The 52,930-nt window shown below is 63.5% G+C and carries 69 protein-coding genes and 1 tRNA gene (1 of these 70 cut by a window edge); 21 read left to right on the top strand and 49 right to left on the bottom strand.

The genetic code is table 11. The annotated features are described in order from the left end of the window. The 3 genes from C8D95_RS16940 to C8D95_RS16930 all read left to right on the top strand — a co-directional run. Positions 1–558: the final stretch of a tyrosine-type recombinase/integrase gene (locus C8D95_RS16940; RefSeq protein WP_109760389.1), read on the top strand. 723 nt of this gene lie to the left of the window's left edge; only the last 558 of its 1,281 coding nucleotides appear in the window; its start codon lies off the left edge, out of view; it ends in the stop codon at positions 556–558. Between the two features lie 265 nt (positions 559–823). Continuing rightward, positions 824–1,093 (top strand): helix-turn-helix transcriptional regulator, encoded by a 270-nt coding sequence (locus C8D95_RS16935; protein WP_109760388.1) that lies wholly within the window; start codon positions 824–826, stop codon positions 1,091–1,093. Positions 1,094–1,286: 193 nt separating this feature from the next. After that, entirely contained in the window at positions 1,287–3,602 is a 2,316-nt protein-coding gene (locus C8D95_RS16930) for a phage NrS-1 polymerase family protein (RefSeq protein ID WP_109760387.1), read from the top strand. A 144-nt stretch (positions 3,603–3,746) separates the two neighbouring features. On the opposite strand, the gene C8D95_RS16925 is transcribed toward C8D95_RS16930, so the two are convergent. After that, a complete protein-coding gene (locus C8D95_RS16925; RefSeq protein WP_206508378.1) occupies positions 3,747–4,301 on the bottom strand; it encodes a Swt1 family HEPN domain-containing protein in 555 nt (184 codons plus the stop codon). A gap of 26 nt (positions 4,302–4,327) precedes the next feature. Beyond that, a complete protein-coding gene (locus tag C8D95_RS16920; RefSeq protein WP_282957641.1) occupies positions 4,328–4,963 on the bottom strand; it encodes a DUF5343 domain-containing protein in 636 nt (211 codons plus the stop codon). Positions 4,964–5,324: 361 nt separating this feature from the next. Here C8D95_RS16920 and C8D95_RS16915 point away from each other — a divergent pair, with 361 nt between their 5' ends. The 4 genes from C8D95_RS16915 (at position 5,325) to C8D95_RS16900 (ending at position 7,247) form a co-directional block, all read left to right on the top strand. Further along, the gene (locus C8D95_RS16915) at positions 5,325–6,074 is read left to right on the top strand and encodes a hypothetical protein (protein ID WP_109760384.1); all 750 of its coding nucleotides are present in this window, start codon (positions 5,325–5,327) and stop codon (positions 6,072–6,074) included. An 80-nt stretch (positions 6,075–6,154) separates the two neighbouring features. Continuing rightward, entirely contained in the window at positions 6,155–6,538 is a 384-nt protein-coding gene (locus tag C8D95_RS16910) for a DUF5681 domain-containing protein (protein ID WP_109760383.1), read from the top strand. Beyond that, a complete protein-coding gene (locus C8D95_RS16905; RefSeq protein ID WP_109760382.1) occupies positions 6,535–6,951 on the top strand; it encodes a hypothetical protein in 417 nt (138 codons plus the stop codon). Before C8D95_RS16910 ends, C8D95_RS16905 begins: the two co-directional genes overlap by 4 nt. Continuing rightward, positions 6,948–7,247, top strand: a complete 300-nt coding sequence (locus C8D95_RS16900) for a hypothetical protein (protein WP_146203007.1) — start codon at positions 6,948–6,950, stop codon at positions 7,245–7,247. The genes C8D95_RS16905 and C8D95_RS16900 overlap by 4 nt, the downstream gene beginning before the upstream one ends. Before the next feature lie 353 nt (positions 7,248–7,600). Here the strand turns inward: C8D95_RS16900 and C8D95_RS16890 are convergent, their stop codons facing one another. The 5 genes from C8D95_RS16890 to C8D95_RS16870 form a co-directional block, all read right to left on the bottom strand. Beyond that, on the bottom strand, positions 7,601–7,972 hold the full coding sequence (locus C8D95_RS16890) for a hypothetical protein (protein WP_109760379.1): 372 nt from the start codon (positions 7,970–7,972) through the stop codon (positions 7,601–7,603). A gap of 149 nt (positions 7,973–8,121) precedes the next feature. Beyond that, positions 8,122–8,198, bottom strand: a tRNA-Arg gene (locus C8D95_RS16885). Between the two features lie 49 nt (positions 8,199–8,247). Further along, entirely contained in the window at positions 8,248–9,684 is a 1,437-nt protein-coding gene (locus C8D95_RS16880; protein ID WP_109760378.1) for a sensor histidine kinase, read from the bottom strand. Positions 9,685–9,702: 18 nt separating this feature from the next. Beyond that, a complete protein-coding gene (locus C8D95_RS16875; protein WP_109760377.1) occupies positions 9,703–11,082 on the bottom strand; it encodes a dihydrolipoyl dehydrogenase family protein in 1,380 nt (459 codons plus the stop codon). Then, entirely contained in the window at positions 11,079–11,813 is a 735-nt protein-coding gene (locus tag C8D95_RS16870) for a TVP38/TMEM64 family protein (protein ID WP_109760376.1), read from the bottom strand. The genes C8D95_RS16875 and C8D95_RS16870 overlap by 4 nt, the downstream gene beginning before the upstream one ends. A 269-nt stretch (positions 11,814–12,082) precedes the next feature. On the opposite strand from C8D95_RS16870, the gene rpmH reads away from it, so the two are divergent. The 3 genes from rpmH to yidD all read left to right on the top strand — a co-directional run bounded on the left by rpmH (position 12,083) and on the right by yidD (position 12,900). Further along, positions 12,083–12,220, top strand: coding sequence for a 50S ribosomal protein L34 (gene rpmH, locus C8D95_RS16865; RefSeq protein WP_109760375.1), 138 nt, complete (start codon positions 12,083–12,085; stop codon positions 12,218–12,220). A gap of 114 nt (positions 12,221–12,334) precedes the next feature. Continuing rightward, complete coding sequence (gene rnpA, locus C8D95_RS16860; RefSeq protein ID WP_109760374.1) at positions 12,335–12,682, top strand: ribonuclease P protein component; 348 nt, start codon at positions 12,335–12,337, stop codon at positions 12,680–12,682. Next, the gene (yidD, locus tag C8D95_RS16855) at positions 12,679–12,900 is read left to right on the top strand and encodes a membrane protein insertion efficiency factor YidD (protein WP_109760373.1); all 222 of its coding nucleotides are present in this window, start codon (positions 12,679–12,681) and stop codon (positions 12,898–12,900) included. The genes rnpA and yidD overlap by 4 nt, the downstream gene beginning before the upstream one ends. A 61-nt stretch (positions 12,901–12,961) precedes the next feature. Here yidD and C8D95_RS16850 read toward each other — a convergent pair whose 3' ends face one another. Next, entirely contained in the window at positions 12,962–13,489 is a 528-nt protein-coding gene (locus C8D95_RS16850) for a hypothetical protein (protein ID WP_126918619.1), read from the bottom strand. Positions 13,490–13,777: 288 nt separating this feature from the next. On the opposite strand from C8D95_RS16850, the gene yghU reads away from it, so the two are divergent. From yghU to C8D95_RS16805, 8 genes are all read left to right on the top strand, one after another. After that, positions 13,778–14,644, top strand: a complete 867-nt coding sequence (gene yghU, locus C8D95_RS16845; protein ID WP_109760371.1) for a glutathione-dependent disulfide-bond oxidoreductase — start codon at positions 13,778–13,780, stop codon at positions 14,642–14,644. Between the two features lie 45 nt (positions 14,645–14,689). Further along, positions 14,690–15,526 (top strand): tRNA 2-thiocytidine(32) synthetase TtcA, encoded by an 837-nt coding sequence (gene ttcA, locus C8D95_RS16840; RefSeq protein ID WP_109760370.1) that lies wholly within the window; start codon positions 14,690–14,692, stop codon positions 15,524–15,526. A gap of 189 nt (positions 15,527–15,715) precedes the next feature. Next, positions 15,716–17,140, top strand: a complete 1,425-nt coding sequence (locus C8D95_RS16835; protein ID WP_164721770.1) for a putative bifunctional diguanylate cyclase/phosphodiesterase — start codon at positions 15,716–15,718, stop codon at positions 17,138–17,140. Between the two features lie 312 nt (positions 17,141–17,452). Next, positions 17,453–19,339 carry a membrane protein insertase YidC gene (gene yidC / locus C8D95_RS16830; protein ID WP_109760368.1) on the top strand — a complete coding sequence of 629 codons (1,887 nt, stop codon included), beginning with the start codon at positions 17,453–17,455 and terminating at the stop codon, positions 19,337–19,339. After that, positions 19,336–20,088 carry an MOSC domain-containing protein gene (locus C8D95_RS16825; RefSeq protein ID WP_109760367.1) on the top strand — a complete coding sequence of 251 codons (753 nt, stop codon included), beginning with the start codon at positions 19,336–19,338 and terminating at the stop codon, positions 20,086–20,088. Before yidC ends, C8D95_RS16825 begins: the two co-directional genes overlap by 4 nt. Beyond that, complete coding sequence (gene yihA, locus C8D95_RS16820; RefSeq protein WP_109760366.1) at positions 20,085–20,738, top strand: ribosome biogenesis GTP-binding protein YihA/YsxC; 654 nt, start codon at positions 20,085–20,087, stop codon at positions 20,736–20,738. The genes C8D95_RS16825 and yihA overlap by 4 nt, the downstream gene beginning before the upstream one ends. Before the next feature lie 45 nt (positions 20,739–20,783). After that, positions 20,784–21,683 carry an acetylglutamate kinase gene (argB, locus tag C8D95_RS16815; RefSeq protein ID WP_109760365.1) on the top strand — a complete coding sequence of 300 codons (900 nt, stop codon included), beginning with the start codon at positions 20,784–20,786 and terminating at the stop codon, positions 21,681–21,683. Between the two features lie 646 nt (positions 21,684–22,329). After that, a complete protein-coding gene (locus C8D95_RS16805) occupies positions 22,330–22,830 on the top strand; it encodes a SixA phosphatase family protein (RefSeq protein ID WP_109760364.1) in 501 nt (166 codons plus the stop codon). Positions 22,831–22,872: 42 nt separating this feature from the next. On the opposite strand, the gene C8D95_RS16800 is transcribed toward C8D95_RS16805, so the two are convergent. The 10 genes from C8D95_RS16800 to C8D95_RS16755 all read right to left on the bottom strand — a co-directional run bounded on the left by C8D95_RS16800 (position 22,873) and on the right by C8D95_RS16755 (position 32,387). Further along, the gene (locus tag C8D95_RS16800) at positions 22,873–23,640 is read right to left on the bottom strand and encodes an amino acid ABC transporter ATP-binding protein (protein WP_109760363.1); all 768 of its coding nucleotides are present in this window, start codon (positions 23,638–23,640) and stop codon (positions 22,873–22,875) included. 14 nt (positions 23,641–23,654) lie between these two features. After that, positions 23,655–24,947, bottom strand: a complete 1,293-nt coding sequence (locus C8D95_RS16795) for an amino acid ABC transporter permease (RefSeq protein ID WP_109760362.1) — start codon at positions 24,945–24,947, stop codon at positions 23,655–23,657. 3 nt (positions 24,948–24,950) lie between these two features. Further along, entirely contained in the window at positions 24,951–26,165 is a 1,215-nt protein-coding gene (locus tag C8D95_RS16790; protein ID WP_109760361.1) for an amino acid ABC transporter permease, read from the bottom strand. A gap of 141 nt (positions 26,166–26,306) precedes the next feature. Continuing rightward, positions 26,307–27,326, bottom strand: a complete 1,020-nt coding sequence (locus tag C8D95_RS16785; RefSeq protein WP_109760497.1) for an amino acid ABC transporter substrate-binding protein — start codon at positions 27,324–27,326, stop codon at positions 26,307–26,309. Between the two features lie 222 nt (positions 27,327–27,548). After that, on the bottom strand, positions 27,549–28,241 hold the full coding sequence (locus C8D95_RS16780) for an ATP12 family chaperone protein (RefSeq protein WP_241239749.1): 693 nt from the start codon (positions 28,239–28,241) through the stop codon (positions 27,549–27,551). An 11-nt stretch (positions 28,242–28,252) separates the two neighbouring features. Beyond that, entirely contained in the window at positions 28,253–29,299 is a 1,047-nt protein-coding gene (locus C8D95_RS16775) for an RluA family pseudouridine synthase (RefSeq protein WP_109760359.1), read from the bottom strand. Continuing rightward, the gene (crcB, locus tag C8D95_RS16770; protein WP_109760358.1) at positions 29,296–29,676 is read right to left on the bottom strand and encodes a fluoride efflux transporter CrcB; all 381 of its coding nucleotides are present in this window, start codon (positions 29,674–29,676) and stop codon (positions 29,296–29,298) included. The genes C8D95_RS16775 and crcB overlap by 4 nt, the downstream gene beginning before the upstream one ends. A gap of 31 nt (positions 29,677–29,707) precedes the next feature. Next, entirely contained in the window at positions 29,708–31,021 is a 1,314-nt protein-coding gene (locus C8D95_RS16765) for a replication-associated recombination protein A (RefSeq protein WP_109760357.1), read from the bottom strand. 44 nt (positions 31,022–31,065) lie between these two features. Then, complete coding sequence (locus C8D95_RS16760; protein WP_109760356.1) at positions 31,066–31,656, bottom strand: acyl-homoserine-lactone synthase; 591 nt, start codon at positions 31,654–31,656, stop codon at positions 31,066–31,068. A 59-nt stretch (positions 31,657–31,715) separates the two neighbouring features. Continuing rightward, positions 31,716–32,387, bottom strand: a complete 672-nt coding sequence (locus C8D95_RS16755) for a helix-turn-helix transcriptional regulator (protein ID WP_109760355.1) — start codon at positions 32,385–32,387, stop codon at positions 31,716–31,718. Between the two features lie 153 nt (positions 32,388–32,540). Between C8D95_RS16755 and C8D95_RS16750 the strand changes: the two genes are divergently transcribed. Beyond that, positions 32,541–32,720 (top strand): hypothetical protein, encoded by a 180-nt coding sequence (locus tag C8D95_RS16750; protein WP_126918620.1) that lies wholly within the window; start codon positions 32,541–32,543, stop codon positions 32,718–32,720. Positions 32,721–32,786: 66 nt separating this feature from the next. Here C8D95_RS16750 and rplQ read toward each other — a convergent pair whose 3' ends face one another. The 8 genes from rplQ to C8D95_RS16710 form a co-directional block, all read right to left on the bottom strand. Next, on the bottom strand, positions 32,787–33,206 hold the full coding sequence (gene rplQ / locus C8D95_RS16745; protein WP_109760353.1) for a 50S ribosomal protein L17: 420 nt from the start codon (positions 33,204–33,206) through the stop codon (positions 32,787–32,789). 152 nt (positions 33,207–33,358) lie between these two features. Then, complete coding sequence (locus tag C8D95_RS16740) at positions 33,359–34,375, bottom strand: DNA-directed RNA polymerase subunit alpha (protein WP_109760352.1); 1,017 nt, start codon at positions 34,373–34,375, stop codon at positions 33,359–33,361. A gap of 114 nt (positions 34,376–34,489) precedes the next feature. Beyond that, positions 34,490–34,876 carry a 30S ribosomal protein S11 gene (gene rpsK / locus C8D95_RS16735; RefSeq protein WP_109760351.1) on the bottom strand — a complete coding sequence of 129 codons (387 nt, stop codon included), beginning with the start codon at positions 34,874–34,876 and terminating at the stop codon, positions 34,490–34,492. A gap of 15 nt (positions 34,877–34,891) precedes the next feature. Then, positions 34,892–35,260 carry a 30S ribosomal protein S13 gene (rpsM, locus tag C8D95_RS16730; protein WP_109760350.1) on the bottom strand — a complete coding sequence of 123 codons (369 nt, stop codon included), beginning with the start codon at positions 35,258–35,260 and terminating at the stop codon, positions 34,892–34,894. Positions 35,261–35,467: 207 nt separating this feature from the next. After that, the gene (locus C8D95_RS16725; protein WP_109760349.1) at positions 35,468–36,112 is read right to left on the bottom strand and encodes an adenylate kinase; all 645 of its coding nucleotides are present in this window, start codon (positions 36,110–36,112) and stop codon (positions 35,468–35,470) included. After that, positions 36,109–37,470, bottom strand: a complete 1,362-nt coding sequence (gene secY / locus C8D95_RS16720; protein WP_109760348.1) for a preprotein translocase subunit SecY — start codon at positions 37,468–37,470, stop codon at positions 36,109–36,111. The genes C8D95_RS16725 and secY overlap by 4 nt, the downstream gene beginning before the upstream one ends. Positions 37,471–37,572: 102 nt before the next feature. Further along, positions 37,573–38,040 carry a 50S ribosomal protein L15 gene (gene rplO, locus C8D95_RS16715; RefSeq protein WP_109760347.1) on the bottom strand — a complete coding sequence of 156 codons (468 nt, stop codon included), beginning with the start codon at positions 38,038–38,040 and terminating at the stop codon, positions 37,573–37,575. 112 nt (positions 38,041–38,152) lie between these two features. Continuing rightward, the gene (locus C8D95_RS16710) at positions 38,153–38,905 is read right to left on the bottom strand and encodes a prepilin peptidase (RefSeq protein ID WP_109760346.1); all 753 of its coding nucleotides are present in this window, start codon (positions 38,903–38,905) and stop codon (positions 38,153–38,155) included. 219 nt (positions 38,906–39,124) lie between these two features. Here C8D95_RS16710 and C8D95_RS16705 point away from each other — a divergent pair, with 219 nt between their 5' ends. Beyond that, on the top strand, positions 39,125–40,015 hold the full coding sequence (locus C8D95_RS16705; protein ID WP_109760345.1) for a hypothetical protein: 891 nt from the start codon (positions 39,125–39,127) through the stop codon (positions 40,013–40,015). 73 nt (positions 40,016–40,088) lie between these two features. On the opposite strand, the gene rpmD is transcribed toward C8D95_RS16705, so the two are convergent. The 18 genes from rpmD to rplB form a co-directional block, all read right to left on the bottom strand. Continuing rightward, on the bottom strand, positions 40,089–40,277 hold the full coding sequence (rpmD, locus tag C8D95_RS16700) for a 50S ribosomal protein L30 (protein ID WP_109760344.1): 189 nt from the start codon (positions 40,275–40,277) through the stop codon (positions 40,089–40,091). Positions 40,278–40,280: 3 nt separating this feature from the next. Next, positions 40,281–40,859, bottom strand: coding sequence for a 30S ribosomal protein S5 (gene rpsE, locus C8D95_RS16695; RefSeq protein WP_109760343.1), 579 nt, complete (start codon positions 40,857–40,859; stop codon positions 40,281–40,283). Between the two features lie 133 nt (positions 40,860–40,992). Further along, entirely contained in the window at positions 40,993–41,352 is a 360-nt protein-coding gene (gene rplR / locus C8D95_RS16690; RefSeq protein ID WP_109760342.1) for a 50S ribosomal protein L18, read from the bottom strand. 11 nt (positions 41,353–41,363) lie between these two features. Further along, a complete protein-coding gene (gene rplF / locus C8D95_RS16685; protein WP_109760341.1) occupies positions 41,364–41,897 on the bottom strand; it encodes a 50S ribosomal protein L6 in 534 nt (177 codons plus the stop codon). 10 nt (positions 41,898–41,907) lie between these two features. Next, entirely contained in the window at positions 41,908–42,300 is a 393-nt protein-coding gene (gene rpsH / locus C8D95_RS16680; RefSeq protein WP_109760340.1) for a 30S ribosomal protein S8, read from the bottom strand. Between the two features lie 12 nt (positions 42,301–42,312). Further along, entirely contained in the window at positions 42,313–42,618 is a 306-nt protein-coding gene (gene rpsN / locus C8D95_RS16675; RefSeq protein WP_109760339.1) for a 30S ribosomal protein S14, read from the bottom strand. Between the two features lie 18 nt (positions 42,619–42,636). After that, positions 42,637–43,200, bottom strand: coding sequence for a 50S ribosomal protein L5 (rplE, locus tag C8D95_RS16670; RefSeq protein WP_109760338.1), 564 nt, complete (start codon positions 43,198–43,200; stop codon positions 42,637–42,639). Further along, positions 43,200–43,505 (bottom strand): 50S ribosomal protein L24, encoded by a 306-nt coding sequence (gene rplX, locus C8D95_RS16665; RefSeq protein WP_109760337.1) that lies wholly within the window; start codon positions 43,503–43,505, stop codon positions 43,200–43,202. Before rplX ends, rplE begins: the two co-directional genes overlap by 1 nt. Position 43,506: 1 nt before the next feature. After that, positions 43,507–43,875 (bottom strand): 50S ribosomal protein L14, encoded by a 369-nt coding sequence (rplN, locus tag C8D95_RS16660; RefSeq protein WP_109760336.1) that lies wholly within the window; start codon positions 43,873–43,875, stop codon positions 43,507–43,509. A gap of 78 nt (positions 43,876–43,953) precedes the next feature. Then, complete coding sequence (gene rpsQ, locus C8D95_RS16655; protein WP_109760335.1) at positions 43,954–44,184, bottom strand: 30S ribosomal protein S17; 231 nt, start codon at positions 44,182–44,184, stop codon at positions 43,954–43,956. Positions 44,185–44,188: 4 nt separating this feature from the next. Then, entirely contained in the window at positions 44,189–44,398 is a 210-nt protein-coding gene (gene rpmC / locus C8D95_RS16650; RefSeq protein WP_109760334.1) for a 50S ribosomal protein L29, read from the bottom strand. A gap of 144 nt (positions 44,399–44,542) precedes the next feature. Then, the gene (locus tag C8D95_RS16645; protein ID WP_109760333.1) at positions 44,543–45,151 is read right to left on the bottom strand and encodes a 2OG-Fe(II) oxygenase family protein; all 609 of its coding nucleotides are present in this window, start codon (positions 45,149–45,151) and stop codon (positions 44,543–44,545) included. Between the two features lie 122 nt (positions 45,152–45,273). Continuing rightward, a complete protein-coding gene (locus tag C8D95_RS16640; protein WP_109760332.1) occupies positions 45,274–45,732 on the bottom strand; it encodes a hypothetical protein in 459 nt (152 codons plus the stop codon). 231 nt (positions 45,733–45,963) lie between these two features. Continuing rightward, positions 45,964–46,377, bottom strand: coding sequence for a 50S ribosomal protein L16 (gene rplP, locus C8D95_RS16635; protein WP_109760331.1), 414 nt, complete (start codon positions 46,375–46,377; stop codon positions 45,964–45,966). Between the two features lie 13 nt (positions 46,378–46,390). Beyond that, positions 46,391–47,113 carry a 30S ribosomal protein S3 gene (gene rpsC / locus C8D95_RS16630; RefSeq protein ID WP_109760330.1) on the bottom strand — a complete coding sequence of 241 codons (723 nt, stop codon included), beginning with the start codon at positions 47,111–47,113 and terminating at the stop codon, positions 46,391–46,393. After that, positions 47,113–47,493 carry a 50S ribosomal protein L22 gene (gene rplV / locus C8D95_RS16625; RefSeq protein WP_109760329.1) on the bottom strand — a complete coding sequence of 127 codons (381 nt, stop codon included), beginning with the start codon at positions 47,491–47,493 and terminating at the stop codon, positions 47,113–47,115. The genes rpsC and rplV overlap by 1 nt, the downstream gene beginning before the upstream one ends. Positions 47,494–47,496: 3 nt before the next feature. Then, entirely contained in the window at positions 47,497–47,775 is a 279-nt protein-coding gene (gene rpsS, locus C8D95_RS16620; RefSeq protein ID WP_109760328.1) for a 30S ribosomal protein S19, read from the bottom strand. Between the two features lie 3 nt (positions 47,776–47,778). Then, entirely contained in the window at positions 47,779–48,618 is an 840-nt protein-coding gene (rplB, locus tag C8D95_RS16615) for a 50S ribosomal protein L2 (RefSeq protein WP_109760327.1), read from the bottom strand. Between the two features lie 311 nt (positions 48,619–48,929). Between rplB and C8D95_RS16610 the strand changes: the two genes are divergently transcribed. Further along, entirely contained in the window at positions 48,930–50,522 is a 1,593-nt protein-coding gene (locus tag C8D95_RS16610; RefSeq protein ID WP_164721771.1) for a serine/threonine protein kinase, read from the top strand. An 81-nt stretch (positions 50,523–50,603) separates the two neighbouring features. On the opposite strand, the gene C8D95_RS16605 is transcribed toward C8D95_RS16610, so the two are convergent. From C8D95_RS16605 to C8D95_RS16585, 5 genes are all read right to left on the bottom strand, one after another. Beyond that, the gene (locus C8D95_RS16605) at positions 50,604–50,900 is read right to left on the bottom strand and encodes a 50S ribosomal protein L23 (RefSeq protein ID WP_109760325.1); all 297 of its coding nucleotides are present in this window, start codon (positions 50,898–50,900) and stop codon (positions 50,604–50,606) included. Beyond that, positions 50,897–51,514, bottom strand: coding sequence for a 50S ribosomal protein L4 (gene rplD, locus C8D95_RS16600; protein ID WP_109760324.1), 618 nt, complete (start codon positions 51,512–51,514; stop codon positions 50,897–50,899). Before rplD ends, C8D95_RS16605 begins: the two co-directional genes overlap by 4 nt. Then, the gene (rplC, locus tag C8D95_RS16595) at positions 51,511–52,395 is read right to left on the bottom strand and encodes a 50S ribosomal protein L3 (RefSeq protein WP_109760323.1); all 885 of its coding nucleotides are present in this window, start codon (positions 52,393–52,395) and stop codon (positions 51,511–51,513) included. The genes rplD and rplC overlap by 4 nt, the downstream gene beginning before the upstream one ends. Positions 52,396–52,408: 13 nt before the next feature. Beyond that, positions 52,409–52,717 (bottom strand): 30S ribosomal protein S10, encoded by a 309-nt coding sequence (rpsJ, locus tag C8D95_RS16590; RefSeq protein ID WP_109760496.1) that lies wholly within the window; start codon positions 52,715–52,717, stop codon positions 52,409–52,411. Positions 52,718–52,835: 118 nt separating this feature from the next. Beyond that, positions 52,836–52,930, bottom strand: a 95-nt coding sequence (locus tag C8D95_RS16585; protein ID WP_131822070.1) for an EF-Tu C-terminal domain-related protein, incomplete at its 5' end; no start/stop codon positions are given.

Genomic DNA, 52,930 nt, shown 5'->3' with positions numbered 1-52,930 from the left:
ACTGGTGTGGACTTCATCAAGTTCGTCACCCTCTGCGGCGGGCGCAAAGACGAGTCCCGCACTCTCACTTGGGATCGTGTCAACATCGACGACGACCCGACGAACTGCTGGTGGCACATCCCCGACCCGAAGAACAAGAACCCGGTGTGGTTGCCGCTCAGCACACAGGCCGTCGAGGTGCTGAAACTGCGGCGCGGCCTGAGCGACAGCAAGTTCGTGTTTCCATCGCGCGGAAAACTCGGCCACATCATGGACCCCCGTGCTCCGTTTGAACGGTGGGCGAAGCGCACAGGCATGAAGCGTTTCTCAATGCACGATCTCAGGCGAACGGCGATCACCCTCGGCATCAATGCCTGCGGTCTGGACACCGCTAAGCTAGAGCTTCTCACGAACCATGTGCCTCAGTCAGTCACGCAGAAACATTACCTTCAGACCTCCGACCTCCGCGACTATCACCGCGAGGTGCAGGCGATTGGCGACTATATTGAGGGCGCTGCGCGTATTGCAGCCGCAAAGGCCAGCGGCGCGAATGTCGTCTCCTTGGAAAGCCGCGCGTAATGCGTGCTGCCACCCCGAAAATATCGGGCACCAGCCGGGGATCAGGGCCTGCCGCCCCTACCCCGGCGGCGGGGCGGGATCGCGCTGTAGCCGACGCGCTGCGGGCCGTGCCGTTGTCTCCGACTGCAGAAACCCCTTGCCGACTTTTGCCAGTTTTCGCTAGCCTATACCCATAGCCCACCGCCAGCCACTACATGTAGTGTGTCGGTATGGGGCACCCGAAGCCGGGATTGGGAAACGCCGGTCACCTGTTCAGGAGACCGACATGATTGAATATCTCGACCTGACCGATGCTACCTTTGAGGAACTGTGCGCGCATTTCGGCTACACGCCGAAAGGGCGTCCAGTCTCGACCAAAGAAGCTGCATCCATGGCTGACGTGCATCCCATGACCTTCGAGGCGTATCGGGCGCGCGGTGAGGGACCGCGCTTCTTCCAGCCTCCCGGCACCCGCCGCATTTGGTATGCCGAGGTTGATGTGCTGCGTTGGCTGGCCAGCGGATCGAAGCTCAATACCAGCGAAGCCGCCGCGTAAGTCGGCTCCATTATGACGAATACGAACGTCAGCCGCCACAGCGCGGAATGCAGTAAGCGCGCGCCTGTGTCGGGCGTGCCCCCGTTCCAGCGCGGTCATAGCCCCAACCGAGAAGCGGTCGGGTTCCGCTCCAAGAACCCGACCGCCAACCAGACCGAAGCCACTGCCCCAGATTGAGGAAAGAGCAGCAACCATGCACACGGTAACAGAGGCCGGAATCGGTCCGCAAACGAGCCCTTACGAGCGACTGCCCACAGAGCTTCGCGCGCTTTCGCAATGGTGCGTCACGCCGGGAACGGCCATCGACAAGGCACCCCGGGCGGCGGACGGACAGCCCGCCAAGGTGAACGACCCGAGCACGTGGATGGACTTTGACACCGCCTGCCGGGTGGCATCGGAGAAAGGCTGGCGGATCGGCTTCGTCTTCACTGCCGCTGATCCGTTCGCCTGTATCGACCTCGATTGGGTCAACGAACAGACGCAGCTTGCGAAGGGTCAGCCGGTTGACCCGACCAAATGGTCCACCGAGGGGGATCGCGACGCTTACCTTCGCATCGTCGCCCACATGAACACCTATACCGAGGTTTCGCGATCCGGCCTCGGTCTGCACCTCATCGTTCAGGCGGACATCGGCAAGGGGTGCCATGTCGGAAACGTCGAGATCTATAGTGAACGCCGCTTCCTGATCTGCACCGGCATGGTTCATTGCGAACTACCCGTCGCTGAGCAGCAGGAGTCGGTTGATGCGCTGGTTACGGAGCTTCGCCTGCGCCAGAAGGTTCCCTCGGTCAACCTGGCTCCGGTTCCCGACGAACCGGAGAAGGAGATTGACGACGAGGTTTTGGGGCGAGCCAAGAAGGCAGCGAACGCCGTGAAGTTCCAGATGCTCTGGGACGGCAATTGGAAAGGCAAGCCAAACTACCCGTCCCAATCCGAGGCGGACATGGCGTTGCTCGGCATCCTCGCCTTCTACAGCCCGAACAATGGGCAGGTGATGCGCCTCTTTCGCAAGAGCGAGCTTGGGAAGCGCGAGAAGGCGACAAAAGAAGACCGATACCTGAGCCGCAGTATTGATGCGATCCGCCGCCGCCAAGCATTCGAGAAACAGCAAGCCGAGCAGTCGCGCGCCGCCTTCAAGATGATTGGCGAAGAAGGCTTCTCAGCCGCCGCGCTCCCTCCGACTATGGACATTGGCGAAATGCACAGGGCGCTCGTCTACATCGCCGCTGAAAAGACGATGATCGTGTTCCGTGACAACACTGCCGTCCAGCTTCCGCCCCCCAGCATGGGTCAACTGCTGAAGCACAACACGACCACGATCCCGGCCACCGAGGATGAGGACGAGAAGAAGGTGCCAACCTTCGCTCTCTGGCAGAGCAGCGCGAACCGCCAGGTGGCGTATACCATGACTTTTGACCCGAGCGCCGGGGAGTTCTGTAAGGCCGACGACGGCCGACACGCCCTGAATATGTGGAAGCCACGCCCGCACAATCCCCCGCGCGATTGGGCACAGCGGATCGGCATCTTCCTCAATCATGTAGAGTATCTCGTTCCGGGCAAGATCGAGCGTGAGCGGTTCCTCGATTGGCTGGCACATATCGAACAGCACCCCGGCGTCCTGCCGCACAACCATTACCTGATGATCGCGACCCAACAGGGGGTTGGGCGGAACTGGTTGGCCGCGCTGCTGGCGCATGTCTGGTCCGGGAACGTCGCCATGGACTTCGACCTCAAGTCCAGCCTCTCCAGCGGGTTCAACGGCCAGCTTTCGCGCAAGCTGCTGGCCGTGGTGGACGAGATCAACGAGGGCGGCACGGGCGAGCGGTGGCAGCACAGTGAGAAGCTTAAGTCGATGGTCACCGCCTCGCATCGCTTCATCAACATGAAATATGGCCTTCAGTTCACGGAGAAGAACTGTTGTCGCTTCCTAATCTTCTCTAACTATGAAACCGGTCTGCCGCTGACCAACGACGACCGGCGCTGGAACGCAATCATGAATCCCGACGAACCTCGGGACGAAGCGTATTACCGGCAGCTCTACGCCACCCTCTATCCCCACCCAGATCCGCTATTCATCGCCTCGGTTCGACAGTTCCTCCGGACGCGCAACATCGCCGGTTTCAACCCCGGCGCACGGGCGGCGATGAACGACGCGAAGAGGGCGGTTGTCGCGGCCAGCATGACGACCGAGGATGAGAATGCGGCGGCGCTGGTGGAGAGCCATCCTCGCGACCTCATCACGGCGGACGACCTGTTCGACGAGGTGTTCGGCTTCTCGCCCATGCACACGGCGGGGGCGGACACCAGCCGCAAATGGAAACTCCTCGCACCCATCGCCCGGAAGGTCGGCATTGAACCGATGCCGAAACCCTTCGCCCTGTTCGGGCGACCGAAAGTGAAGGTCTGGATCGTGCGGAACCCACAGCGGTGGCGGGGAGCCCTTGCGCACGCCGTGGAACAGGAACTGGCCCGCCTGCCCGCGCCCCCTGAGCCCCCTACCGCCCCCTAACCTAGAGAGGCTGTAACTATGGGCCCACCTTGCACACCCCCATGCAGCACTTTTTATAGTAGGGGGCACAAGGGGACTCAGGGGGCTGGGCGCTGTAAGGCGGGCCCCGGCCTCTGCATTACCCGGCTCAAGAGTCGTTGAGGATTAGGCTTGCTGCCTGAACCAATCCCTTAATGAAAGGTGAAGTCGGACTTCCTCATCCTCCGCGAGAGGCGTGCAATGCGCGATAGCAGCGCGAAGCGTATTGAGATTCTTTAGAATCCTCTCAACCGCCTGAATATCGGTAAAAATATCAGCGAAGTCATTCCAGTTAGATTTAATGATTTCACCTAGCTCTCCAAAATTGGTGTAGTCGAGCATACTACCCGATCGAGGTGTTACACCGGCAGCCAATTCTTTCTTTCGATTTTTTTCGGCGTTATCTTTGACGACGGTCGGAACCACACCAGCCACGCTCCACCAGTCGTTTCCATGCTTCTTTAGGACATCAGAAATGAGTTCACGGATGGAATTCTCCAAGCTGTAGAATATGGTGTAATTTCTCGCCATCCTCTCAGCCTCACTTCTCACCCGCAATGAAAACTGAGGGTAGAATTTATTCTCTATTTCTTTTTCGCGCTTGTGCGTTGGCCCAAGATCGAGATCGAGCTCCTTTGCAACAGATCGAACCTCACTCTCAATGCTGAGGTTGTTGAGCATGAAATATCTGATGCTATGGCTGTCCATCAATTTCGCTTCAGGATGTTTTCGTTCAGAGATTGGAAAATGGCATTGAACACTTTTATGTCGTCCGTCTCTGGGAGATTGAGATTGATTGTGTAGGATAGATTCAGTGGCGTGCCCCCCTGTTGCGTCGCCACTGTCTGCTCCATTGGCGTATGATGATTTGAAGCAGGAAGGTTTTGAGAGATGTTAACTTGAGCGACTTCGGCAGTATCATCCATCTCTAAATCATCTTCAAAGTCGGCATACTCTTTAAGATTCAAGAATGTCGAAGCGGTCAAAGCATCTGCCGAATTTCCTTTCTCCGCACCAGAAACTTCACCTATGAGCTCAAGGAGTTTTGGCTTGGGAAGTTCGTAAGCGTATTCATTCCGCTCAAATAACTCTGCATACCCATGCTTTATCGCTTTCGCCATTGCCGCCTTCGAGGTCGATGTATTCCTAAACTTTCGATATAATTCAGTCGTTGATCCGTCTTGCTGGAGAAAGCCAATACGCTTGAGCAGCGGTATGATAGGCCTAGCGCTACCACCTTTGGCGCCAAGCTTGGTTTCCAAGAAATCCTGCGTAAAACGCTCCGGCGTCTTCGCTTCAATGATCTTGTCCAAGACTGTCTTAACAGTTCCTGGAGAGGCCATGTATGGCAACTTCGCTGACAACCTTCGAGCCCTCGCTGTGGTTCAACATCTACACTTTACCGAATGGCGAGCACAAAGGAAACCATATCTAGATGCGACGACCAGCCATGATACAGGGTTTTGATCACGCACTTACGTTGAGAGCGATGGTGGCTCTAAGCGGACAGTCAAACATTGCTTCCCCATTCTGCGCGCAATGGTCTCCTGAAGGGGTTGGCGAACGGTCAACCCGAATATTCCCAATCACGCACTCGAACTCGACCTAAGGCATTGTCATTAAATAATATTCCTAGCTGACCGAAGGCGAGATCCGCTACCGTAACAGTGCAGTCATAGCCCTATCAGACACCACGAGGACAACATGAACACTGAAATTGACGTGCGGGTCAGTGTCGACCTTCACCCGCAGATCATCGACAACCTTGATGGAGTGGACGCCGACACCTCGACGTTCGTGTCTGGCGCAGTCGAATGCTTCGATGCCGCCTACAAGTTCATCGGCGCAGTCCACGACATGCGCAATGCCGCGTTTGCCGACCCGACACTGACGCCGGAAGCCGCGCTTCTTAAGACCGACGACTACGCGAACAGCAAGCTCACAGCGGTGACCAAGATGCTCGACGGCACCTCGAAGCGCTTCACGACGACCATCAACGCGCTCCAGAAGGACCTGACCGCTGGCGTGAAGGAGGAGGGGAGCAAAATGGTGAGCGGCGAGATCCGGGCGCACATCAAGGCTGCTGGCCCAGACCGCATCAAGCTTTTGGAGCAAGCGCTGGTCGACAAAGATACGGAAGTGCTGTCCGCCGTCTGCGGCGCGTCCCCGATGCTTTCCGCCATTACGAAGGAGATGCACCAATTCTTCACCCTCCGCTACAACGAGCTGGTGAAGCCGGAGACGGCGAAACGGCTGAAGGCGTTGATCGCAGCACGGGACCACATCGACAACAGGGGGCCGCTGGTTTTGCGCGAGATGTTGAAGGCAGTGGGCACCGTGCCGGTCATCCAGAAAGACAAAGCTGGCATCTCCCGCATCGTCGGTCACGTCAAAGCGCACGAGGTTCGCGCCAAGCGGAACGCGAGCGCCGAGGTCTACCGGAAGCTCGCCTGATCGCAGTCCGATTACATCAGGGTAACGCCATGACAGACGCATCTACAGACGAAGCGAAGCCGGGTCACTGGTTTCCGGGGATGCCGTCGCCCAACCCCAAGGGACGACCAAGGGGCATCATCGACAAGCGGCAGCGGCTTCAGAAGATCTTCAGCGACAAGGGCGAGGCACTGGTGCAGACGGCGGTAGACGCCGCACTGGCGGGCGACATGCAGGCTTTGAGCATGTCGCTGGCCCGTCTCGCGCCCCCACTCAAGTCCACGGGCGAGCGCGTTGAGTTCGACTTGGACACCGAACTGCCCCTCTCGGGGCAGGCCAATCAAATCCTGTTGGCCGTCTCGGAGGGCAAACTGGACGTGGACACAGGCCGCGCCCTGATCGCGTGCATCAACTCGGTCGCCGGGATAAGGGCGGTCGAAGAGTTGGAAGAACGGATCATCGTATTGGAGGCCAAAGCGATATGAAGTTCACTGTCTCAGAACACGACCTTTGGGGTCCGGGCCACAACGTAGTGGCCGTGCTCCCGCCAAGCCCCGGTGACTTGTTCGTCGAGGTCATGGTCCACGGCAAGTTCGCGTGGAGTTGGCCAATCACCGACTACGAACGGGCGGTGAAGCTGGCTGTTGCGTTTGCGAACCGCATCCGGGCTGACCGCCCGGTCGTCATCAAGGTGCTGTGTCTGTCCCGACGTGAGGTTGAGACGGTGTTCCGCTTCAGCTTTGCGGAAGAACTGGCTGCGACAGAGACGCCAGAACAGGCGGAGGAAATGTACCAAGCCATCAAGACGACCTGTCTCGAAGCACTGCGCAACAGCTCGGACCCGAGAGTCCGGGCCGACGCGATGGAAACGCTCCAGGGCATGGGGGTCGTGACATGAGACGCGCGTCCCCGCCCGATCGCTGGTTCGACCCGGCCCGCGTGTCCGTCCCGACGCCTCGCCCTGTGCCGGCGGAGGAGGATCGGGGAGTGACGTTCGCTTATGGTCGCCATTGGCGCAACGAAAGTGTCGTAGCGAGAGACGACCCCGACAACACCATCACGCCCACCGAGCAGAAGTTGCTGCACCAGCGCCGTCTGGAAGCGGCCGAAGATCGGCAAGCCGAGGCGGACTCGAACCTCGCTGCCGCCCTGCGCCTCGGTGCGACACTGAAAGTGCTGAAAGACGATGGGTAGCCCAAGGTCGCTTTTGGCGCGGATCGCCCGCCTCGAACATGCTCGGCGACCCCGGCTCTCGCACATCGCCCGCGCCCACGGTTCGTTTGACGCGTTTCAGGCGCAGATACACGAAGAAGTGGAAGCTGGCGCCTTGGACCGGATCGACTGGCTCGGCGAAAAGGGCGATGGCGGCGTGCTGCGGTGCCTTCGCCGGTGGGAAGAGGAAGGCTTGTGTTGAGCGGCACAGGCAAGCCACATGCACGTCCCATAGGCAACCGTCGGACGCAATTCAAACGGAGCAAGCCGTCAGCGATTACTCTCCGTGTCGCTCGCAACGGTAAAGCGCGTCGGGACATGTGTCCGGGGCGCTTTTACACGTCAGTCGAAGGTTCTTCCCGAAGCTCTTGGAGTACCAAGGTCAGGCCAACGATTGCGCCGACAAGACTACCCACGGCCAACGGCAGCTGAGAAGCATCGCCGACTTGAAGAACGACAAACCAGCACAAGCCAGAATAGAGCAGACAGAACAAAAACGCATACAGCGCCCAGCCCATCTTGGCTGACTTTGCAACTTCCTTGGCAAGATGGATGGCAGCATAGCTGCCGCCAGCCATCCCAGCAAAATCGGTGAACCAGTTGGGTCCGTGCCAAGCGTACTGAATCCCAATCACGATTCCGGACACAATGAGAAGTGCTAACGGCGGAACAAAGATCAAGAGTACCGTTCGAAGGAATGCGACCATTGGCGATTCCTAACTTGGGAACCACTCTTGGACAAGGTCTTGGCGACCAACAATGGCTTCGGCGGCTAGCATGACGCTAGCACGACCTCCATGGTGACGCGCGGGCCGAAAACTCAAACAGGTTAAGTAGTTGTTTTTGCTTTGTAAATTGGCGCGCTGGGGAGGATTCGAACCCCCGACCCCTTGATTCGTAGTCAAGTACTCTATCCAACTGAGCTACCAGCGCGCGGACGGAGCGGATGTAGCGGCCCGGTCCCGGCATTGCAAGGCGGAAGTTATTCGGCCGAGGCACGCTTGGGCGACGGAAGACGGACTTCTGCGGCGCGGTCCATTCCGATGACGTTCTTGGGCAGACGGATCTCGAACAGCGTGCCTTCAGGTCCTGTCGAGCGGAGGGTCAGACTTCCACCGTGACCCTTCACTAGTTCCGCCGCAATGGCGAGGCCCAGACCCGCGCCGCCCTTCGTGGCGCCGCCCTGAAAAGGCGTGAACAGATGCTCGCGAGCGCGAGGCGGAAGTCCGGGTCCAGTGTCGGCGATGCGGATCCGCCAGCTTTCGTCATCTTCCTCAGCCGAGACGGTCACTCGGCCGGGCGCGCGTTTTGCTGTGATGGCCTGCCGCGCGTTGCGGACAAGGTTCGATAGCACACGGTAAAGCTGCTCGGGATCCGCGCGAAGCGTGAGGCCGGAGGGGACCTCGTCAACGAACTCGACGGCGCCGCCCTCGTCGGACAGCTTCTCGCCCTCGATGACATCCGTCACGACTCCCGAGAGCCGCACCTGCGACAGCGCCGGCGGCGGCTCCTCGGCTTTCCCGAAGGCAAGCGTCGACTCGCAGAGGTTCACCGCGCGGCCGATGGAGTTGACGAGCTTCGGCGCCAGTCGTGCGACGGCCGGATCCTCGCTGGTCTCTATCCGGTCGGCAAAAAGCTGAGCGGAGGCCAGGATGTTCCGCAGATCGTGGCTGACCTTGGCGACGGCGCTGCCGAGCGCCGCGAGACGCTCGCGCTGGCGCAGCATCGAGGTCAGGTCGGTCTGCATCGATCTCAGCGCGGCCTCGGCCTCGGCCAGTTCGCGCACGCTCGCCGAGGGCTGGATGATCCGGCGTGCGTCCTCGGGCGCGGCCGCATAGCTCTTCATGGCCGACACGACACCCTTGATAGGCTTCACGAGGAACTGGCGCACGGCGAAGAACAGGAGTGCCGCCGTCACGACGGAGATGACGGCGGAGAGTGCGAGGATGCGCAGGCCGTAATCGAGCATCGCGGCGCGAAGCGGCTGCGTCGGCATGGTGATCTCGATCAGGAGACCCGCATCCTGCACGGGTTGGCCGATCACGCGCACGACACGCGGTGAGGGATCGAGGAGGCAGGCGATCGCGTCCCGGATCAGTGACCACGACGACGGAGCGCGCAGGTCGAAGGTCGCGGCGACCGGCGACGGCAGGTCGGAGTTGAGGACGAGCTCGCGCATCTCGTCCCGGCGCAGCACGACGTTGTAGACGCCCGCATTCTTCAGAAGCTCCGTTTCCAGATCGGGGTCGATCATGTCGTCGGCCAGAAGCGCCAGCGACGCGATCTGCGCGCGTTCGAGCCGGTTCGTCATGTAGTCCTGGCGGAAACGCGCGATGGACGGCACGAAGATGAACACCTCGGCGAGCATCACGAACAGGATCGTGAGCACGAGGAAGCGTCCGGACAGCGAATTGAACATCAGCCCCTTCTCCGGGCCCTACGGCAGAAACCGCTGCACGGCCCCGACGACCCGTTTCACCCAAGGGTTACCAAAGAGTTTGGGAGAGAAATAGGCCCCGGCGGCTCTCTTGTTCACCTCGCCGAGCGTCGGATAGGGCGCAACCATGCTGGCGACGGCGCTCATCTTCAGACCGTTGGCCAGAACCAGGGCCCAGAGGCCGATCAGTTCGCCCGCCTCGGCACCCACGATGGTCGCTCCAACAGGCCGGCCCCGGACGACCATCACCTTGGCAAAGCCGGCAGTCTGGCCGGTGGCGATGGCGCGGTCGTTCTCGTCGTAGTCGAAGCGGGCAACGGTCACGCGGTCGCCGTATGCTTCTCGCGCCTCGGTCTCGGTCATGCCCACCTGTGCGAGCTCCGGCTCGGAATAGGTGACGCGCGGGATGTGGTGCGTCTTGGCCTTGGACGGCAGGCTGAAGAGGATCGAGCGGATGACCACCCCGGCGTGGTAGCCCGCAAGGTGGGTAAATTGCATCCCGCCCGCGGCGTCGCCGACGGCGTAGACGCGCCTGTTCGACTTGGAGCGCAGCCCCGTATCCACCGACACGCCCTTTTCGTGGTCGACATTGCCCACCTTCAGGTCGAGACGGTCGAGGTTCACCTTGCGACCGACCGCGACAAGGAGGTGGCTTCCCGTGACGGCACCCTTCGAGGTCTCGACGACGATCCGGTCGCCGTCCTGGCGGACCTGCTCGGCCTTCGCATCCTCGAGGATCGTGACCCCTTCGCGACGAAGCGTGTCGAGCACGAGAGCGGCGGCCTCCGGATCCTCGCGTCCGAGCGCCTTGGCACCCTCTATGACGGTCACAGCGCAGCCCAGACGGACATGAGCCTGCGCCATCTCGATCCCGATGGGACCGCCGCCGATGATGACCAGGTGGTCCGGCTTCTGACGCAGATCGAAGAGCGTCTCGTTCGTCAGGTGGGGGACTGCATCGAGACCGGGTATCGGAGGGACGAGCGGCGAGGAGCCGGTCGCGAGGACGATGCGGCGCGCGGAGATGGTCGTGTCGCCCGCCTGAACCTCGGTATCACTGACGAACCGGCCAAATTCGCGAATGACCGTGACTCCCAAACCCTCGAACCGCTCCTGGCTGTCGACGGGCGCAATGGTCTCAATCACGCGCGCGACGTGGGCCATCGCGGCGGCATAGTTGCCCGATCCGGTCTGATGCGCGCGCTTCGCCTCAGACAGAAGCGCCTTCGATGGCACGCAACCGTAGTTGAGGCAGTCGCCGCCCATCTTGTGGCCTTCCAGGAGGACCACCCGAGCGCCCATCTGGACCGCACCCGCGGCGACGGACAGGCCACCGGACCCGGCGCCTATGACCAGGAGGTCCGTGTCGATGCGGGTCACAGTCGTTTCCCCCGGACGGCGTTCACGACAAGGGGTAGAGCCGCGAGGCAACAGAGGCCGAGGATCGGGAGAAGGATGTGCGGCTCGAAGATGACATCCAGATCCGGAGTTTCGCCCCGCGCCAGGACTTCTCCAAGCCCTGCACCGACCGAGGTATAGACCAGGGCGCCTGGGACGATGCCGAGGGCGGTCGAGATCACGAAGCGATGCAAGGGTACGCCGACGAGCGCCGGCAGCAGGTTTGCGACGAAGAAAGGCACCGCCGGAACCAGCCGGATCAGGAAAAGCATGGGCCACTGGTTGTTATCGATGCCGTCCTTCAGGCGCTTCACCGCACCGTCCGAAACGTCCATGCGCGCAGCCAGACGCTCGCCCGCGCCCCAGCGTGCGGCGAGGAACAGAAGCGACGCTCCAACTGTGGCAGCGAGAACATTGAACACAACGCCGGGGAATGTGCCGAATAGGAAACCGCCGGTCAGGGTCGCCACCGTCGCACCGGGAAGCGAAAAGGTCACGACGCAGATATAGGCCGCCACGAACGCCAGGGCAGTGAGTCCGTAGTGCGCATCCCGGGTGTCCGAGAGCGTTTCGTGATGGCGCGCCAGCGTCTCGAAACTGAGCGTATCGCCGAAGGCCAGCACACCCACGGCGGCAGCGATGACGACCGCGATCAACGGCAGACGCCTGATCCAGCCGTCGCGGGCAGAGGTTCCCTGGGTCATCTCGGTCATCGTACGTATCCTTCCACACCCGCACCTAGCAGAACATGGCGCACTCGCTGTGGCGAAACCGTCGAGATCACGCTGCCTTGATCCGGGGAGAGGCCGCCGCGGCCAGAAAGGGTGCAGGGCAGGCCTGCCTGTAACAATTTCCTGGAGGATGGCCCCCAGAATGTTGCAGCTTGACGCTCTGGAGGCGTTGACTTGCCTGAAACCAGCCCTTAGAGACCGGGCTTCGTAAAGAATTGGGTCCGAATCCGGGCCACGACTGGAGACTGGCTATGTCGAAGCGCACATTCCAACCGTCGAACCTTGTCCGCAAGCGGCGCCACGGGTTTCGCGCGCGCATGGCCACAAAGGGCGGCCGCAGGGTTCTGAACGCCCGCCGCGCTCGCGGACGGAAATCGCTGAGCGCCTGAGCGTCGATGGTCGGGTAAGATCAGGGCCGCCGCGGGAAACTGCCGGCGGTCTTCTCATGTCCGGCCACTGTATGGATGTGATGCCGCCACTTCGCCTTGGATCGGGAGCGGATCATGACTTTTGAAGGTCTGCACATCCTGACGCAGCGCGCGGATTTCGTTCGAGCCTCTTCAGCAAGGCGCGAACGGACACCGGGCTTCGATCTTCAGGCGCGGGTCCGACAGGACGCCGAGGCAGCGGGCATTCGCGTCGGTTTCACCTGCTCGAAGAAGGTCGGCAATGCGGTCGCGCGCAACCGCGCCAAGCGACGCCTTCGCGAGGTCGCGCGCCTCGAATTGCCGGAGCATGGGAGGGACGGGTTCGACTATGTCCTCGTCGGGCGTCGCGAAGTGACAGCGACCCGGGACTTCTCCGAGATGCGCCAGGACTTTGTCCGGGCCCTGCAGCGCCTTCACTCATGAGCCCGCTCGCGCGAGCTTTTGCCGCCCCGGTGCGAGTCTATCGATTGGTTTTCAGTCCTTGGGTCGGACACGGCTGCCGCTTTCAACCGACCTGTTCTGCCTATGCACTTGAGGCGCTGGAACGACATGGCGCGGTGAAGGGAGCCTGGCTTGCCGCTCGGCGTATTGCACGGTGTCATCCGTGGGGCGGCTCAGGCATAGACAACGTCCCGGAGTGATCCCCGCACATGAAAAGGCCCCCGCCGGGGGGCGAGGGCCTTTCCTGGTGTCGACGTCAGCTTACGAGCGGTCGTCGATCACGACGGTGACGCTGTCGTCAGCCGAAACGCTGGCGGCCACGACGTCTTCCGGCGTGTAACCCTCTTCGACCAGAGCAGCCGTCAGAGCGGCGTTCGAGCCGATCTGCGCCTGGAAGTCGTCGAGCATCTGGGCGTCGGACTCGAGAGCCTGGTCAAGCGCGTTGGCTTGCTCGGACCCTTCGATCTGCGACAGGAGCACCCAGTTGATGGTGCTGTCGGCATCGACCATCGACAGGTCGACGTTGGCCAGAGCGCCCGAGTTCAGAGTCGAGATCACCGATCCATAGTTCATGTCGGCATTGGCCGAGGCGTCGGCGATAGCGGTCGTGTCGCCAGTCTCGTTGGTATTCGGGATCGTCTCTGCTGTCGTCGACGAGTCGAGCTCACCGTCAGTACCGATGGAGCCCGTTTCGGGGCTTGCCGATGCATCTGTGTCTTGCGCAATGGCAGCGCCACCAAGACTGGCAGCAATGGCGAGGGCGACGAGTGTTTCAATTTTCTTCTGCATGAGGATACCTCCGAAGCAGTTCGATGTGCGGCGGACCATTCCGTCGCTCGGAGGGTCAACGGCGTGCCCTCCGCCGCGTTCCCACGACGGGATCACGCTTTTCCCATTCCACGCCGGATCCAGCCGAAATCCGCTTGCGACGGCGGCGACTGGTCGCCGGACCGAAACTTCATCTCTTGAATCCAAGCTGGAAGGCATCGGCGCGGAACCTCTGTTCGAATTCGCACATGGCGGGCGCCGTCTGCGGCTCTAGGATGCTCCTTCGAAGTATTCAGAACGGAGATCATCGTGACCGACGACACCTATGCGCCCCCCGAAGTCTGGACGTGGGACAGGGAGAACGGCGGCGAGTTCGCTAAAACGAACCGCCCTATCGCAGGGCCGACGCATGATCGTCCTCTCGATTCCGGACGCCATCCGTTCCAACTCTATTCGCTCGCCACGCCGAACGGTGTGAAGGTGACCATCCTGTTCGAGGAGCTACTCGAAGCGGGTGAGACCGGCGCCGAATACGACGCCTGGCCAATTCGCATCGGCGATGGAGAGCAGTTCGGATCTGGCTTCGTCGAGATCAATCCGAACTCGAAGATCCCGGCACTCCTGGACGTCTGGGGCGAACAGTCGGTTCGCATCTTCGAGTCCGGCGCCATCATGCTTCATCTCGCAGAGAAGTTCGGCCGGTTCCTCGGTCCGGACGGGAAGCGGCCCGAGATGCTGTCCTGGCTTTTCTGGCAGATGGGAAGCGCCCCGTTCCTGGGCGGCGGCTTCGGACACTTCTATGCCTACGCCCCCGAAAAGCTGCGCTATCCCATCGACCGCTATGCGATGGAGGCGAAGCGTCAGATGGATGTCCTGGACCGTCACCTGGCTGACAACCGCTATATGGTGGGTGAGGACTACACCATCGCGGACATGGCGATCTGGGCCTGGTACGGGCAGCTTGCGCTAGGGCGTCTCTATGATGCCGCGACCTTCCTCGACGTGAAGACCTACACCAGCGTGACGAGGTGGGCCCGAGAGATCGATGCGCGCCCTGCCGTCACGCGGGGCAGGATGGTGAACCGAACCTTCGGCGAGCCGTCGATGCAGCTTCACGAACGCCATTCCGCTGCCGACTTCGAAACTGCGACCGAAGACAGGCGCGCCGCCGAATGAGGTGGCGGCTTGCCGGGTGCTGTGGGTTGGAGTAGGCCCGCATCCATGCTCGACGACGCCGAGGAAATCCATCCGCTATTCCAGGGCGCGCCCAGGACGACCGAGTTCCGGAAGCTTCGGAAACGGCTCGTTCGAGACGTGCGCGAGGCGATCGAGCAGTATGGAATGATCGAGCGCGACGCGAGGTGGCTGGTATGCCTTTCGGGCGGAAAGGACAGCTATACGCTGCTGGCCATCCTAAATGAGTTGAAGTGGCGCGGCCTTCTGCCGGTCGAGATTCTTGCTTGCAACCTCGACCAGGGACAGCCCGGCTTTCCGGCAACCGTCCTGCCCGACTTTCTGGCGCGGATGGGCGTGCCGCATAGGATCGAATACCAGGACACCTATTCCATCGTCACCGACAAGATCCCCGAAAACAGGACCTACTGCGCTCTCTGCTCCCGCCTTCGGCGCGGGAACCTGTACCGCGTCGCCCGCGAGGAGGGATGCTCGGCGGTCGTCCTCGGCCACCACCGCGACGACATCCTCGAGACGTTCTTCATGAACCTGTTCCACGGTGGTCGGCTGGCGACCATGCCGCCGAAGCTGGTCAACGAGGACGGCGACCTTTTCGTCTATCGTCCGCTGGCCCATGTGGCCGAGGCGGACTGCGAGAAATTCGCGGCAGCGATGGGCTATCCGATCATCCCCTGCAATCTCTGCGGCAGCCAGGACGGGCTACAGCGCGTCCAGGTGAAGGCGATCCTGGACGGGTGGGAGAAGAACTCGCCGGGCCGACGGCAGGTGATGTTCCGCGCGCTGATGAACGCGCGTCCATCGCACCTTCTCGATCCGAAGCTGTTCGACTTCGCGGGGCTCGTGCGCGGGGTGACCCACGATTAACCCGCTGGTCACGGGGCACTGCTAGGTCGAGTCGAACCAGGCTGTGCACCGGATCGAACGGCGACGATGACTTTCCCAGAATCACGCCGATTATCGTCGGCAATGCGTCGCGCGCTGGACGGTCCGAGCGCCTTTGCGCTCATTCCTCCTGCCGCTCTCGCCTCGTCTTGGGGCGGAAGTCAGGTGGCGATGCTAGTCGCTGCCGTCGCTTTGCCGCTGGCCCTGGCCGTCCTGTCGGCGCTGAACCGCGTCAGCCCGGTACTGACCTCGGAACGTGACGCGCAGACAGGGCTGATCCTGCGCGACGGGCTGATTGCGTGGGCCGACGCCGCCATTGCGAACGCCCATCAGGCGAACCGGCAAGTTGCAGTGATGTGCCTGTCGATCGACGACATCGACGGGCTGGAAGAACGCTTCGGACGCAGCATGCGCGATGCGGTCTTGCGCGAAGCGACAGAGCGGATCCAGGCCTTCCTGCGTGACGACGACATCATGGCGCGCATCAGCCCCGGTTTCGCGATCGGCCTGCGCAACGTGCGTCAGCCCGAGACCGAGATGCTTCTGCAACTCGCGCGCAGGCTTCAGTCGGTCTTCGACGACCCATTCAGCGAAGGCCCGACGCGGACCTTCTGCTCGCTTTCGCTCGGCATTGCGGCGGAGTGTCATGTCAAGGGCGGCTGCGGCGCCAATGTGGTCGCGGGCGCGCAACGGGCTTGTGAACTGGCGACTGTTTCGGGGCCGGGATCCGTCAGGGTTTACTACGAGGGTCTGTCCTCCAGCCGCGCGCACGAACGCGACGTCGCGCGCGAATTGTCGACGGCTCTCGACACCGGCGAGATTTATGCCTGGTTCCAGCCGCAGGTCCGGACCGATACGCGCGAGATCACCGGGTTCGAAGCGCTGGCGCGGTGGGAGCACCCTGAACGCGGTCTCGTGTCACCCAACAGCTTCCTCCACGACATCGAGAAAGCGGGGCTGTCACAGCGCTTGGCCGAGGTCATCCTGAAACACTCTCTGACGGCGCTGAACGCCTGGGACGCGGCGGGTTACCGGGTGCCGACGGTCTCGGTCAACTTTTCCGGCGAGGAACTGCGCAATCCCCGTCTCCCCGACTATGTCAGGTGGGAGCTCGACCGCCACGACCTCCTGCCCGAACGTCTCGTCATCGAGGTTCTGGAAAGCGTCGTCGCGGAATCCAGTGAGGACGTAATATCTCGCACCCTGACCGCCCTGTCGCAGCACGGCTGCCTCATCGACCTCGACGACTTCGGCACCGGCTTCACGAGCCTCATCAACATCCGTCGCTTCAACGTCAGTCGCATCAAGATCGACCGCAGCCTCGTCACGCATGCGGACCGCGACGCCGATCAGCGCAAGATGCTGTCGGCCCTACTTGCCTTCAGCGAAATGCTGGGAATTGACGCGCTCGCGGAAGGTGTCGAGACCGAGGCAGAGGTCGAGGCGCTGAACGCGCTGGGCTGTGCCGAAATCCAGGGATACGTCACCGCGCGGCCAATGCCCCTCGGCGAGACGCTGTTGTGGCTGGACGACAACGGGTTCGCCCCCCAGGACGACGCGGTCGTGGTGCCACGACGGACGGGCAGGTATGCCTGACTCCGTCACTGCCTGCGACATCACGCAGGAGTGTGGTTCGCCATACCCCCATTGATGGTCGGTACATCGGATCGAGGTCCCGTCGACAGGATCCTGCACGCTTAAGAGGCCGGGACCGAAAATACCGAGGGGTGCAAGCCTGTTCGCCTCTGCAAGCATGCCGGCGTGCACCCGCGACAGGCTTTTCGCGAAAGCTCTCAGCGCAGGTTCCGGCCGGGTCGATGCGCTGCGGCACAAGGGAAAACGCCTTGACCTTTCGGGCGTCGGAGGATTGAACCACGGGCGCTGATCCTTTGAAGTCGGGTACGGGCAATGGACGACCAGAACAAGAACCTGATCCTGGCGATGGTACTGAGTTCGCTCGTGCTGATCGTCTGGATGATCCTGTTCGCGCCTGACCCGGTCGAGGCACCCACGACCGCCGACAGTCCCGCAGCCACCAGCGCCGTCCCAGGCGCCGAGGCACCCGCCGCCGAAGGCGAGGCGACGCCCTCGGACGCCATCGCCGCCACTCCGCAGGCACCGCGCGTAACGATCGAGACCCCCAGCTTGGACGGCTCCATCTCGCTTGCGGGCGGTCGGATCGACACCCTGTCGCTCAAGAACTACGATGTCGCCGTGGAACCCGGCTCGCCCGAAGTTCGACTTCTGTCACCCGTCGGCGATGCGCACCCCTACTACGCCGTCTTCGGCTGGGTTCCGGGCCGCGATCTCGACGCTTCCGAGGTGCCTACGCCCGAGACGGTGTGGGAAATCGAGGGCGGCGCGACCCTGACGCCTGAGACCCCTGTCACGCTGCGGTGGGAAAGTCCCGCCGGTCTGGTCTTCCGCCGCACCATTTCCGTCGACGACAAGTTCATGTTCACCGTGACTCAAACGGTCGAAAACCCGACGCAGACCACCGTTCGGCTCGCCCCCTACGGCCTCGTCGCTCGCCACGGCGAGCCGCCCGACCAATCGGGATTCTTCATCCTTCACGAAGGGGCGATCCGGCGTACCGACGGCACCCTGGAAGAGATCGGCTACGGCGACATTCCCGATCTTGACGCCGACGATGTCTGGGGCCCCGCGGCCAGTGTCGAGGAGGCGCAGTCGACGGGTTGGGTCGGCTTCACCGACCACTACTGGATGACGACGCTGATCCCCGAACAGGGCGAGCCATTCACGTCCGTCGTTCAGTACGTGCCCGAGCAACAGATTTATCGCACCATCGCCCGAATGCCGGCTGTCGACGTGGCGCCGGGGCAGACCGAGACCTCGACCACCCGTGTCTTCGCGGGCGCAAAGGAATGGGACACGATCCGCGACTACGAGGCCGGTCGCGAGATCACGGGCTTTCTTCCGTCGCTGACCTATTTCCTCGGGCTCGAGGGCGACGCCCAGATCGACGGATTCGTCGACGCGATCGACTGGGGCTGGTTCTACTTCCTGACGAAGCCGATCTTCTTCGTCCTGCACGAACTGAACGTCCTGATCGGGAACATGGGCATCGCGATCATCGCTCTGACATTCTTCATCAAGGCGCTTCTCTTCCCGCTGGCGCGGAAGTCCTACATCTCGATGGCACGAATGAAGGAACTTCAGCCGGAGATGGAGAAGCTGAAGGAGCGGGCGGGCGACGACCGCCAGAAGCTTCAGACGGGGATGATGCAGCTCTACAAGGACAACAAGGTCAACCCGGCCGCGGGTTGCCTTCCGATCCTGATGCAGATCCCGATCTTCTTCTCGCTCTACAAGGTGATCTTCGTCACCATCGAACTGCGTCACGCGCCCTTCTTCGGGCCGTTCCAGGATTTGTCCTCGCCCGATCCTACCTCGATCTGGAACTTCTTCGGTCTGCTTCCCTGGGCTGCGCCCGACACGGGGACGCTTCTGGCGACGATCTTTATCGGCATTCTGCCGATCCTTCTGGGGATCTCGATGTGGATTCAGCAGAAGCTGAACCCGGCGCCAGCGGACCCGACGCAGCAAATGATCTTTGCGTGGATGCCGTGGATCTTCATGTTCATGCTCGGCGGCTTCGCCAGCGGACTGGTGGTCTACTGGATCGCGAACAACACGATCACCTTCAGCCAGCAGTACCTCATCATGCGCAGCCACGGCTACAAACCTGACCTCTGGGGCAACATACGGGGAAAGAACAAGACCCCGGTCCCGGCCACCGCGAACAAGGACGACGCGCCGGGTCGGAAGAAGTGACGCCGCGCGTCGCCCACATCGACCGGCACCCGGTCAAGGGGATCGGCCGCGAGGAAGTGGCATCGGTCGAGTTGAGCGCAGGCGACTGGATGCCATATGACCGTCTCTGGGCCGTGGCGCACGAGCGCGCCAACCTTGACGGTACGGGCTGGCTCGCCAAGCGCAATTTCCTGTGCGGCGTGACGGACCCCGGCGTGATGGCGGTGACCGCGCACATGGACGAGGCGGCAGGCCGTCTGACACTCGAGCATCCGCTCGCCGGACGCATCGAGTTCGATCCGGAAGACGAAAGCGACCTTCCGGCCCTGCTCGACTGGCTGAAGCATATCTGGCCCGCAGACCGTCCTGCTCCCACGAGCGTACACCGCGCCGGGCGGGCGCATCTGACGGATTCGCCTGAGGCCTGGATATCGGTCCACACCGTCGTAAGCCTTGCTTCTCTCGAGAAAAGGATGGGCCGGACGCTGACACGGCACCGCTTTCGCGGGAACCTGTGGCTGGAAGGATTCGAGCCGTGGGACGAGAAGTCCTGGATCGGCCGCCGCCTGACTGTCGGCAATGCGGTCCTGCGCGTGCGGGAAGAGATCACGCGCTGCAAGACGACCCACGCCAACCCCGAGACCGGCGTTCGCGACGCCGAGGTGCTCGATGCGTTGGCGGACCTGGGTCACCGGGAGTTCGGCGTCTTCGCCGTCGTCGAGCGTGGCGGTCGCGTTTCCCGGGGCGATGCCGTGCAGGTGTCCGGATGAGCGCGCCCCTGCCTTTCCCGGTCGCCGAAGTCGATGCCGACGGGTTGGAGCGCGGCCGCAGGCTTTTTGCAGGCGGGGCAGACTTCCTCAAGGGCGTCGTCGCGATGGACGGGTTGCCGCCCGCCGACCGGCTCGAGGTCTGTTTCGCCGGCCGGTCGAACGTGGGCAAGTCGACGCTGATCAACGCGCTGACCGGACGCCGCGCGCTCGCGCGGGCGTCCAACACGCCGGGACGGACGCAGGAGATCAACTTCTTCTCGCTCGCCGAAAGCCACTATCTCGTCGACCTGCCCGGCTATGGCTTCGCCAAGGCGCCCGTGGCGACGGTCGAGAAGTGGCAGCGGCTACTCAAGGCATATCTGTCTGGCCGGGCGACGCTGCGACGTGCCTTCGTGCTGATCGACGCGCGACACGGGGTCAAATCGGTCGACGAGGAAATCCTCAAGCTTCTTGACGGCGCGGCGGTGACGTTTCAGGCGGTGCTGACCAAAGCAGACAAGATCAAGGCGGCAGAGCGCGATGCCGTTCTCGATCAGGTCCGCGGTGCGCTGGCAAAGCATCCTGCGGCCTTCCCCGAGATCGTGCTGACCAGTTCCGAGACCAGCCAGGGGATCGACATTCTGCGCGCCATCGTTGCGGACCTTGCTTGAGACCTGGCTCCCGACGCTCTATCGAAGGTCGCACGAGGTGACACGATGAGACCCAGAGACATGAGCCGCGACTGGATCGCCACAGCCCGAACCCTGAACGAGGCCCTGCCTTACATCCAGCGCTACGACGATGCGATCGTGGTGGTTAAGTTCGGCGGCAACGCCATGGGCGACGCCGAGGCGATGGCAAGTTTTGCGCGCGACATCGTGTTGATGCGCCAGATGGGCCTGAACCCTGTCGTCGTCCATGGTGGTGGACCGATGATCAACGACCTTCTGGCGCGGCTCGGAATCGAGTCGAAGTTCGTCCGCGGCAAGCGAGTGACCGATCAGGCGACCGTCGAGGTCGTCGAAATGGTGCTGACCGGCCTCGTCAACAAGCGCATCGTTCAGGCCATCATGGACGAGGGCGGCCGCGCCGTCGGGCTGTCCGGCAAGGACGATGACCTGATGGTCTGCGAGGCGGACGATCCTGAACTGGGGTTCGTCGGCCGCCCCGTCGAAATGAACGTGCAGGTGCTGCGCGACCTCTTCAAGGCGGGGATCATCCCAGTCGTGGCTCCTGTCGCCACGGGCATGAGTGCGCTTGAGACCTTCAACGTCAACGGCGACACCGCAGCTGGCGCCATCGCGGCGGCGCTGAAGGCGGATCGCCTGTTGCTGCTGACCGACGTCGAGGGCGTGAAGAACGCGTCCGGCGAAATCGTGACCCAGATGACCCCCGAAGACGTCCGCGCCATGATCGAGGACGGCACCATCGCAGGCGGCATGATCCCGAAGACCGAGACTGCGCTGAAGGCGGTCGAGGACGGAGTTCGCGCCGTGGTGATCCTGGACGGCAGGGTGCCAAATGCCTGCCTTCTCGAGCTGTTCACCGAGCACGGCGCCGGGTCGCTTATCCGACGGGCGGACTTGCCGCCTCACCGGCCCCGGTCGCGGGCGTGACACCGGACGTCGGGGTTTCCCTGGCGGACCTCGAGTCGCTGGCCGGCGAGGACAATCTGACGCTTCTGGGCGCCTGCGCTACTCGTCCGGACGATGGGCTTGGTATTGGAACGCTTTGCCTTCTCGGACCGTCCGAACCGGGATTCTGGGCGCACTTCACCAAGAGCAACGAGTATCGCGACAGCAGGCCCGACCCGATGGATCGCTGGTCACGGCGGGTTGTCGAAACGCTGTCCGAAAAGGTTGGGGGCTCGGCCCTGTTTCCCTTCGGCGACCCCGCCCGGCCTTTCATAGACTGGGCGCTGCGTTCCGGCGCTCATGCCTCGCCCGTGACGCTGCTCGTTCACCAGGTGACCGGGCTTTGGCTGTCCTACCGGGGAGCTGTCTTGCTGCCCGGCCTTCCACCACTGGAGGCTGCCACGAGCTCACCCTGCCCAACGTGTGCGCAACCCTGCCGAACCGCCTGTCCGGCGGACGCACTGACCGCTGACGGCTATGACCTCGGGCGGTGTCACGCCTATCTGAACACAGCGCCCGGCGCGGACTGCATGAATCGAGGATGCGTTGTCCGTCGCGCGTGCCCTGCCGGTGCCGGTTACTTGCGGTCGGAGGCGCAATCGGCGTTTCACATGAGGGCTTTCCACCCATGACCCTGAGGCTGATCCTGATGCGCCATGCGAAGTCCGACTGGAGCGAGCCGGGACAAGACGACTTCGACCGCAGGCTGAATGACCGCGGGCGAAGGGCTGCGCCTTTGGTGGGGCGTTGGCTTGCAGACAAAGGACACATACCCGAGATCGCGCTGGTCTCGGCTGCTCGCCGGACGGTCGAGACTTGGGACCTTGTCGCAGAAGCGTTCCCAACCGTGCAGGCCAAAGTCCTCAAGTCGCTTTATCTCGCCGGCCCCGACGCGATGCTTCGACTTCTCCGGCAGAAACGGCAATCGAGCGTGCTTGTTCTGGCGCACAACCCGGGTATCGGAGAGTGTGCCAGCCTTCTTGCGAGGACACCCCCTCAGCACGCCCGGTTCGATGACTATCCGACCGGCGCTACGACCGTTCTCGACTTCGACGCCGAGACCTGGAGCGACGTGGGCTGGCACAGCGGTAGCGTGCGCGACTTCATGGTGCCGCGCGACGTGAACTGACCGCCGATCCTCGCCGGGCCTTCAGGACCGGGTGCATGATGGTCAGTGACCGAGGATCTGGCTGAGGAACAGCTTGGTCCGCGGCGATTTGGGATTCTTGAAGAACTCCTCGGGCTCGTTCTGCTCGACGATCTGGCCTTCGTCCATGAAGATCACGCGGTTCGCCACCTGGCGGGCAAAGCCCATCTCGTGCGTAACGCAGAGCATGGTCATTCCCTCTTCGGCCAACTCGATCATTGTATCGAGCACTTCCTTGATCATTTCGGGGTCAAGCGCCGATGTGGGTTCATCGAACAGCATGATCCGCGGGCGCATGCACAGGCTGCGCGCGATCGCCACGCGCTGTTGCTGACCCCCCGAGAGCTGACCGGGATACTTGTCGGCCTGCTCAGGGATCTTCACCTTTTTCAGGAAATGCATCGCCGTTTCTTCGGCCGTCTTCTTGGGGATCTTGCGGACCCATATCGGCGCCAGCGTGCAGTTTTCCAGGATGGTCAGGTGCGGGAAGAGGTTGAAGTGCTGGAACACCATCCCGACCTCGCGGCGGATCTTGTCGATGTTCTTGATGTCCGAGGACAGCATCGTCCCGTCCACCTCGATCCTGCCTTTCTGGTGCTCCTCCAGCGCGTTGATGCAGCGGATCAGCGTGGACTTTCCCGACCCTGACGGCCCGCAGATGACAATGCGTTCGCCGCGGTAGACCGTCAGATCAATGTCGCGCAGGACGTGGAACGTCCCGTACCACTTGTTCATGTTCTGGATGCTGATCGCGATTTCGTCGGATACCTTCATCTCTACGGCTTCGGTCATCCGAGCGCCCTCCCTTAACGATGATCTGTCGCGAGGCGGCGTTCCAGCCACTGCGAATATTGCGAAATGCTGTAGCAGACGATGAAGAACAGCACCGAGGCGAACATGAAGAGTTCCCAGTAGACGCCGTTCCAGTCGGTCGAGGCCAAGATCGGGCCACGGATCATGCCCACGATGTCGAAGAGCGTGATGACCGAGACCAGCGTCGTGTCCTTGAACAGGCCCACGGCGATGTTGACGATGCCGGGGATCGATATCTTGAGCGCCTGCGGCAGGATGATCAGCCGCATCGCCTGCGGATAATCCAGCCCCAGTGAATCCGCCGCCTCGTATTGTCCCTTCGGCAGAGCCGCGAGTCCCCCCCGGATAACCTCGGCAATGTAGGCCGAGGAGAACATGGTGATCATGATGACCACCCGTAGAAACAGGTCCACCGTGCGCTCGGGCGGGAAGAAGTAGGACAGCATCACGCTGGCCACGAACAGCAGCGTGATCAGCGGCACGCCTCGAATGAACTCGATGAAGACGACGCAGATGTATTTGACGATAGGCAGGTCCGACTGCCGCCCCAGCGCAAGTGCAATGCCGATGGGAACAGACAGGGATACGCAGGTGATGCCAAGCATCATGTTCAGCATGAAGCCGCCGAGGTCGCGTGAGGAGACAGAACGAAGCGAAAATAGATCCGCGCCCGAAAACACCATCCCACCCAGGATCCAGACCACGAGCGCGGCGGCGACACCCCCGAACATTCCGGCTGCGAAGCTGCCTTTCACGAAGCGATTGAAGACCAGGTAGCCCACGACCACGCCCAGCAGCGCGATCAGCGGCGTCAGGATGGTGCCGCCCCAGATCAGCCAGTAGGCGAGGAAGGGATAGATGCCGGTGAAGATCAGAAGCTTTCGCGGCAGGTCGAAAAACAAAACCGGCGCTGCAGCGATGAACAACAGGACGAAGGCAAGCGTGGGGCGCCAGTACAGTTCGGGCGGGTACTTGAACCCGAAGAGCAGTTGGTTCCAACGCTCGGACAGCACCGCGAAGCAGGCGGCCGAATTGCCCTGCAGTATCTCGCGGCACTGCGCGAGGCTTTCGGCGTTCCATATCCCGCCCAGCAGCCAGGGCAAACTGGACGAAAGGATCAGGTAGATGATGTAGAGCGCTGCGACGGTCAGCAATCCGTTTGCCCAGGTGGGAAACAGATTATCGCGCATCCACTTGACCGGCCCGGAAACCGTGGCGGGCGGCAGCGCGGGCGGGATCGCCGTTTCGCGGACGAAGGCGACGGATTCGGCGTGCGTGTCCGACATGGCTCAGCGCTCCCTCAGTCTGACGGCACTGTTGTAGACGTTCAGGATCAGCGAGATGATCAGCGAGATCGTCAGGTAGAACAGCATCAGGAGCAGGACGCATTCGATCGCGCGTCCCGTCTGGTTCAACGTGATGCCGCCGAGTGTCGCGGTGATGTCGGCATAGCCCACCAGGATCGCCAGCGACGAATTCTTGGTGATGTTGAGATATTGCGAGATGAGCGGCGGGATGATGACGCGCAGCGCCTGCGGCAGAACCACGAGGTTCATGATCCGACCGGGGCGCAGCCCCAGAGCCGCCGCCGCCTCGCTTTGGCCCCTGGACACGGCCTGAATACCCGCGCGCACGTTCTCGGCGATGAAGGCTCCGGTGTAGATCGACAAGGCGAACCAGAGCGCGATCAGCGGCGCGCCGATCTGGAGGCCGCCCCGGAAGTTGAACCCCGCCAGCGCTGGATAGTCCAGCGAGATGGGCCGACCCATAAGGAAAAACACCAGCAGCGTCGGGATGAAGAAGATCGCGACCGAGGGCCAGAACCGCGGCAGCAGGCGGCCGGTGTCGTACAGCAGCTTGGTCGAGTAACGGCGATAGGCGACAATACCGATGATCGACGCCACGAACGTCGCCACGACGATCATCCAACCCGGTTCCAAGACCGGAGACGGGATGTAGACGCCGCGATTGGTAAAGGCGAAGGACCCCAGGATCATCGATGCCGCAGGTTCATCGCCCCGGAAGGCGCTAGGGGCGGGCATCGCTGCGGTCATGATGAAATAGATGATCAGGATCCAGATCAGCACCGGGATGTTCCGGAATATTTCGACATAGACCGCCATCAACTTGCGGACCAACCAGTTGTTCGACAGCCGAAGGACCCCTGCGATGACGCCGAATATCGTGGCCATGACGCAGGCGAGAACCGCAACAAGCAGCGTGTTCAGCACTCCGACGAAGGCTGCGCGCAGATTGGTGGACTGACTGGAATAGGGGATCAGCGTCTGGTTGATGTCATACCCCGCCGTTGAACCGAGGAAGGAATAGGAGATGTTGAGCCCCTGTTCCTCGAGGTTGGCGAAGAGGTTGGACATCAGATACCAGATCGCCGCGACCAAAAGGATCAGGGCGATTGCCTGGAATGTGATGGACCGGTAACGCGTGTCGTTCAACAGCATGGATAGCCGGAACGACTCCTGTGTTGGATCCGAGAGTGTCGTCATAAAGCGTATCCCTGTATCCCGGTCCTGTTTTTTGGACGGCGCCGTGGTGGCGCCGCTGGCCGGGTCGTTCTTGGTCGCACGGCACCTTCCGGCACCTGAATGCAGCCGGGGCGCGGATGTACCGCGCCCCGGATATCGCTCTTACCTGAACGGCGGCGCGTAGAGGAGGCCGCCCTCGGTCCACTGCGCGTTCAATCCACGCGCCAGACCGATCGGAGTGCTTTCACCGATGTTCTTCTCGAAGATCTCGCCGTAGTTGCCACCGGCGGCTATGGCGTCCTTCGCCCAGGTGGCGTCGAGACCGATCATGGCGCCGAGGTTGTCCTCGGTCCCGAGAAGGCGGTTCACTTCGGGGTTGTCCCCTGCAGCGGCCGACAGTTCCTCGACGTTCGCCGACGTCACACCGTATTCTTCGGCGGCGATCAGGGCGTTCAGCGTCCACATGACGATGTCGCCCCAGTCGTTGTCGCCATGGCGGACGAGCGGGCCCAGGGGCTCTTTCGAGATGATTTCGGGCAGAATGACGTGGTCGGACGGCGTCTCGAACGTGGCGCGCGTTGCGGCAAGGCCCGAGGCGTCGGTGGTGTAGGCGTCGCAGGCTCCCGCAAGGTACTGCTGCTGGCCTTCGGCGTTGGTTTCGATCGGAACCGGCTCGTAGCTGATGTTGTTCGCGCGGAAGTAGTCCGCGAGGTTCAGTTCCGTCGTGGTGCCCGTCTGGATGCAGACGGTCGCGCCGTCGAGGTCCTTGGCCGAGGTGACGCCAAGCGCCTTCGGCACGATGAAGCCCTGGCCGTCATAGTAGTTGATCCCGACGAAATCGAATTTGAGGTCGGTGTCGCGCGAGAAGGTCCAGGTCGTGTTCCGAGCCAGCATGTCGATCTCGCCCGAGGCGAGCGCGGTAAAGCGCGTCTTTCCGGTTGTAGGAACGAATTCGACCGCGTTGGGATCGCCGAGGACAGCTGCCGCCACAGCGCGGCACACCGCGACGTCGAAGCCTTCCCAATTGCCATTCGCGTCCGGGGCCGCAAAGCCCACCAGACCAGTCGTCACGCCGCAATTCAGCTTGCCGCGCGCCTTCACGTCGTCAAGCGTCGCCGCGCCCGCAATGCCGCCGACGAGGACGGCGCCAGTCAGCGCGCCAAAGAATACGGATTGTTTCATGTTTACCTCTTCCTGAGTTTCCACCATCGCTGGCGGTGTGTCCCGGCCTCGTCAACAGCAGACGCCGGTGTTTATTGGTTCATTCGGCGGCATGACCGCCCAACGCCCGGAATTTGGGCGCATTCCGCCCCTCAGGTCAAGCCTGAGAGCCTATAAACCCGTTGTTCAAAGCGTTTTGGAGAGATTGCCGAGAAGCGGGCAGTTGAGACGACCTTAGCCGTTTCAGGAGGCAGCCCGATAAAAGTCCGAAGCATGGAGGTAGGCTTTCTGGCGAAAAGCGGCGGCCTCGGCGGCTTCCTCGTCGTCTCCCCATTCGCCGATCTGCCAGTCCTCATCCACATGCGAGGCCCCCCAAAGATCAAGCGGCGGAGCCGCCTCCTCGATCGCCGCGAGGCCAAGGACGAACGAGCCGGGGAGCGTCACGAGATCGTGAAACGCAGTCAACTGGAAGTCCGTGAGAGGCGCCATTGCCTTCGCAAGCCGGCCCGTGGCGTCAGGGTCCTGCTCGACGGGCATGACCCCGCGGGTGACCGACAGACGAACGCCGTAGCGCTGCGACATCCAGTCCAGGATGGGATCCCAGGCCGCCTCCTGCCGCGCGATGAGGCTCGCAGGACCTTCGGCGCGGTAACACAGAAGATCGGTTTCTGCATAGGCGGCAATGTAGTCCTCCACCGCCTTGCGCTGAGGCGCGACCTTGTCGAGCGCGGCATTGGCCGACCGAGTCCACGGCATGGTGCGCGGATCCACGGTCTTGTCCTGCGCTTCCCACTCGGCCGCGATCTTTTCGGCGATGGTGCGTGTCGGCACGGCCAGTACGCGTTTCGCGGGCGTCCTTACGGGGCGGCCGTCGAGGCGTATGGCAAACTCCTCGCCCGTTTCCTCGATCGCCGCGGATTGCCAGAATCGCTTCATGCTCCACTGATTCATGCCTGATCCTCGTCGAACGGATCGGCCGGCACGTCAGCCTCGTGCCAGTCCAGCATTTCCCACGTCCGCGCCATATGCTCGGGAAGAGGCGCGGTGACGGTGACGCGCTTGCCCGTGACGGGATGCGTGAAGGACAGGCTTCGCGCGTGGAGGTGCAGCTTGCGACTGATCTCGCCACCCAGTTGCGCCCCCCAGCCGTCGCCCTTGTTCTCCTGCCCCGAGCCGCCGTACTTGCCGTCGCCCACGACGGGATGACCGATCTCGGCCATGTGGGCGCGAAGCTGGTGCGTACGCCCCGTCACAGGGACAAGCGCCACCCAGGACGCTCGTGTGCCCAGGTTGGACAGGACGGCATAGTCGGTCGTCGCGTGCTTGGCGCCCTCGGTCGCTTCGACCTCGTTCGGATGGACGACGCGCATCTTCTCGTTCTCGCCCCTCGCGCCATGGCCGGGCGCTTTGACAAGTCCGAAGCGAATGGTGCCCATGCGCGGGTCTGGCACGCCCGCGACGGCGGCCCAGTAGATCTTTCTGGTGTCGCGGGCGCGGAAGGCCTTCGTCAGCCCGTCCGCCACAGCGCGGGTCCGGGCAAGGATCAGAACGCCCGAGGTGTCCTTGTCCAGCCGGTGGACCAGACGCGGTTTGTCCGCCAGACCGAAGGTCAGCGCCTCGGCCAGCCCGTCGACATGACGGGTCTGCTTCGATCCGCCCTGCGAGGGCAGACCGGGCGGCTTGTTCAGCGCGATGATGTGGTCGTCCTTCCAGAACACCGCGTCCCGGATCATGAGCGCATCAACGTCAGCTAGGCGGGGCGCAGCCGTGGGCACGGGCGCCGCCTCGTCCGGCAGCGGTGGGACGCGGACGGACTGTCCCGCCTCGATTCGCGTCGCCGGTTTCGTTCGGCCGCCGTCGAGCCTGATCTCGCCCTTCCGGCACAACTTCTCGATCCGGCCCTGCGACACCTGCGGAAAGTGCCTGCGGAACCAGCGGTCGAGCCGCTGCCCGCCCTCGTCCTTGCCGATTGTCAGAGTCTGGACGCCGCTCATGCCGTAACCCACCGCGCTGCAAGGATGCCTCCGGCCAGTGCCGCAACCGAGACACCGACCGAGAGGGCGACGTAGAGAGCGGCGAGACCAGCCTCGCCCCTCTCCCATAACGTCACTGTTTCAAGGGAAAACGACGAAAACGTCGTAAAGCCGCCCAGGAATCCCGTCGCCACCAGCGGCGACAGATGCGTGAGGCCGCGGTGCGCCGCAAGCGTGATGAAGACGCCCATCAGAAAGGAGCCCACGATATTGACGGCGAGGATGCCAAGCGGCAGGGCGGTGTGCCCGACAAGCCGCAGGATCCCGATGCCCGCCAGATAGCGGGCCGAGGCGCCAAGCGCGCCGCCAAGGGCTACCATCATCAGGTTTCCAACCATCGGCCTCGTCTGTCGCCAAGGGGGTGAGATGTCAACTCTGCCGCTTCGTCCTGAGCTTCACGAAATAGTCGAGCCGCCGCTTTAATTCGCGTTCGAAACCGCGTTCCACCGGCTGGTAGTAGACGCCGCGCTTCATGGACTCGGGGAAGTAGTTCTGACCCGAAAAACCGTCGTCGGCATCGTGGTCGTAGGCATAGCCTTCGCCGTAGCCTTGGTCCTTCATCATCTTGGTCGGAGCGTTCAGGATGTGCTTTGGCGGCGGCTCGGATCCGGTCTGCCGCGCGGCCGCCATGGCGGCCTTGAAGGCGACGTAGCCCGCGTTCGACTTAGGCGCGAGGGCGAGGTAGGTCACCGCTTGCGCAAGAGCCAGTTCGCCTTCGGGCGAGCCGAGGCGTTCGTAGGTGTTCCAGGCATCGAGGCACACGGTGTGAGCCTGCGGATCGGCCAGTCCGATGTCCTCGACCGCCATCCGCGTCACACGCCGCGCGAGGTACCGCGGGTCCTCGCCGCCTGCGAGCATCCGGGCGAACCAGTAGAGTGCCGCATCGGGATCCGACCCCCGAACCGACTTGTGCAGAGCCGAAATCAGGTTGTAGTGCGCGTCGCCCGACTTGTCGTATTGAGTCGCGCGGCGCATCAGGCGTTTCGACAGTGCCTGAGCGTCGAGCTTGCCGTCGACCGTCCAGCCCGACACCTGTTCGATCAGGTTCAGAAGCGCACGCCCGTCGCCATCTGCCATCTCGAGGAGCGCCTCGCGGGCAGGTCCGTCGAACGGAAGGGCGCGCCCCATCTCCTGCTCGGCCCGCTGCGCCAGCTTTTCGAGGTGAGCGAGCGTCAGGCGGTTCAGCACCATGACCTGCGCGCGGGACAGAAGCGCCGCGTTCAGTTCGAACGACGGGTTCTCAGTGGTGGCACCCACGAGGAGGATCGTGCCGTCCTCCATGTGGGGTAGGAAGCCGTCCTGCTGCGCCTTGTTGAAGCGGTGAATCTCGTCGACGAAGAGAAGCGTCCCCTGCCCCGTTCGGCGACGAAGCTTGGCGGCTTCGAAGACCTTCTTCAGGTCGGCGACGCCTGTGAAAATGGCACTGATCTGGACGAAATGCAGGTCGGTCGCGTCCGCGAGGAGCCGCGCGATGGTCGTCTTTCCGACGCCTGGCGGACCCCAGAGGATCAGCGACCCCAGGTTTCCGGCCCTGAGCATCGCGCCCATCGGGGCTTCGGGTCCCAGGATGTGGTCTTGGCCGATGACCTCGGACAGCGCGCGGGGGCGCAGGCGGTCAGCCAAGGGGCGCGGGGCACCCTTGCCGGGGATCGCGTCGTCGGACTGATCGAAGAGGTCGGCCATGCGCGGCGAAGGCTACGCCCCCGCCGCGCCGACTGGAAGAGCCCTCAGTGCAGCTTGGACGCCAGCGCGATGTCGATGCAGACGCTGCGTTCGTCGTCGCCCGTCTCGATCACCGGGCCTGCCGCGACGCAGTTGATGCCAGTGCGACGCGCGAGCCTGGGGCTGTGTTCCGGAACGATGCCGATCAGCGACGTCGCCCCCAGGTTTCGGGCCGAGCGCACCATCTCGTCGATGAGCGAGCACTGGACGCGCAACCGCATCCTGGAAGGCACGGTGTCGGCCACGAAGACCCTGCTCGACTCCCAGATGTGAGGCGCGACGGGCGCCTCGCGGTAGAGAAGGTCATGCGGGATGCTGTCCAGAAGCCCGAGTTGGGCGTCGCGGATCATGTAGGAATAGATCCCGCATCGCGCCGTCGTGGGGGTCAGGCGCACGCCCGCCAGCACCTCGCCGAACTCGTGGACCGCGACCCAACGGCTGAAGGGGGTGTCGTACTGGTCGAACTCCATGCCGTCGGCATGAGGAAGATCCCAGTTGTTCCGGTCGATGAAGGTCCGGTGTCGTGCGCGCAGCATGTTGGCGAACAACTCGCCGTGATGGTGCATGTTCTCGAAGGAAAGGGTCGTCACTTGCATGGTTACAGCCTCCTGACTGGGTGGATAACCTGTCGGGACGAGGAGGCGTATCTGACGTTCTAGATAAGCTGGTATTCCCTGGCCTTGCGCAGTGCCTGTGCCGTGGTCCGGGCGCCGAGACGGACGCGGGCGGACTGAAGCCGCGCCTTGAAGGCGCTTTCGGATATTCCCAGTTTCGCCGCTGCGGCAGCATGTCGGTCCCCATCAGCCAGCAGACGCAAGGCCTCGATCTGGGCCTGCGTCAATTCGGTAGGAGGCTCGGCCGCGAGGTGCAGTTGGTGAACGATCCTCACCGCCTCGGCAATCTCCGGGTCCGTGAACTCTCGCGTGCCGTGGGCAAGCCCGACGATGCTGCGCGAGCTGATCGGACCACAGGACACCACAGCCCCATAGGTCAGCCCGTGTTTGCGGGCCTGCCCAAGAATGTTGAACGGGTCTGGAAGCCTGATGGCACTCCAGCGCGTGTGGCCTTTGCCCCCAAGACCCCAGAAAACAAGGGGATCGCGCAGGGCATAGGCGTTCTCGTCGTAGAGCTTCGTCCAGGCGTCGTCGTAGGTCCGGACATAGATCAGGGGAGCGGCGAAGCGGATGTGGAGCCCGGCAGAAAAGCCGGCGGGCGCGATTGAGGCGAGGGCGTCGAAATTGCTTGCCAGAGACTTCTGGTCGGGAGTGGCGCGTCCGGTCCGGCCCGTCCGCGTCAGGGTTTCGAAGACTTCGTTGTCACGCCACATGGTTGCCTGCCGCTGGGCTGAACGCCGCACGATGGATAGGTCAGTCCGGACCGCTCAAGCGAGGCCGGGACGACGTGTCCTTTTAGACAGGTTGGCAAGCAGCCAGTCAACCTGAAATTGTATCTCAGCGGGTGGCTCGCCCTGAGGTACACAATGCTTCGCCTGACCGATCTGGAGAAAACTCTTTTCGCTGGCCTGATGGATGGGGAACGGGAGGTCCTGGTCCGATTTCTCAGCTTCAGCAGCCAACGCGAAGCGCAGCCTGATGAACCTGAGACGCAGTTGCTGACGTCGATCGGGCATGTCTGGCGAATGCGGGTGGCGCCCGTATAAGTCTCTGGTCCAAAACAAAAAGCCGCCCCTTGGGGCGACTTTTCCGAGTCCAAAGTCAGCTGCGGATCAATCCTCGGCGACGTCTTCGGCCGCCAGGCGTTCGCGGTCGGCGAGGCCCTTGGCGTCGAGATCGCGGTCGACCAGTTCGATGATCGCCATGGGGGCCATGTCGCCGTAGCGGAAGCCGGCCTTCAGGACGCGGGTGTAGCCGCCGTTGCGCTCGGCATAGCGGGGGCCGAGGACGTCGAACAGCTTGGAAACATGGGCATCCTGCTTGAGACGCGCGGCGGCCAGGCGGCGGGCGTGAAGGTCGCCCTTCTTCCCGAGCGTGATCATCTTGTCCATGATCCGCTTGAGTTCCTTGGCCTTGGGCAGGGTCGTCTTGATCTGCTCGTGCTCGATCAGCGAGCCGGCCATGTTGGCGAAAAGCGCCTTGCGGTGCTCGTGGGTGCGGTTCAGGCGGCGATAGCCGCGGGCGTGACGCATGTGTCGTACTCCGGTGGCGGTTTTGCTTTGTCCGGCCGACGTGCGTGGCGCCGACTCTCCTTGGGGCGGAATGCCCGAAAACCCACGTCTGTATGACGTCGGTATTGCGTCGGTATCGCGTCGGTGCGGCGACCGACGCGATACCTTGTAGCTTAGAACTGGTCCTCGAACTTCTTGGCCAGGTCCTCGATGTTCTCCGGCGGCCACTCCTCGACGTCCATGCCGAGGTGGAGACCCATGCCGGAGAGCACTTCCTTGATCTCGTTGAGCGACTTCCGACCGAAGTTCGGCGTCCGCAGCATCTCGGCCTCGGTCTTCTGGATGAGGTCGCCGATGTAGACGATGTTGTCGTTCTTCAGGCAGTTCGCCGAACGCACCGAAAGCTCGAGCTCGTCCACCTTCTTGAGAAGGAGCGGATTGAACTCCAGCCCGTCCTCGTCATCCATCGCGCGGGCCGCTTCGGGCTCGTCGAAGTTGACGAAGATCGAAAGCTGATCCTGGAGGATGCGCGCCGCAAGAGCCACGGCGTCATCCGGCGTGATCGAGCCGTCGGTTTCGAGCTTCAGCGTCAGCTTGTCGTAGTCCAGCACCTGGCCCTCGCGGGTCGGCTGCACTTCGTAGCTGACCCTGCGGACCGGCGAATAGATCGCGTCGACCGGGATCAGGCCGATCGGTGCATCCTCGGGACGGTTCTTGTCGGCGGCGACGTAGCCCTTGCCGGTGTCGACCGTCAGTTCGATGAAGAGGTCGGCGCCCTCGTCGAGGTGACATATGACGTGATCCTTGTTCAGGATCTCGATGCCGGCCGATTCCGAGATGTCGCCGCCGGTCACGACCTGCGGGCCCTTGACCGAGATCGACAGGCGCTTCGGACCCTCGACATCCATGCGGATTGCCACGCCCTTCAGGTTGAGGACGATGTCGGTCACGTCTTCGCGGACGCCCGCGACGGACGAGAACTCGTGCAGGACGTTGTCGATCTGGACGCTTGTGATGGCCGCGCCCTGGAGCGACGACATCAGCACGCGCCGCAGCGCGTTGCCGAGCGTCAGGCCGAAGCCCCGCTCGAGCGGTTCGGCGATGACCGTCGCCTGACGCGCAGGGTCGTTGCCCGGCTTGACGTCCAGCTGGGTCGGCTTAATCAATTCTTGCCAGTTCTTGTGGATCATGTGTGTCTCCTCAATTCCTGCTTCCGGCCCATGTCCTTGCCGGACGCTCCCGAGGTTCAAAACAGCAAGGACGGGCCATGCGTCTGCACGGCCCGACCGGGAAATTCGGCGTCGTCAGACGCGGCGGCGCTTTGGCGGACGGCAGCCGTTGTGGGCGATCGGCGTCACGTCGCGGATCGACGTGATGTTGAATCCCACGGCCGCCAGGGCGCGGAGGGCGGATTCGCGACCCGACCCGGGACCCTGAACCTCGACCTCGATCGTGCGGACCCCGTGTTCCTGCGCCTTGCGGCCGGCGTCTTCGGCGGCCATCTGCGCGGCATAGGGGGTCGACTTGCGCGAGCCCTTGAAGCCCATCGTCCCGGCGGACGACCAGGCAATCGCGTTGCCCTGCACGTCCGAGATCAGGATCTTGGTGTTGTTGAACGAAGAGTTCACATGAGCAACGCCGGTGGCGATGTTCTTGGAGACCTTCTTCTTGACGCGACGTTCACGTGCCATTGGTCGGACCCTTCCTTATTTCTTCTTGCCGGCGATAGCTTTCGCCGGACCTTTGCGCGTGCGCGCATTGGTATGTGTACGCTGACCGCGCACGGGAAGGTTGCGACGATGGCGCAGGCCGCGATAGCAGCCGAGGTCCATCAGGCGCTTGATGTTCATCTGCGTCTCGCGGCGCAGGTCACCCTCGACGGTGAAGTTGGCGTCGATATGCTCGCGGATCGCAAGGACCTCGGCATCCGACAGCTCGTTCACGCGACGGCTGGGTTCGATCTTGACGGCCTCGCAGATCTCCCTGGCGGAAGAGGGGCCGATTCCGGTGATGTAGGTGAGGGCGATCGGAACCCGCTTCGCAGTCGGGATGTTCACGCCGGCAATACGTGCCACGTCGTATGTCCTTTCGTTGCGGGCCCGTCATACCAGGCCCTTTTTTCACAACGTAAGCCCGGAGCGATGATGCCACCGGGCTTGCATATGATTCTCAGTTGAGATGGCGGTAACTATGCGCTCGCGCCGGTAGGGTCAAGGGGTGCGGAACGACTTGTGTCAAGTCCCTTCTTCACCCCTTCGCAATCCGATGCCGACGGTTACGCCTCAGGCGTCGAGAACCATTGATATCGCCTTGGCCACCTCGTCGATCTCGCCCAGACCGTCGACGGTGCGCAGGTCGCCCTTGGCGTAGTAGTAGCCGATCAGCGGCGAGGTCTTCTTGTAGTATTCCATGAGCCGGGTCTTGAGGCTTTCGGCGTTGTCGTCGGCGCGGCGCTTGAATTCCGTCCCGCCGCAGTTCGAGCACTTGCCGTCCTCGGGGATCGGCTTCGTCGCGTCGTTGTAGACTTCGCCGCAGGTGGCGCAGGTCGATCGCGCGGTGATCCGCTGGACGAGCTCGGCGTCGTCGACGCGCATCTCGATGACTGCGTCCAGCTCCTGCCCGTTCGCCTCCAGCAGCTCGCCCAGTGCGTCGGCCTGGGCCAGCGTGCGGGGGAAGCCGTCGAAGATGAAACCGCTGCCGTGGGAGGTCTTCAGCTTTTCCTCGATCAGGCCGATGACGATCTCGTCGGTGACAAGCTCGCCCGCGTCCATGATCGCGGCGACGCGCTGACCCATCTCGGTGCCCGAGGTGCGGGCGTCGCGCAGCATGTCGCCGGTCGAGAGCTGGACCATGCCGCGCCCTTCCTCGAGCCGCCGCGCCTGGGTTCCCTTCCCGGCGCCTGGCGGCCCCAGCAGTATGATGTTCATCGTCTGGCCGTCCCCTTGGCTTTCCCGCCGCGTTTCTTGCCGCGCAACTGGGATTTCTCGATCAGGTTCTCGTACTGGTGTGCGAGAAGGTGCGACTGGACCTGCTGGATGAAGTCCATTCCGACCGAGACAATAATCAGAATCGAGGTTCCGCCAAAGTAGGCGGTGATGGCCAAATTGCCGCGGACGATCTCGGGCAGGAGACAGACCAGCGCGAGGTAGGCGCTGCCGAGGACGAGGATGCGGCGGACGACGTACTCGAGGTATTCCTCGGTCTTCTTGCCGGGGCGGATGCCGGGGATGAAGCCGTTCTGGTTCTTCAGGTTCTCGGCCACCTCGTCGGGCTTGAAGGCCACGTTGAGGGTGTAGAAGTAGGTGAAGAAGATGATCATCGACGCGAAGAACAGAAGGTACAGCGGCTGACCGGGGCCGAAGTAGGCGAGGATCCAGCTCATGATCGGGCCGGCCTGCGAGCCTGAGAAGGTCGCGAGCGTGGTCGGCAGGAGCAGGAGCGACGAGGCGAAGATCGCCGGGATGACGCCAGCCGGGTTCACCTTGATCGGCAGGTGCGAGGACTGACCGTCATAGACCTTCATGCCGACCTGGCGGCGCGGGTACTGGATGTGGATCTTGCGCAGGGATCGCTCCATGAACACCACGAAGACGAGCGTCACCAGGATCATGGCGAGGATGCCGAGGATCACGCCCGTCGACAGCGCGCCGGCGCGGCCCTGGGCGAAGAACTGGGCGAAGACGCCGGGAAGCTCGGCCACGATACCGACGTAGATGATGAGCGAGATGCCGTTGCCCACGCCGCGGGCGGTGATCTGCTCGCCGAGCCACATCAGGAACATGGTGCCGCCGACCAGGGTCACCATGGTCGAGATGCGGAAGAACCAGCCCGGATCGGTGACGAGGTCGCCCGCCTCCATCGACGCGGCGAGGCCGTAGGCCTGCACGGTCGCCAGAAGGACGGTGCCGTAGCGTGTGTACTGCGTGATCTTGCGACGCCCCTGCTCGCCTTCCTTCTTCAGCTGCGTCAGGGGGCCCCAGGTCGAGGCGAGGAGCTGGATGATGATCGAGGCCGAGATGTATGGCATGATGCCCAGGGCGAAGATGCCCATCCGCGACAGGGCGCCGCCGGTGAACATGCCGAGGACGCCCGCGATGCCGCCCGCTGCCCCGTCCATGAATTCGCGCAGGGCGCTGCCGTCGATGCCGGGAACCGGGATGTAGGTGCCGAGGCGATAGACGATCAGAAGACCGATCGTGAACAGAAGTCTCTGGCGTAGCTCGGTCGCCTTCCCAAGCATGCCCCAACTGGTGTTGGCTGCCATTTGCTCTGCTGCGGATGCCATGCGAGGGCCCTTCCATGTGCAAACGCCGCCGGACCGTTTCCCGGTCGGCGGCGTGGAAAACTGCAGGTCATGTAAGCGGCGGGGAAGCCGCCCACAAGCCGTTTACGCGTCAGCCGACTGAGCCGTGACCGTCAGTGAGCCGCCGGCCTTCTCGACCGCTTCGATCGCGGACTTCGACGCGCCGGTGACGGTGATGGTGGCCTTGGACGAGAACTCGCCCTTGCTGAGGACGCGTACGCCGTCGAGCTTGCGCCGGACGAGACCCGAGTCGACCAGCTCGGTCTCGGTGATCTCGGATCCGAGCTTGCCCGCGTCGATGAATTTCTGGATCAGACCCAGGTTGACCACGGCGTACTTCTTGCGGTTCGGCTTGTTGAAGCCGCGCTTCGGAAGACGCTGATAGAGCGGCATCTGGCCGCCCTCGTAGCCGTTGATCGCCACGCCCGAGCGGGACGATTGGCCCTTGATGCCGCGCCCGGCGGTCTTGCCCTTGCCCGAGCCAGGGCCACGGGCGATGCGTTTTTTCTTGGGGGCGGCGCCGGGGTTGTCCCGGAGTTGGTTCAGTTTCATGTCGCTTCCTTTCGAGCCGGACGCGCCCCCGAAGCGAAGATGGGACGGCCACGGCGTTTTTTGATTGATCGGGGGCGTATAGATCAGGGTCCGGCGCCGTTCAAGCCCGAACTCAGACGGCGATGAAATAGAGCCAGACGAGCCAGAGCGCGGCGGCGAGGCCCATCACCACAGCCTCGCCCGGCATGACCGGGCGGCGCTGGTCGGCGGGATAGGCGAGGGGCTTGAGGGCGCGGAACGCAAAGGCCAGAGGGATGGCGATGAAGCCCGTCAGGGCAAGGCCCCAGAAGCCCGTAAGGGCGCCCGCGGGCAGAAGGAGGAACAGCGCGTCGGGCGCCACGGCCCTTTGCAGCCGCGCGGCGACCCAGAGCGCAAGGCCGAGGAGCGTCGCGCCCGCATGGACGGCAAGAGGCGCGTCGAGGAAGAAGGCGGCGATGCCGAGCCCCAGGACGGTCAGCGCGCCGGTAAAGCCCCGCGCCGCCTTCGGATGCGGCCCCGTCAGCAGGACGACCGCCTGAAGCCCGGATGCGAGCAGCACTGTCGGAATCTTGAGCGGCCAGGGCACGACCACCGCGCCCCAGAGGGCGATGACGAGAATCAGAAGCTCGGAATAGAGAAGCGTGGGGTGCAGCTTTTCTCCGCAGCAGCGCGCGCGGCCACGATTCCAGAGCCAGGACAGGATCGGAACGAGGTCGATGGTGGACAGCGTCCTGCCGCATCCGTCGCACTGCGAGCGGCCCTGCGGGACGGCCGTGTTGCCTGCGCGCGCGCGATCCGCCCAGCACTGCAGGAAACTGGCGTTCATCGGCGCCAGGACGACGAGAATGACCGTCGTCACCAGAAGGAGATCGTTCAGGGGCGGCATGGTCGGTCCGGTTCGTTAATGCCCCGGACACTCTGCACCGATTGTGGCGGAAGAGGGACCAATCCTGCGCATCTTGACGCCGTTGCCCGCGGCCGTGCCGTCGGGGTCACATCGGACGCCCGCACCAGAAATCATGGTTAAGACAAAGTTAATTCAAACTTTCGACTGCTCGTCACGGTTGTATGAGCCCGTCCCGAGTTTCAATGAGAGTGTGTACCGATGTCAGTCAAACCCCTGATCCTGATCGCCCTTCCCCTTCTTCTTGCCGGCTGCGGAGATATCTCGACCAAGTTCTTTGGCGGTGGCAGCAGCGTCGGCACGCCGCCGAGCGGGTCTGGCGGCTCGTCTGGCGGCGGGTCCGTGGGCTCCGGCTCCGGCGGGTCCGAGAGCGAAGGCCCGGGCGGGTCGGGTGGAGAAGGCTCGGGCGGCGGAACGTCCGGCGGCAGCCTTTACGCCCCGATCTACTCGGACGGCTCCCTGACGAACAAGTCGGCGATGATGGGCGATGGCCTCTCGGGCTTCTACACCCGCGCCGACGGCTCGATCGGTGAACTCAGGCTTCGGCTGAGCGAGGACGGGAAGACCGTCTATGTCTCGCTCGACGGCGGCGCCGAGACCGCCTGGAGCACGCGGACGTCGAAGAACGCGAACGGCGGCACCTGGACGGGCGATGGCGGAACGCTGACGGTCGGCTGGAAGGGCGCGGCCAACACGTCCGCTCTGCTGAACGGCCAAAGCGCGGTCTACGGCCTGGAAACGCCGGGCGACAGCCTGCCTGCCGACGAGGCGCACTATAACGGGTCCTGGTCCACCAACGGAGGCAACGGCGCCTTGAAGGTGACCATCGACTTCGGCAGCGGCGCCGTGGGCGGCGGCCTCACGGGCGCCTTCGCGGGAATGGGCGGCGTGGACGGCGCTGTCAGCGGCACCCTCGACGGAAGCCGGATCAACGGGACCATCGCGCTGACGTCGGACAGCTTTGCGGGGTCGTTGGACTTCTTCGGCGCGCTCTATGGCGCGGACGCCTCACAGGCGGCGGGCGTTTTGGGTGGCAGCTTCGGCGGCGAGACGCAGACCGGAGACTTCTCGCTGAACCGCAACGGCAACTGACCCCTTACCCTCAACGGAAAAGGCCCGCGCCGGGAATGGCGCGGGCCTTTGGGCGTTAGAGAGACGAGAGGCGTCAGCCGCGCTCTTCGACGATCTCGACGAGGTGCGGGATCGAGTTCACCATGCCGCGCACCGAGGGCGTATCCTCGAGCTCGCGGGTGCGGTGCATCTTGTTCAGCCCGAGCCCGATCAGCGTGCGCTGCTGGACGTCGGGGCGGCGGATCGGCGAGCCGATCTGCTTGATGACGATGGTCTTGGCCATGATTTACGCCTCCTCTGCGACAAGGCTGGAGGATTCGGTGGCATCCTCGCGTTTCGGCAGGATGTCGGCGACCTTCTTGCCGCGACGCTGCGCGACCGAGCGCGGCGAGGCTTCCTTCTGGAGGCCGTTCATCGTGGCGCGGATCATGTTGTAGGGGTTCTGCGAACCAATCGACTTGGCGACGACGTCGTGCATTCCCACCATCTCGAAGACGGCACGCATCGGGCCGCCGGCGATGATGCCGGTACCCTGGGCTGCGGTGCGCATCACGACGCGGCCCGCGCCGTGGCGGCCCTCGATGTCGTGGTGCAGCGTCCGGCCTTCCCGCAGGGGAACGCGGATCATCTGGCGCTTGGCCTGCTCGGTGGCCTTGCGGATGGCCTCGGGGACCTCCTTGGCCTTGCCCTTGCCGAAGCCGACGCGGCCCTTCTGGTCGCCCACGACGACGAGCGCGGCGAAACCGAAGCGCTTGCCGCCCTTGACGGTCTTCGAAACGCGGTTGATGGCGACCAGGCGGTCGGCGAATTCCGGGGTCTCGTCGCGGTCGCGGCGCTGGCCCCTGTTCTGCTGTTCTCTGGCCATCCGGCCTCCTTCAAAGTCGTGGGCGTGTCGCCCGGTTGGTCCAACCTCGGTGCCCGAAGGCCCGGGTCATCGAAGGCGCGGCAAACCCCCGCCCTACAGTGCCGGCAAGACGGGCTTCAGCCCGCCGCACCGTTCAGATCTTCAGCCCGGCTTCGCGCGCGGCTTCCGCCAGCGCCTTGACCTTGCCGTGGAACAGGAAGCCGCCCCGGTCGAAATAGGCCGCGTCGATGCCCGCCTTCTTGGCGCGCTCGGCGATGGCCTGGCCGACCTTGGCCGCGGCATCCACGTTGTTCTTGCCGACGACGCCCAGATCCTTCTCGAGCGACGAGGCCGACGCCAGGGTCCGGCCTTCGACGTCGTCGATGAGCTGGACGCTGATGTTCTTGTTCGAGCGGTGAACCGACAGCCGCGGCTTGCCGGTGTTGACCGCGCGAAGTTTGTTCCGGACGCGCAGGCGGCGCTTCAGGAACAGCTCTCTCTTGGAAAGTGCCATGTGTCCGGTCCTTACTTCTTCTTGCCTTCCTTGCGGAAGATGTACTCGTCCTTGTACTTGATCCCCTTGCCCTTGTAGGGCTCGGGACCACGCCATTCGCGGATATTGGCCGCGACCTGGCCGACGAGCTGCTGGTCGGTTCCCTCGACGACGATCTCGGTGAGCTTCGGGGTCGTGACGGTCACACCCTCCGGCACCTCGAAGTTGACGTCGTGGCTGTAGCCGAGGTTCAGGGTCAGCTTGCTGCCCTGGGCCTGGGCCCGATAGCCCACGCCGTTGATCTCGAGCTCACGCTTGAAGCCCGTGGTGACGCCGGTCACGAGGTTGGCGACCATGGTGCGGGACATGCCCCACTGCTGACGCGCCCGCTTGGACGTGCCGCGAGGGGTCACGTTGACCGCCCCATCCTCGACGACGAGGCTGACGTCGTCGGTCGCCGTGAACTGGCGCTGGCCCTTCGGACCCTTGACGGTCACCGTCTGGCCCGAGATCGAAGCTTCGACCCCTGACGGCAGCGCGACCGGTTTCTTGCCGATACGAGACATTGCGCTCTCCTCAGAACACGGTGCAGAGGACTTCGCCGCCGACATTGGCATGGCGAGCCGACGCATCCGACATCACGCCGCGGGGCGTGGAGACGATGGAGACACCCAGACCCTGACGCACCTGCGGGATGTCGCTGACGGACATGTACACGCGGCGGCCGGGCTTCGAGACGCGCTTCAGCTCGCGAATGACGGGCTGACCCTCGTAGTACTTGAGGGAGATCTCGATGGCCGGGTGGCCCTTGGTGTCGGTGGTCTCTTCGTAGCCGCGGATGTAGCCCTCGTCCGCAAGGACGTCGAGCACCCACTTCCGCAGCTTGGAGGCCGGGGTGACGGTGGTTGATTTGCCGCGCATCTGGGCGTTCCGGATGCGGGTCAGCATATCGCCGAGAGGATCGTTCATTTCATCTCCTCCTTACCAGCTCGACTTGACCAGGCCGGGGATCTGGCCCTGCTGGCCCAGTTCCCGCAGCGCGATCCGCGACATTTTCAGCTTGCGGTAGTAGGCGTGCGGACGCCCCGTGAGCTGGCAGCGGTTGTGCAGGCGCGTCGCCGACGAGTTGCGCGGTAGGTCGGCCAGCTTGAGGCTGGCCTTGAAGCGCTCTTCGACGGATTTCGACTGGTCACTGACGATCGCTTTCAGAGACGCGCGCTTGGCGGCGTATTGCTCGACCAGGCGCTGGCGCTTCTTTTCGCGTTCGATCATGGATTTCTTTGCCATGTCTCTATTCTCCCAGGCTCAGCTGTTGAACGGCATGTTGAAAAGCTTCAACAGCGCCTTGGCTTCCGCATCCGACTTGGCGTCGGTGCAGATGATGATGTCCATGCCCCAGACCTCGTCGACCTTGTCGAAGTCGATCTCGGGGAACACGATGTGCTCTTTCAGGCCCATGGCATAGTTGCCGCGGCCGTCGAACGACGAACCCTTCACGCCGCGGAAGTCGCGGACGCGCGGAAGGGCGACGGTGATCAGGCGGTCGAAGAAGTCGTACATCCTGTCGCCGCGAAGCGTCACCTTGGCGCCGAGGGGCATCCCCTCGCGGACCCGGAAGCCGGCGATCGACTTCTTGGCCTTGGTGATGACGGCCCTTTGACCGGTGATGGTCGTGAGGTCGTCGGCGGCCGACTTGGCTTTCTTCGAGTCGCGAACGGCCTCGGTTCCGGCGCCGATGTTCAGGACGATCTTCTCGAGGCGCGGGATCTGCATGTCGTTCTTGTAGCCAAACTCCTCCTTCAGAGCCGGCCGGACGGTGTCCCGGTAGTGTGCCTTGAGGCGCGGGGTGTATTGAGCGGTGTCGAGCATCAGATCGCATCTCCCGTGGTCTTGGCGAAGCGGACCTTCTTGCCGTCCTCGACCTTGAAGCCGACGCGGGTCGCCTTGCCGTTGCCGTCGAGCAGCGCCAGGTTCGACAGGTCGATCGGCATCGCTTTAGGCTGGCGGCCGCCCTGGCTGTTCGGGCTCTGGCGGACGTGGCGGATGGCGATGTTCACGCCGTCGACGATGGCCTTGTTGTCCTTGGGCATGACGCGGGTGATCTCACCCTCCTTGCCCTTGTCCTTGCCGGCCAGCACGACGACCTTGTCGCCCTTCTTGAGTTTAGCGGCCATCTTACAGCACCTCCGGGGCGAGCGAGATGATCTTCATGAAGTTCTTCGCCCGCAGTTCGCGCACGACCGGCCCGAAGATACGGGTGCCGACGGGCTCGTTCTGGTTGTTGAGGATGACGGCGGCGTTGCGATCGAAACGGATCGACGTGCCGTCCTCGCGGCGGACTTCCTTGGCGGTGCGCACGACGACGGCCTTGCGGACGTCGCCCTTCTTCACGCGGCCGCGCGGGATGGCTTCCTTGACGGAGACGACGATGATGTCTCCGACCGACGCATAGCGGCGGTGCGAACCACCCAGGACCTTGATGCACTGAACCCGGCGGGCGCCGGAGTTGTCAGCGACATCCAGATTGGTCTGCATCTGGATCATTTGGTTTCTCCCGACTTCCGGAGCCGCCTTGTCAGGACATCGACCCCGGGGTTTCGATATGTGTGGAGGGTGAGCGCCTTATTCGGCGATCACCTCCCAGCGCTTGGTCTTCGAGATGGGGGCACATTCCTGGATGCGAACCATGTCGCCCACCTTGAATTGGTCATTCGCGTCGTGTGCGCGATACTTCTTGGATTTCCGGACCGTCTTGTGGAGGAGCGGATGCTTGAAGCGACGCTCGACCGACACGGTGACGGTCTGGGCGTTGGCGTTCGAGGTGACGACGCCTTGAAGGATACGCTTGGGCATGGGCTCAGGCCTCCGACGCGGCGGCTGCGGCCGCCTTCTGGTTCAGTATGGTCTTCACGCGCGCAACGTTGCGGCGCACCTGGCGCATCCGCGCGGTGCTTTCGAGCTGGTTGGTGGCCTGCTGGAAGCGGAGGTTGAACGCCTCCTTCTTCAGTTTGGCCAACTCGTCGCGAAGCTGGTCGGGAGTCTTGTCCCGCAGTTCCTTGGCGTTCATCGCCTTCTTCCTTTCAACATCACCGGCGGGCCGCTGTCCGCGTCACCCCGATTCCGGTGGAGGTCCTTAGGTGAAGGCTGCCGTCTAAAGGGCATCGTCTTGGAAGGCAAGCCCTGTTTCGCGCTTTTGCGAAGGGCGTTACGCCTAGCTGTCCCAGCGGTAGTTGAAGCTGACGCTGATGCGCTCGTCCTCGGACATGTTCATCGGCACCTCGTGGCGCAGCCAGCTTTCCCAGAGGAGGACGTCGCCGACCTGCGGCCTGACGTAGACGAAGGTCTTCAGGTCCTCGGGCGCGTCCTTCCGGCGGGGCGGAGCCGCCATCATCATCGGCAGGCGCGGGTCCTCCAATTTCAGAGCGGAGGCGCCCTCGGGCATGGCGACATAGGTCGTGCCCGAGATGACGCTGTGCGGGTGGATGTGCGCGGTGTGGATGCCGCCCTCGGGCAGGATGTTGATCCAGATATCCTCGAGCACCAGCTTGCCGCCGCCGAGGTCGAAGGCCAGTTCCTCGGCGAAAACCGCGACGTGGCGGTCGAGGTCCTTGACCACGTCGGCGAAGATCGGGAAGCGCCAGGGAAGGTCGCTGAGGCTCGCGTAGCTGGTGTAGCCGGGATAGCCCTCGGCCTCGCACCACGCCTGGCCGGCCTCGTCGTCGCCTGCGATGGAGAGGCAGGAGGCTTCCAGCTCGGCCGGGTCGATGCCGGTCAGGCGGGAATGGTAGAGGCGGGTGGCGAAGAGGCTGCGGGTGGTCATGGGCCGGGTTTAGCAGACCTCGGGTGCGTTGACAGTACCTTCGCCTAAGTCGTCGTAGCCACCTTGTCCCGCGATGTGCTGATATCCGGTGTTATGGCAAAGTGCCTGGGCGATCCATCCTGCTAGTCGAATTTCAGCGAACGCCACATCCCGTCTATATTAATCATCATAACTTTATCTTCATCGTATGCTATTATTGCCCTGAAAGTCCCGTCCGGCCCGCCAGGAACGCGAACTAACCCGATCAGGCGATCTGAGTTGTCGACCTTAAACACCAATCCATCTCTGCCATCAGGCCCTCCGCCCTCCACACTTATCGTGCTGAAATCATCGCCAAGGCCCTCAAAGTCCGAAGCGAGTTGATCTGCATTGAAATCACGGGCACTGGCTGCTCGACGTAGAATTTCCCTTTCAACAAGGTCCTGCACCTGCCGGTCGCTCGTGACGGACCTGTACTCCTCGGCATCCATGGGGATGCCAGTCGCACTCGTCTCCTTGAGGCTTGGTGAAAGCGCCGACAGAGTGCCAGCAGCGGGTAGCAGGGCGATAAGAGCCAGCGCGAAAAGTATCTTTGGGTTCAATGGCCCTGCTCCTTATCCACAGGATCCAGGACCTCAACAAGGACCGCGGCTGGATCGAACATCATGTGACAATACATGTTTCTCGATCGTTCGGGAATCTCGAGGGATGAATCCCTCACGCCAAAAGGAAAGGGCGGGGTGAACCCCGCCCTGCCATTCTTCCTCAACCGGGTGCGGCCCGCGAGAAATCTTCGATTTCTCGCTACACCGCATGCGGCGGCGAAGCCGCCGTCACCAGTCTTCCCGAGCGATCGTCCTGGTCTTGATCGGCAGCTTCATCGCGGCGAGGCGCAGGGCTTCGCGCGCGATGGCGTCGTTGACGCCGTCGAGTTCGAACATGACGCGGCCCGGCTTGACCTTGCAGGCCCAGCGGTCGACCGAGCCCTTGCCCTTGCCCATCCGGACCTCGATCGGCTTGGCCGAGATCGGGGTGTCGGGGAAGATCCGGATCCAGACCTTGCCCTGACGCTTCATGTGACGCGTCATGGCGCGGCGCGCGGCTTCGATCTGGCGGGCTGTGACCCGCTCGGGCTCGAGAGCCTTCAGGCCGTAGGTGCCGAAGGACAGGTCAGACCCGCCCTTGGCCTCGCCGTGGATGCGGCCCTTGTGGGCCTTGCGGAACTTGGTGCGCTTTGGTTGCAGCATCTTCTTTCACTCCCTAGCGGTCGCGGTCGCGACGTCCGCCGCCGGCGCCACGGGGGGCGGGGCCCTCCTGCAACTCCTGCTGGCGCCGGTCGCGGGCCTGCGGATCGTGGTCCATGATCTCGCCCTTGAAGATCCAGACCTTGATTCCGATGATGCCGTAAGGCGTCTTCGCCTCGGCAAGGGCATAGTCGATGTCGGCGCGCAGCGTGTGCAGCGGCACGCGACCCTCGCGGTACCATTCGGTCCGCGCGATCTCGGCGCCGCCGAGGCGGCCCGCGACGTTGACGCGAATGCCGAGGGCACCCATGCGCATCGCGTTCTGCACCGACCGCTTCATCGCGCGGCGGAAAGACACGCGACGCTCGAGCTGCTGGGCGATGGATTCGGCCACCAGCGCGGAATCGAGTTCGGGCTTCCGGACCTCGACGATGTTCAGGTGCAGGTCGCTGTCGGTCATCTTGGCAAGCTTCTTGCGGAGCGTCTCGATGTCCGCGCCCTTCTTGCCGATGATGACGCCCGGGCGGGCCGTGTGGATCGTGACGCGGCACTTGCGGTGCGGACGTTCGATGATCACGCGGCTGATGCCGGCCTGCTTGCACTCTTCCTTGATGAACTTGCGCATGGCGATGTCCTCAAGAAGAAGATCGCCGTATTCCTTCGTGTCGGCGTACCAGCGGCTGTCCCAGGTCCGGTTGACCTGAAGCCGCATCCCGACGGGGTTTACCTTGTGACCCATTAGGCTTGCTCCTCGACCTGGCGGACCTTGATGGTGAGTTCAGAGAACGGCTTGTTGATCCGGCCGAACCGGCCCCGCGCCCGCGGACGGCCGCGCTTCATCACGAGGTTCTTGCCGACGTAGGCTTCCGCCACGACCAGCTCGTCCACGTCCAGGTTGTGGTTGTTCTCGGCGTTGGCGATGGCGGACTGAAGGCACTTCTTCACGTCGCCCGCGATGCGGCGCTTCGAGAAGGTCAGGTCCGACAGGGCCTTTTCCACCTTCTTGCCGCGGATCATCGCCGCCACCAGGTTCAGCTTCTGCGGCGAGGTGCGCAGCATGCGCGTCTTCGCCATCGCCTCGTTGTCCGCCACGCGGCGAGGATTCTTTTCCTTGCTCATGGCTTACTTCCTCTTCGCTTTCTTGTCGGCCGCGTGACCGTAGTAGGTCCGCGTCGGCGCGTATTCACCGAACTTCTGGCCAATCATGTCCTCGGAGACGTTCACCGGGATGTGCTTCTGGCCATTGTAGACGCCGAAGGTGAGGCCGACGAATTGCGGCAGGATGGTCGAACGGCGCGACCAAATCTTGATGACTTCATTGCGGCCCGATTCCCGCGACTTCTCGGCTTTCTTCAGCACGTAGGCGTCGACGAAGGGGCCCTTCCAAACAGAACGTGACATGGATTAGCGGCCTTTCCTGGCATTGCGCGAGCGGATGATCAGCTTCTGCGACGCCTTGTTCTTGTTCCGGGTCTTGCGGCCCTTGGTGTCCTTGCCCCAGGGCGTGACCGGCGTCCGGCCGCCCGAGGTGCGGCCTTCGCCGCCGCCGTGCGGGTGGTCGATCGGGTTCATCGCGACACCGCGGACCGAGGGACGCTTGCCGTAGTGGCGGTTGCGTCCGGCCTTGCCGAGGTTCTGGTTCGAGTTGTCGGGGTTCGACACCGCGCCCACGGTCGCCATGCATTCCTGGCGCACGAGGCGAAGCTCGCCCGAGGAGAGCCGGATCTGGGCATAGCCGCCGTCACGGCCGACGAACTGGGCGTAGGTGCCCGCGGCGCGCGCGATCTGGCCGCCCTTGCCGGGCTTCAGCTCGATGTTGTGGACGATGGTGCCGATGGGCATTCCGGTGAAGGGCATCGCGTTGCCAGGCTTCACGTCGACCTTGACGCCCGCGACGATCTTGTCGCCGACGCCCAGGCGCTGCGGCGCGAGGATATAGGCTTGCTCACCGTCGGTGTACTGGATCAGCGCGATGAAGGCGGTGCGGTTGGGATCGTATTCGATCCGCGCCACGACGGCGTCCATGTCGCGCTTGCCACGCTTGAAGTCGACGATGCGGTACAGCCGCTTCGCCCCGCCGCCTTTGCGGCGCATCGTGATCCGTCCGGTGTTGTTCCGGCCGCCTTTCTTGGTCAGTCCCTCGGTGAGGGCCTTGACCGGGCGTCCTTTCCAAAGCTCCGAACGGTCGATCAGAACCAGCCCGCGCTGGCCAGGCGTCGTCGGTTTATACGACTTGAGTGCCATGCTTTCTGTCTTCCGTCAGCTTTGCAGGGCTTGGCGCCCCGCTATGTATGGGCCCACCGGTCTAAGTCGGGCGGGCCGGGGTATAGGGCCCCGTAGGTCCCCGGTTGAGATTGGGTTTCCCCAAAAAAGCGCACCCCGGACGAATCCGGGGCGACTTGAGATGCGGGTGGGTAGCAGGGATGGGGATGGGTGGCAAGAGCCGCCGGCGCAGGCGTCACTCCGCATCTTCGTCCCACAATCATCTCAATGAAGTCACATTTTCGGACGAAAAGACTCGGAAAGGACAATCGGACCTCGGGGTGTTGACTGGCATGGTCGCCAACGCAGCCACGGAGGCCGCCTTCGCCGAGTATGCGCTGCCAGTAGGCGCGGTGTTATCAGATGGTCAGTTCACGATTAAAGGGCATCTCGGTGCCGGTGGCTTTGGGATAACATATACCGCCCAGGACAACGTTCTCGGGCGAACGGTCGTTCTCAAAGAGTGCTTCCCCTACGACTTCTGCATGCGCGAGCGGAATTCGGTCGTCGTGCGCAGTCACTCCTATGCGCAGCCTTTCCACCAGATCGTGTCCATGTTCATGCGCGAGGCGCGAAGCCTTGCCCGGTTGCGGCACCCGAACATCGTGGGCGTCCACGGCGCGTTCGAGGAGTTCGGCACCGCCTACATGGTGCTCGACCTGATCGAGGGCGCGGAGCTGGCCGATTTCATCCACCCGGATGGCCCGGATCTGTCGCCCGCGCGCATACGCGACATCCTGCTGAAGCTCCTCGACGCCGTCGAAGAGGTCCACACGCTGGATCTTCTGCACCGTGACATCTCGCCCGACAACATCATCATCGAAGCGTCGGGCGCCCCGGTGCTGATCGACTTCGGCGCAGCGCGCGGCGAGGCAAGCCGGCAGACCCGTGCGGTGTCGTCGCTTCTTGTCGTCAAGGACGGCTACTCGCCCCAGGAATTCTATGTCGAAGGCAGCCGGCAATCGCCTTCGAGCGACCTCTATGCGCTGGCGGCAAGCTTCTATCACCTTCTCAGTGGCGAACCTCCACCCCACAGCCAGATGCGGCTTATCGAACTGGCGGGCCGCAAGTCCGATCCCTGCAAGCCGCTGGCCGGACGCGTCGCGGGCTATGACACCGCCTTCCTCGAGGCCATCGACCGCGCCATGCAGGTCCATCCGAGCGACCGGCTCAAATCGGCGGCGCAGTGGAGGGGCCTCATCGCGGACTCCGCTGCAGGGTCGGACGTGCTGGTGAAGTCGGTCCCGCGCGTGTCGAAGACGGACGTCAGCCTCGCGTTCGAACGCTCGCTCACGCGCCTTGTCGAGGAAACCAACAAGGAAGTCAGCAAGGGCCGGACGGCCCAAATCGAGGTCGCTGCCGCCATCCCGCGTCCGCCGGAGAAGCCCTCGAAGCCGGACTGGGTCGAGGAGTTCAACCGCGACTCGACCGGCGAGACATCGGTCACGGCGCATACCCTCCGCCCGGATGTCGGGAGTGCCGACGCGCCGGGCAGCCGTCCTGAGCCCAAGATCGCGCGCACGACCAGCGAAACAAACTGGATCGAGCGGATCAATCGCCGGAATGAGCGCGAACTGCGCGAACGCGAGGCGCATCTCGGGCTGCTGCCCGATCCGGCGGCCGACCCCGACTGCCCGGTGTCCGGTCCGCCGCTCCGCACCGCCACCGACAGGGCGGACCACCGCCCTGCGCGCCGCACCGCCCCCTGGCCCACGCGCGTGGTGGCCTATGCCTGCGTGCTGACGGGGTTCGTGTTCCTGTTCGACTCGGTGTCGCCCGAAGAGCTCAGGATGACGCTCGCGGGCATCGCGGACAGTGCCCTGTCATCAGACGCCCCGGAGGACGAGCCGCGCATAATGCCTCGCCGGATCGTCATCGGACAGTAGCCGGAGCTCTCGCGCAAACGACAAGGCCCCGCCGGAGCGGGGCCTCGGGGATTGTCTCTGGCGGAGGTTCCCCGCCAAACCTCAGAGACCGGTCGTCACGTCGATCGTGTTGCCCTCTTCGAGCGTGACATAGGCCTTCTTAACGTCCTTCCGGGTGCCGAGGCGACCGCGGAACCGCTTGACCTTGCCCTTCGAGATCGAGGTGTTGACGGCTTTCACCTTCACACCGAAGAGACCTTCGACAGCCTCCTTGATCTGTGGCTTGGTCGAGTCGATGGCCACCTCGAAGACGACGGCGTTGTACTCGGACGCCATCGTCGATTTCTCGGTGATCAACGGCTTGCGGATCACGTCGTAATGTTCGGTCTTCACGCTCATTTCAGACGAGCCTCCAGAGCTTCGACGCCCGCCTTGGTGATCACCAGCGTGTCACTGCGGAGGATGTCGTAGACGTTCGCGCCCATGATGGGCAGGACGTCGATGCCGTTCAGGTTGGCGGCGGCGCGGGCAAAGCCCTCGTCCACTGCGGCCCCATCGATGATCAGCGTGCGCTTCCAGCCGAGGTCGCGGACCTGCTTGGCCAGCGCACCCGTCTTGCCCTCGGCCGTCGCCGCGTCGAGGATGACGAGGTTGCCGGTCGCGGCCTTCGACGACAGCGCGTGCTTCAGACCCAGAACCCGGAACTTCTTCGTCAGCTCATGAGCATGGCTGCGCGGGGTCGGGCCCTTGTAGACGCCGCCCTTTCGGAAGATCGGCGCCTTGCGCGAGCCGTGGCGTGCGCCGCCGGTACCCTTCTGGCGATAGATCTTCTTGGTCGAATAGCTGACCTCGGACCGGCCCTTCACGCTGTGCGTGCCCTGCTGGGCTTTTGCACGCTGCCAGCGGACGACGCGGTGAAGGATGTCGGCGCGGGGTTCGAGACCGAAGATCTCATCGCCCAGATCGACCGAGCCGGCCTTCCCGCCGTCCAGTTTGATCACGTCGAGTTTCATTCCTCACCGTCCTTCTTCTCGGCATCGCCCTCGGGCTGAGCCTGGTCATCGGTGTCGTTTTCCGAAGCGATCGAGGCTTCGGCATCGGCCAGCGCGGCGGCTTCCTGCGCCGCCTGCTCCTCGGCCAGGCGCTTGGCCTCGGCTTCGGCTTCGGCGGCAGCCGCTGCTGCGGCGGCCTCGGCGGCCTTCGCAGCTTCCTCAGCGGCGGACTTCAGTGCTGCCGGCAGGATCACGTTGTCGGGAACGGGCTTCTTGACCGCGTCCTTGATGGTCACCCAGCCGCCCTTCGAGCCCGGAACGGCGCCCTTGACCATGATCAGGCCACGGTCGGCGTCGGTCCGGACGACTTGCAGGTTCTGCGTGGTCACGCGGGCGGCGCCCATGTGACCGGCCATCTTCTTGCCCTTGAACACCCGTCCGGGGTCCTGGCACTGGCCGGTCGAGCCGTGCGAGCGGTGGCTGATCGACACGCCGTGCGACGCCCGAAGGCCGCCGAAGTTGTGCCGCTTCATGGCGCCCGCGAAGCCCTTGCCGATCGACGTGCCGGACACGTCGACGAACTGGCCCTCGAAGTAGTGGTTCGCGGTGATCTCCTCGCCCACGTCGATCAGGTTGTCCGGATCGACCCGGAATTCCGCGATCTTGCGCTTGGGCTCGACCTTGGCGGCGGAAAAGACGCCGCGCATGGCCTGGGAGGTCCGCTTGGCCTTCGCCGTGCCGGCGCCAAGCTGAACAGCCGAATAGCCGTCCTTCTCGGGCGTGCGGTTGGCGACGACCTGGAGACCGTCGAGTTGAAGCACGGTCACCGGGATCTGGCGGCCGTCTTCCATGAACAGGCGGGTCATGCCCACCTTCTTTGCGATAACGCCGGAGCGCAGCATGGTCGTGCCCTCCTCAGACGGAAATCTGGACGTCGACGCCGGCGGCGAGGTCGAGCTTCATCAGCGCGTCCACGGTCTGCGGCGTCGGGTCAATGATGTCGAGAAGACGCTTGTGCGTCCGGATCTCGTACTGGTCGCGCGACTTCTTGTCGATGTGCGGACCGCGGAGAACGGTGAACTTCTCGATCTTGTTCGGCATCGGGATGGGCCCGCGCACCTGGGCGCCGGTCCGCTTTGCGGTATTGACGATTTCCTGCGTCGAGGCATCCAGGACGCGGTAGTCGAAGGCCTTCAGCCTGATGCGGATGGTCTGACTGGCGATAGCCATTGTCTTTTCCTTCTGTTGAGAGGTGGAGCCCCCGGCCTCTCCGGGGGCGCCACGTCGAACCATGTGTCAGCGAGGGAGCCCGGACATGGTCCGGGACACCCATGCGATAGCCTTACGCGAGGATCTTCGAGACGACGCCCGAACCGACGGTGCGGCCGCCTTCGCGGATGGCGAAGCGCAGGCCGTCTTCCATCGCGATCGGCGCGA

This window comes from Silicimonas algicola (genome assembly GCF_003148765.1).
Classification (GTDB): Bacteria; Pseudomonadota; Alphaproteobacteria; order Rhodobacterales; family Rhodobacteraceae; genus Silicimonas; species Silicimonas algicola.
The sequence above is the reverse complement of the archived record's forward strand: the minus strand, read 5'-3'. Positions and strand labels throughout refer to the sequence as shown.

Bases quoted from the DNA above. Each gene is read 5' to 3' on its own strand.
- rplX (WP_109760337.1), bottom strand. From the start codon at position 43,505: ATGGCCGCTAAACTCAAGAAGGGCGACAAGGTCGTCGTGCTGGCCGGC.
- C8D95_RS16750 (WP_126918620.1), top strand. From the start codon at position 32,541: ATGCTTCGCCTGACCGATCTGGAGAAAACTCTTTTCGCTGGCCTGATG.
- rpsQ (WP_109760335.1), bottom strand. From the start codon at position 44,184: ATGCCCAAGCGTATCCTTCAAGGCGTCGTCACCTCGAACGCCAACGCC.
- rpmC (WP_109760334.1), bottom strand. From the start codon at position 44,398: ATGAACGCCAAGGAACTGCGGGACAAGACTCCCGACCAGCTTCGCGAC.
- C8D95_RS16890 (WP_109760379.1), bottom strand. From the start codon at position 7,972: ATGGTCGCATTCCTTCGAACGGTACTCTTGATCTTTGTTCCGCCGTTA.
- rplN (WP_109760336.1), bottom strand. From the start codon at position 43,875: ATGATCCAGATGCAGACCAATCTGGATGTCGCTGACAACTCCGGCGCC.
- rplP (WP_109760331.1), bottom strand. From the start codon at position 46,377: ATGCTGCAACCAAAGCGCACCAAGTTCCGCAAGGCCCACAAGGGCCGC.
- C8D95_RS16755 (WP_109760355.1), bottom strand. From the start codon at position 32,387: ATGTGGCGTGACAACGAAGTCTTCGAAACCCTGACGCGGACGGGCCGG.
- C8D95_RS16790 (WP_109760361.1), bottom strand. From the start codon at position 26,165: ATGACGACACTCTCGGATCCAACACAGGAGTCGTTCCGGCTATCCATG.
- rplF (WP_109760341.1), bottom strand. From the start codon at position 41,897: ATGTCTCGTATCGGCAAGAAACCGGTCGCGCTGCCGTCAGGGGTCGAA.
- C8D95_RS16610 (WP_164721771.1), top strand. From the start codon at position 48,930: ATGGTCGCCAACGCAGCCACGGAGGCCGCCTTCGCCGAGTATGCGCTG.
- C8D95_RS16915 (WP_109760384.1), top strand. From the start codon at position 5,325: ATGAACACTGAAATTGACGTGCGGGTCAGTGTCGACCTTCACCCGCAG.
- C8D95_RS16705 (WP_109760345.1), top strand. From the start codon at position 39,125: ATGTCAGTCAAACCCCTGATCCTGATCGCCCTTCCCCTTCTTCTTGCC.
- C8D95_RS16805 (WP_109760364.1), top strand. From the start codon at position 22,330: ATGACCCTGAGGCTGATCCTGATGCGCCATGCGAAGTCCGACTGGAGC.
- C8D95_RS16765 (WP_109760357.1), bottom strand. From the start codon at position 31,021: ATGGCCGACCTCTTCGATCAGTCCGACGACGCGATCCCCGGCAAGGGT.
- rplD (WP_109760324.1), bottom strand. From the start codon at position 51,514: ATGAAACTCGACGTGATCAAACTGGACGGCGGGAAGGCCGGCTCGGTC.
- rpsE (WP_109760343.1), bottom strand. From the start codon at position 40,859: ATGGCCAGAGAACAGCAGAACAGGGGCCAGCGCCGCGACCGCGACGAG.
- rplB (WP_109760327.1), bottom strand. From the start codon at position 48,618: ATGGCACTCAAGTCGTATAAACCGACGACGCCTGGCCAGCGCGGGCTG.
- secY (WP_109760348.1), bottom strand. From the start codon at position 37,470: ATGGCATCCGCAGCAGAGCAAATGGCAGCCAACACCAGTTGGGGCATG.
- rpmD (WP_109760344.1), bottom strand. From the start codon at position 40,277: ATGGCCAAGACCATCGTCATCAAGCAGATCGGCTCGCCGATCCGCCGC.
- C8D95_RS16605 (WP_109760325.1), bottom strand. From the start codon at position 50,900: ATGAGCGTGAAGACCGAACATTACGACGTGATCCGCAAGCCGTTGATC.
- rplV (WP_109760329.1), bottom strand. From the start codon at position 47,493: ATGAGCAAGGAAAAGAATCCTCGCCGCGTGGCGGACAACGAGGCGATG.
- argB (WP_109760365.1), top strand. From the start codon at position 20,784: ATGAGACCCAGAGACATGAGCCGCGACTGGATCGCCACAGCCCGAACC.
- rplE (WP_109760338.1), bottom strand. From the start codon at position 43,200: ATGCTCGACACCGCTCAATACACCCCGCGCCTCAAGGCACACTACCGG.
- rpmH (WP_109760375.1), top strand. From the start codon at position 12,083: ATGTCGAAGCGCACATTCCAACCGTCGAACCTTGTCCGCAAGCGGCGC.
- C8D95_RS16795 (WP_109760362.1), bottom strand. From the start codon at position 24,947: ATGTCGGACACGCACGCCGAATCCGTCGCCTTCGTCCGCGAAACGGCG.
- rplC (WP_109760323.1), bottom strand. From the start codon at position 52,395: ATGCTGCGCTCCGGCGTTATCGCAAAGAAGGTGGGCATGACCCGCCTG.
- rplO (WP_109760347.1), bottom strand. From the start codon at position 38,040: ATGAAACTGAACCAACTCCGGGACAACCCCGGCGCCGCCCCCAAGAAA.
- rnpA (WP_109760374.1), top strand. From the start codon at position 12,335: ATGACTTTTGAAGGTCTGCACATCCTGACGCAGCGCGCGGATTTCGTT.
- C8D95_RS16785 (WP_109760497.1), bottom strand. From the start codon at position 27,326: ATGAAACAATCCGTATTCTTTGGCGCGCTGACTGGCGCCGTCCTCGTC.
- rplR (WP_109760342.1), bottom strand. From the start codon at position 41,352: ATGGCACTTTCCAAGAGAGAGCTGTTCCTGAAGCGCCGCCTGCGCGTC.
- ttcA (WP_109760370.1), top strand. From the start codon at position 14,690: ATGCTCGACGACGCCGAGGAAATCCATCCGCTATTCCAGGGCGCGCCC.
- C8D95_RS16725 (WP_109760349.1), bottom strand. From the start codon at position 36,112: ATGAACATCATACTGCTGGGGCCGCCAGGCGCCGGGAAGGGAACCCAG.
- C8D95_RS16760 (WP_109760356.1), bottom strand. From the start codon at position 31,656: ATGCAAGTGACGACCCTTTCCTTCGAGAACATGCACCATCACGGCGAG.
- C8D95_RS16930 (WP_109760387.1), top strand. From the start codon at position 1,287: ATGCACACGGTAACAGAGGCCGGAATCGGTCCGCAAACGAGCCCTTAC.
- C8D95_RS16870 (WP_109760376.1), bottom strand. From the start codon at position 11,813: ATGACCGAGATGACCCAGGGAACCTCTGCCCGCGACGGCTGGATCAGG.
- C8D95_RS16920 (WP_282957641.1), bottom strand. From the start codon at position 4,963: ATGGCCTCTCCAGGAACTGTTAAGACAGTCTTGGACAAGATCATTGAA.
- C8D95_RS16900 (WP_146203007.1), top strand. From the start codon at position 6,948: ATGAGACGCGCGTCCCCGCCCGATCGCTGGTTCGACCCGGCCCGCGTG.
- rplQ (WP_109760353.1), bottom strand. From the start codon at position 33,206: ATGCGTCACGCCCGCGGCTATCGCCGCCTGAACCGCACCCACGAGCAC.
- yidC (WP_109760368.1), top strand. From the start codon at position 17,453: ATGGACGACCAGAACAAGAACCTGATCCTGGCGATGGTACTGAGTTCG.
- C8D95_RS16740 (WP_109760352.1), bottom strand. From the start codon at position 34,375: ATGATCCACAAGAACTGGCAAGAATTGATTAAGCCGACCCAGCTGGAC.
- yihA (WP_109760366.1), top strand. From the start codon at position 20,085: ATGAGCGCGCCCCTGCCTTTCCCGGTCGCCGAAGTCGATGCCGACGGG.
- C8D95_RS16780 (WP_241239749.1), bottom strand. From the start codon at position 28,241: ATGAAGCGATTCTGGCAATCCGCGGCGATCGAGGAAACGGGCGAGGAG.
- rpsN (WP_109760339.1), bottom strand. From the start codon at position 42,618: ATGGCAAAGAAATCCATGATCGAACGCGAAAAGAAGCGCCAGCGCCTG.
- C8D95_RS16905 (WP_109760382.1), top strand. From the start codon at position 6,535: ATGAAGTTCACTGTCTCAGAACACGACCTTTGGGGTCCGGGCCACAAC.
- C8D95_RS16935 (WP_109760388.1), top strand. From the start codon at position 824: ATGATTGAATATCTCGACCTGACCGATGCTACCTTTGAGGAACTGTGC.
- C8D95_RS16910 (WP_109760383.1), top strand. From the start codon at position 6,155: ATGCCGTCGCCCAACCCCAAGGGACGACCAAGGGGCATCATCGACAAG.
- crcB (WP_109760358.1), bottom strand. From the start codon at position 29,676: ATGGTTGGAAACCTGATGATGGTAGCCCTTGGCGGCGCGCTTGGCGCC.
- C8D95_RS16775 (WP_109760359.1), bottom strand. From the start codon at position 29,299: ATGAGCGGCGTCCAGACTCTGACAATCGGCAAGGACGAGGGCGGGCAG.
- C8D95_RS16850 (WP_126918619.1), bottom strand. From the start codon at position 13,489: ATGCAGAAGAAAATTGAAACACTCGTCGCCCTCGCCATTGCTGCCAGT.
- C8D95_RS16800 (WP_109760363.1), bottom strand. From the start codon at position 23,640: ATGACCGAAGCCGTAGAGATGAAGGTATCCGACGAAATCGCGATCAGC.
- C8D95_RS16880 (WP_109760378.1), bottom strand. From the start codon at position 9,684: ATGTTCAATTCGCTGTCCGGACGCTTCCTCGTGCTCACGATCCTGTTC.
- rpsC (WP_109760330.1), bottom strand. From the start codon at position 47,113: ATGGGTCACAAGGTAAACCCCGTCGGGATGCGGCTTCAGGTCAACCGG.
- C8D95_RS16710 (WP_109760346.1), bottom strand. From the start codon at position 38,905: ATGCCGCCCCTGAACGATCTCCTTCTGGTGACGACGGTCATTCTCGTC.
- rpsK (WP_109760351.1), bottom strand. From the start codon at position 34,876: ATGGCACGTGAACGTCGCGTCAAGAAGAAGGTCTCCAAGAACATCGCC.
- C8D95_RS16835 (WP_164721770.1), top strand. From the start codon at position 15,716: ATGCTAGTCGCTGCCGTCGCTTTGCCGCTGGCCCTGGCCGTCCTGTCG.
- yidD (WP_109760373.1), top strand. From the start codon at position 12,679: ATGAGCCCGCTCGCGCGAGCTTTTGCCGCCCCGGTGCGAGTCTATCGA.
- rpsH (WP_109760340.1), bottom strand. From the start codon at position 42,300: ATGAACGATCCTCTCGGCGATATGCTGACCCGCATCCGGAACGCCCAG.
- C8D95_RS16925 (WP_206508378.1), bottom strand. From the start codon at position 4,301: ATGCTCAACAACCTCAGCATTGAGAGTGAGGTTCGATCTGTTGCAAAG.
- rpsS (WP_109760328.1), bottom strand. From the start codon at position 47,775: ATGTCACGTTCTGTTTGGAAGGGCCCCTTCGTCGACGCCTACGTGCTG.
- C8D95_RS16645 (WP_109760333.1), bottom strand. From the start codon at position 45,151: ATGACCACCCGCAGCCTCTTCGCCACCCGCCTCTACCATTCCCGCCTG.